This is a genomic window from Noviherbaspirillum malthae (genome assembly GCF_015352985.1).
Classification (GTDB): Bacteria; Pseudomonadota; Gammaproteobacteria; order Burkholderiales; family Burkholderiaceae_D; genus Noviherbaspirillum; species Noviherbaspirillum malthae.
Genome location: NZ_JACYXF010000002.1, coordinates 1 through 57,671, shown reverse-complemented (window position 1 = coordinate 57,671; position 57,671 = coordinate 1). Strand labels below are relative to the sequence as shown.

General features: G+C 59.7%; 47 protein-coding genes (1 of these 47 running past the window's edge). 17 read left to right on the top strand and 30 right to left on the bottom strand.

The features are described from left to right. The 3 genes from IGW03_RS04105 to IGW03_RS04095 form a co-directional block, all read right to left on the bottom strand. Positions 1 to 405, bottom strand: the 5' portion of a protein-coding gene (locus tag IGW03_RS04105) for a hemerythrin domain-containing protein (protein WP_194721672.1). Its footprint begins 177 nt before the window's first position; 405 of the gene's 582 nt are visible here — the first part of the coding sequence; it begins with the start codon at positions 403 to 405; its stop codon lies beyond the left edge, outside the window. Between the two features lie 96 nt (positions 406 to 501). Next, on the bottom strand, positions 502 to 1,434 hold the full coding sequence (locus IGW03_RS04100; RefSeq protein ID WP_194721261.1) for an aldo/keto reductase: 933 nt from the start codon (positions 1,432 to 1,434) through the stop codon (positions 502 to 504). 10 nt (positions 1,435 to 1,444) lie between these two features. Beyond that, positions 1,445 to 2,572 carry a CBS domain-containing protein gene (locus IGW03_RS04095; protein WP_194721260.1) on the bottom strand — a complete coding sequence of 376 codons (1,128 nt, stop codon included), beginning with the start codon at positions 2,570 to 2,572 and terminating at the stop codon, positions 1,445 to 1,447. Between the two features lie 331 nt (positions 2,573 to 2,903). Here IGW03_RS04095 and IGW03_RS04090 point away from each other — a divergent pair, with 331 nt between their 5' ends. Both IGW03_RS04090 and IGW03_RS04085 read left to right on the top strand, forming a co-directional pair. Then, positions 2,904 to 5,324, top strand: a complete 2,421-nt coding sequence (locus IGW03_RS04090) for a penicillin-binding protein 1A (protein WP_194721671.1) — start codon at positions 2,904 to 2,906, stop codon at positions 5,322 to 5,324. Positions 5,325 to 5,442: 118 nt separating this feature from the next. Further along, positions 5,443 to 5,676, top strand: a complete 234-nt coding sequence (locus IGW03_RS04085) for a hypothetical protein (RefSeq protein ID WP_194721259.1) — start codon at positions 5,443 to 5,445, stop codon at positions 5,674 to 5,676. Between the two features lie 40 nt (positions 5,677 to 5,716). Here IGW03_RS04085 and IGW03_RS04080 read toward each other — a convergent pair whose 3' ends face one another. Next, the gene (locus tag IGW03_RS04080; RefSeq protein ID WP_194721258.1) at positions 5,717 to 6,946 is read right to left on the bottom strand and encodes a nucleoside recognition domain-containing protein; all 1,230 of its coding nucleotides are present in this window, start codon (positions 6,944 to 6,946) and stop codon (positions 5,717 to 5,719) included. A 216-nt stretch (positions 6,947 to 7,162) separates the two neighbouring features. Here IGW03_RS04080 and IGW03_RS04075 point away from each other — a divergent pair, with 216 nt between their 5' ends. The 3 genes from IGW03_RS04075 to IGW03_RS04065 are packed head-to-tail and all read left to right on the top strand — an operon-like array spanning position 7,163 to position 8,179. Next, entirely contained in the window at positions 7,163 to 7,420 is a 258-nt protein-coding gene (locus tag IGW03_RS04075) for a hypothetical protein (RefSeq protein WP_194721257.1), read from the top strand. Then, positions 7,404 to 7,790: a hypothetical protein gene (locus tag IGW03_RS04070; RefSeq protein WP_194721256.1), complete on the top strand. Its 387-nt coding sequence runs from the start codon at positions 7,404 to 7,406 to the stop codon at positions 7,788 to 7,790. Before IGW03_RS04075 ends, IGW03_RS04070 begins: the two co-directional genes overlap by 17 nt. Next, positions 7,751 to 8,179: a VanZ family protein gene (locus IGW03_RS04065; RefSeq protein ID WP_228535017.1), complete on the top strand. Its 429-nt coding sequence runs from the start codon at positions 7,751 to 7,753 to the stop codon at positions 8,177 to 8,179. Before IGW03_RS04070 ends, IGW03_RS04065 begins: the two co-directional genes overlap by 40 nt. Positions 8,180 to 8,507: 328 nt before the next feature. On the opposite strand, the gene IGW03_RS04060 is transcribed toward IGW03_RS04065, so the two are convergent. The 10 genes from IGW03_RS04060 to IGW03_RS04015 form a co-directional block, all read right to left on the bottom strand. Beyond that, positions 8,508 to 8,771, bottom strand: coding sequence for a hypothetical protein (locus IGW03_RS04060; RefSeq protein WP_194721255.1), 264 nt, complete (start codon positions 8,769 to 8,771; stop codon positions 8,508 to 8,510). A 149-nt stretch (positions 8,772 to 8,920) separates the two neighbouring features. Further along, positions 8,921 to 9,172, bottom strand: coding sequence for a hypothetical protein (locus IGW03_RS04055; protein ID WP_194721254.1), 252 nt, complete (start codon positions 9,170 to 9,172; stop codon positions 8,921 to 8,923). A 394-nt stretch (positions 9,173 to 9,566) separates the two neighbouring features. Then, positions 9,567 to 9,899, bottom strand: coding sequence for a hypothetical protein (locus tag IGW03_RS04050; RefSeq protein ID WP_194721253.1), 333 nt, complete (start codon positions 9,897 to 9,899; stop codon positions 9,567 to 9,569). Positions 9,900 to 10,037: 138 nt separating this feature from the next. Then, positions 10,038 to 13,790, bottom strand: coding sequence for an AAA family ATPase (locus IGW03_RS04045; RefSeq protein WP_194721252.1), 3,753 nt, complete (start codon positions 13,788 to 13,790; stop codon positions 10,038 to 10,040). Further along, positions 13,787 to 15,031: an exonuclease SbcCD subunit D C-terminal domain-containing protein gene (locus IGW03_RS04040; RefSeq protein WP_194721251.1), complete on the bottom strand. Its 1,245-nt coding sequence runs from the start codon at positions 15,029 to 15,031 to the stop codon at positions 13,787 to 13,789. Before IGW03_RS04040 ends, IGW03_RS04045 begins: the two co-directional genes overlap by 4 nt. A gap of 223 nt (positions 15,032 to 15,254) precedes the next feature. Further along, entirely contained in the window at positions 15,255 to 15,830 is a 576-nt protein-coding gene (locus tag IGW03_RS38835) for a glycine zipper 2TM domain-containing protein (protein ID WP_323744922.1), read from the bottom strand. A gap of 276 nt (positions 15,831 to 16,106) precedes the next feature. Continuing rightward, complete coding sequence (locus IGW03_RS04030; RefSeq protein WP_194721249.1) at positions 16,107 to 17,051, bottom strand: chemotaxis protein; 945 nt, start codon at positions 17,049 to 17,051, stop codon at positions 16,107 to 16,109. A gap of 375 nt (positions 17,052 to 17,426) precedes the next feature. Next, the gene (locus IGW03_RS04025) at positions 17,427 to 17,648 is read right to left on the bottom strand and encodes a hypothetical protein (protein WP_194721248.1); all 222 of its coding nucleotides are present in this window, start codon (positions 17,646 to 17,648) and stop codon (positions 17,427 to 17,429) included. A gap of 25 nt (positions 17,649 to 17,673) precedes the next feature. Beyond that, positions 17,674 to 17,877, bottom strand: coding sequence for a hypothetical protein (locus IGW03_RS04020; RefSeq protein ID WP_194721247.1), 204 nt, complete (start codon positions 17,875 to 17,877; stop codon positions 17,674 to 17,676). A gap of 159 nt (positions 17,878 to 18,036) precedes the next feature. After that, entirely contained in the window at positions 18,037 to 19,182 is a 1,146-nt protein-coding gene (locus tag IGW03_RS04015; protein ID WP_194721246.1) for an alpha-hydroxy acid oxidase, read from the bottom strand. A 289-nt stretch (positions 19,183 to 19,471) separates the two neighbouring features. Between IGW03_RS04015 and IGW03_RS04010 the strand changes: the two genes are divergently transcribed. The 3 genes from IGW03_RS04010 (at position 19,472) to mdoH (ending at position 24,025) form a co-directional block, all read left to right on the top strand. Further along, positions 19,472 to 19,669 (top strand): hypothetical protein, encoded by a 198-nt coding sequence (locus tag IGW03_RS04010; protein WP_194721245.1) that lies wholly within the window; start codon positions 19,472 to 19,474, stop codon positions 19,667 to 19,669. A 310-nt stretch (positions 19,670 to 19,979) separates the two neighbouring features. Further along, positions 19,980 to 21,491 carry a glucan biosynthesis protein G gene (locus IGW03_RS04005; protein WP_194721669.1) on the top strand — a complete coding sequence of 504 codons (1,512 nt, stop codon included), beginning with the start codon at positions 19,980 to 19,982 and terminating at the stop codon, positions 21,489 to 21,491. Further along, positions 21,464 to 24,025, top strand: a complete 2,562-nt coding sequence (gene mdoH / locus IGW03_RS04000; RefSeq protein WP_194721244.1) for a glucans biosynthesis glucosyltransferase MdoH — start codon at positions 21,464 to 21,466, stop codon at positions 24,023 to 24,025. Before IGW03_RS04005 ends, mdoH begins: the two co-directional genes overlap by 28 nt. On the opposite strand, the gene IGW03_RS03995 is transcribed toward mdoH, so the two are convergent. Then, on the bottom strand, positions 23,986 to 26,472 hold the full coding sequence (locus IGW03_RS03995) for a sensor domain-containing protein (protein ID WP_194721243.1): 2,487 nt from the start codon (positions 26,470 to 26,472) through the stop codon (positions 23,986 to 23,988). The genes mdoH and IGW03_RS03995 overlap by 40 nt on opposite strands. Positions 26,473 to 26,650: 178 nt before the next feature. After that, positions 26,651 to 26,830: a hypothetical protein gene (locus tag IGW03_RS03990; protein WP_194721242.1), complete on the bottom strand. Its 180-nt coding sequence runs from the start codon at positions 26,828 to 26,830 to the stop codon at positions 26,651 to 26,653. Positions 26,831 to 27,167: 337 nt separating this feature from the next. On the opposite strand from IGW03_RS03990, the gene IGW03_RS03985 reads away from it, so the two are divergent. After that, positions 27,168 to 29,090 carry an AAA family ATPase gene (locus IGW03_RS03985; RefSeq protein WP_194721241.1) on the top strand — a complete coding sequence of 641 codons (1,923 nt, stop codon included), beginning with the start codon at positions 27,168 to 27,170 and terminating at the stop codon, positions 29,088 to 29,090. A 93-nt stretch (positions 29,091 to 29,183) separates the two neighbouring features. On the opposite strand, the gene mnmH is transcribed toward IGW03_RS03985, so the two are convergent. After that, a complete protein-coding gene (gene mnmH / locus IGW03_RS03980) occupies positions 29,184 to 30,227 on the bottom strand; it encodes a tRNA 2-selenouridine(34) synthase MnmH (RefSeq protein WP_194721240.1) in 1,044 nt (347 codons plus the stop codon). A 180-nt stretch (positions 30,228 to 30,407) separates the two neighbouring features. Between mnmH and selD the strand changes: the two genes are divergently transcribed. Next, the gene (selD, locus tag IGW03_RS03975) at positions 30,408 to 31,469 is read left to right on the top strand and encodes a selenide, water dikinase SelD (RefSeq protein ID WP_194721239.1); all 1,062 of its coding nucleotides are present in this window, start codon (positions 30,408 to 30,410) and stop codon (positions 31,467 to 31,469) included. Between the two features lie 39 nt (positions 31,470 to 31,508). Here the strand turns inward: selD and IGW03_RS03970 are convergent, their stop codons facing one another. Further along, positions 31,509 to 31,934 (bottom strand): response regulator, encoded by a 426-nt coding sequence (locus IGW03_RS03970; protein WP_194721238.1) that lies wholly within the window; start codon positions 31,932 to 31,934, stop codon positions 31,509 to 31,511. A gap of 343 nt (positions 31,935 to 32,277) precedes the next feature. On the opposite strand from IGW03_RS03970, the gene IGW03_RS03965 reads away from it, so the two are divergent. The 3 genes from IGW03_RS03965 (at position 32,278) to IGW03_RS03955 (ending at position 39,298) form a co-directional block, all read left to right on the top strand. Beyond that, the gene (locus tag IGW03_RS03965) at positions 32,278 to 34,074 is read left to right on the top strand and encodes an autotransporter assembly complex protein TamA (protein ID WP_194721237.1); all 1,797 of its coding nucleotides are present in this window, start codon (positions 32,278 to 32,280) and stop codon (positions 34,072 to 34,074) included. Further along, positions 34,064 to 38,053, top strand: coding sequence for a translocation/assembly module TamB domain-containing protein (locus tag IGW03_RS03960; RefSeq protein WP_194721236.1), 3,990 nt, complete (start codon positions 34,064 to 34,066; stop codon positions 38,051 to 38,053). Before IGW03_RS03965 ends, IGW03_RS03960 begins: the two co-directional genes overlap by 11 nt. A 165-nt stretch (positions 38,054 to 38,218) precedes the next feature. Further along, positions 38,219 to 39,298: an alpha/beta fold hydrolase gene (locus IGW03_RS03955; protein WP_194721235.1), complete on the top strand. Its 1,080-nt coding sequence runs from the start codon at positions 38,219 to 38,221 to the stop codon at positions 39,296 to 39,298. Between the two features lie 93 nt (positions 39,299 to 39,391). On the opposite strand, the gene IGW03_RS03950 is transcribed toward IGW03_RS03955, so the two are convergent. From IGW03_RS03950 to IGW03_RS03930, 5 genes are all read right to left on the bottom strand, one after another. After that, on the bottom strand, positions 39,392 to 39,721 hold the full coding sequence (locus IGW03_RS03950) for a hypothetical protein (RefSeq protein ID WP_194721234.1): 330 nt from the start codon (positions 39,719 to 39,721) through the stop codon (positions 39,392 to 39,394). 141 nt (positions 39,722 to 39,862) lie between these two features. Further along, positions 39,863 to 40,366: an outer membrane protein assembly factor BamE domain-containing protein gene (bamE, locus tag IGW03_RS03945; protein WP_194721668.1), complete on the bottom strand. Its 504-nt coding sequence runs from the start codon at positions 40,364 to 40,366 to the stop codon at positions 39,863 to 39,865. Positions 40,367 to 40,428: 62 nt separating this feature from the next. Then, positions 40,429 to 41,382, bottom strand: coding sequence for an AAA family ATPase (locus IGW03_RS03940; RefSeq protein ID WP_194721233.1), 954 nt, complete (start codon positions 41,380 to 41,382; stop codon positions 40,429 to 40,431). Between the two features lie 357 nt (positions 41,383 to 41,739). After that, entirely contained in the window at positions 41,740 to 42,645 is a 906-nt protein-coding gene (locus tag IGW03_RS03935) for a ribose-phosphate pyrophosphokinase (protein WP_194721232.1), read from the bottom strand. Between the two features lie 125 nt (positions 42,646 to 42,770). Continuing rightward, positions 42,771 to 43,127, bottom strand: a complete 357-nt coding sequence (locus IGW03_RS03930; RefSeq protein ID WP_194721231.1) for a hypothetical protein — start codon at positions 43,125 to 43,127, stop codon at positions 42,771 to 42,773. 122 nt (positions 43,128 to 43,249) lie between these two features. Between IGW03_RS03930 and IGW03_RS03925 the strand changes: the two genes are divergently transcribed. From IGW03_RS03925 to IGW03_RS03915, 3 genes are read left to right on the top strand one after another with little or no spacing between them, the layout of a single operon-like run. Next, the gene (locus tag IGW03_RS03925; protein WP_194721230.1) at positions 43,250 to 45,199 is read left to right on the top strand and encodes a serine protein kinase; all 1,950 of its coding nucleotides are present in this window, start codon (positions 43,250 to 43,252) and stop codon (positions 45,197 to 45,199) included. 22 nt (positions 45,200 to 45,221) lie between these two features. Next, positions 45,222 to 46,379 carry a DUF444 family protein gene (locus IGW03_RS03920; protein ID WP_194721229.1) on the top strand — a complete coding sequence of 386 codons (1,158 nt, stop codon included), beginning with the start codon at positions 45,222 to 45,224 and terminating at the stop codon, positions 46,377 to 46,379. Between the two features lie 11 nt (positions 46,380 to 46,390). Then, complete coding sequence (locus IGW03_RS03915) at positions 46,391 to 47,791, top strand: SpoVR family protein (RefSeq protein ID WP_194721228.1); 1,401 nt, start codon at positions 46,391 to 46,393, stop codon at positions 47,789 to 47,791. Between the two features lie 91 nt (positions 47,792 to 47,882). Here IGW03_RS03915 and serA read toward each other — a convergent pair whose 3' ends face one another. Further along, the gene (gene serA / locus IGW03_RS03910) at positions 47,883 to 49,082 is read right to left on the bottom strand and encodes a phosphoglycerate dehydrogenase (RefSeq protein WP_194721227.1); all 1,200 of its coding nucleotides are present in this window, start codon (positions 49,080 to 49,082) and stop codon (positions 47,883 to 47,885) included. Between the two features lie 78 nt (positions 49,083 to 49,160). Between serA and IGW03_RS03905 the strand changes: the two genes are divergently transcribed. Further along, positions 49,161 to 49,952, top strand: a complete 792-nt coding sequence (locus IGW03_RS03905) for a ferredoxin--NADP reductase (RefSeq protein WP_194721226.1) — start codon at positions 49,161 to 49,163, stop codon at positions 49,950 to 49,952. Between the two features lie 7 nt (positions 49,953 to 49,959). Here IGW03_RS03905 and IGW03_RS03900 read toward each other — a convergent pair whose 3' ends face one another. From IGW03_RS03900 to IGW03_RS03875, 6 genes are all read right to left on the bottom strand, one after another. Continuing rightward, positions 49,960 to 51,408 carry a hybrid sensor histidine kinase/response regulator gene (locus IGW03_RS03900; protein WP_194721225.1) on the bottom strand — a complete coding sequence of 483 codons (1,449 nt, stop codon included), beginning with the start codon at positions 51,406 to 51,408 and terminating at the stop codon, positions 49,960 to 49,962. A 119-nt stretch (positions 51,409 to 51,527) separates the two neighbouring features. Then, complete coding sequence (locus IGW03_RS03895; protein ID WP_194721224.1) at positions 51,528 to 53,375, bottom strand: putative bifunctional diguanylate cyclase/phosphodiesterase; 1,848 nt, start codon at positions 53,373 to 53,375, stop codon at positions 51,528 to 51,530. Beyond that, complete coding sequence (locus tag IGW03_RS03890) at positions 53,372 to 53,752, bottom strand: response regulator (protein ID WP_323744921.1); 381 nt, start codon at positions 53,750 to 53,752, stop codon at positions 53,372 to 53,374. Before IGW03_RS03890 ends, IGW03_RS03895 begins: the two co-directional genes overlap by 4 nt. A 407-nt stretch (positions 53,753 to 54,159) precedes the next feature. Then, positions 54,160 to 56,238: a 3-hydroxyacyl-CoA dehydrogenase NAD-binding domain-containing protein gene (locus IGW03_RS03885; RefSeq protein ID WP_194721222.1), complete on the bottom strand. Its 2,079-nt coding sequence runs from the start codon at positions 56,236 to 56,238 to the stop codon at positions 54,160 to 54,162. 341 nt (positions 56,239 to 56,579) lie between these two features. Next, the gene (locus IGW03_RS03880) at positions 56,580 to 57,164 is read right to left on the bottom strand and encodes a gamma carbonic anhydrase family protein (RefSeq protein ID WP_194721221.1); all 585 of its coding nucleotides are present in this window, start codon (positions 57,162 to 57,164) and stop codon (positions 56,580 to 56,582) included. 83 nt (positions 57,165 to 57,247) lie between these two features. Next, positions 57,248 to 57,671 (bottom strand): ABC transporter ATP-binding protein (locus IGW03_RS03875; protein WP_194721220.1); only part of this gene is annotated, 424 nt, incomplete at its 5' end.

Genomic DNA, 57,671 nt, shown 5'->3' with positions numbered 1-57,671 from the left:
GCGATCGGGGATCAGCCGTTCCGCATCCGGCAGCAGCGTCGTCTCTTCATCGGCGACGTGGTGCATCACATCCTTCATCAATTGCAGGAAGGTCTGGTCGTAGGTCGGATCGGTAGGCTCCATCGCGCGCAGCTGGGCGATCAGGCGGCGCATTTCATTGTGTTCCGGCACGCTCTTGCCGACCACCGGGGTATCGGCTGCCAGATTGCCCATGACGGGGTAGAAAATTTCCTCTTCCAGCTGCGCATGGATTTCCAGCGCAAGACAGATCGTGCCGACCAGAGCCTTCTTGGTCTGCGGCGAGGAATTCATTTCATACTGGTGGAAAGTTTCCAGCACGGAGGTATGATCCATGCGGATCATGTTGGTAATGCTGGGGGAAAGCTTGTCGGTAAGGTTTTTCATCATGGCACTCTCCATTCTTGTCGATGTCATCGCCGCGCGGGCGAAATTCATTGATGAGCAAACTGCGTACCTGCTTCGACATCAAGCTCGGGAACGCTACTTCAATGCATCGGAAACAATTCTTTTGCGCAATTCCGCGTCGGGCATGCGGCCATATCCTGCACGTACGTTGTCGCGCACATGGGCCGGATTTGCGGTTGCCGGGATGGCGCAGTGAATTGCCGAGTGCGATACCACATACTTGAGAAGAGCCTGTGCCCAGCTGCTGCAATCGATCTCCGCAGCCCATGCGGGCAAGGCTTTGGTCTTCAGCCGGCGCAGCAGTTCTCCGCTGGCAAACGGGCGATTCGCAATGACGGCGACGCCGCGTTCCGCGGCGATAGGCAGCAGGCGCTGTTCTGCCTCGCGTTCACTCGCGGAATAGTTGATCTGTACGAAGTCCACCGGATGCTTTTCGAGGACACGTGCCACCTCATGCTGCCCGCCGGCGGTGTAGTGGGTAATGCCGATGTGGCGCACGCGTCCGGCACGCTTCCATTCGTTCAACGTTTCGAGATGGCTTTCGACGTCGACCAGGTTGTGAACCTGCATCAGATCGATGGGATCGGCCCTTAGCTTGCGCATCGACTCTTCCATCTGCCGCTTTCCGGCTTCCTTGCCTTGCGTCCACACCTTGGTGGCGACGAACAGTTTGCCGCGCAAGCCCATGCGCTCGGTCAGATCCCCCGCGACATCTTCAGACCGGCCGTACATCGGCGAGGAATCGATCAGCCTGCCGCCGCCCTCGACGAACGCGGCAAGAACCTGTTCCAAGGGTGCCCGGTCGGATGCGCTGCTTCCGACATCGAAGGTCTGCCATGTGCCGAGACCGATGACAGGAAGCATTTCGCCGGAGGAGGGGATGCGCCGCGACAGCATGGCGTTGCCTCCCGGTGCGGGCGGAACGGCTTGCGCGGTGCTGCCCACGGTGCCCAGTGCCGCAATGATCAGGCGCATCGCGTCGCGCCGGCTGAGATGATTGAAATCCATGGAGCGCGCCCTAAAAGCTGTTGTTGATATGTGGGGACATCCAGCGGCGCACAGGCTCGTTCCTGCCTCCTTCATCCGCGACGCGCGGGTCGTTCGTCCCGCGATCGAGATTGAGCATGCCGACAAGGTTCTTTTCGCGGTCCAGCACGGGAATGCGTTCCTGCTGCGAATCGCCGAAGCGGTGCATGACGGCGGAGAGAGTCTCGTCTTCGAAGCACCAGACGACGTCTTCGCTCATGAGCTCCGCTACCCGGATCTCTTCCTCGGCGCGGTTTTCCCGGGCTGTACCAAGGCGGATGTCGCTGTCGCTGACGGTACCGATCAGCCGTCGGCCATCGCATACCGGCAGTACGCCGACTTTCCAGTCCCGCATGATGGATGCAGCGCGGGCCACATTGTCGTGGGGGCCGACCACGGTCGCGTCATGATCCATGCATTTCGATACGGTTGACATGCTGACAAGCCTTTCCCCTGCATTGGGCAGGATGCGTTTCGCCGCCTCGTCCAGCAGCGAGGTAACTTCCTCGTCTCCGGTCTGGGCGAAATCTTCGTAATACTGGCTGACCGCGCGGAAATTCGCCGGCACCTGCAGGCAGATGGCGTCATCGGCAAGCGAACATAGCTTTTCGAGCGTGTCGGCCGGCGCGACCGGCACCGCAAGAAGCAGCCGTTCCGGCCCCGCCGCGCGCACCGCTTCCAGGGCGGCGAGCATCGATCCCCCGGTGGCGATGCCGTCATCGACGATGACCACAGTCCTCCCGGCAAGCGGTATGCGCTCCCGCCCGCCGCAATACAAGCCGCGGCGTCGCTGCAGCTCCCGCATCTGGCGCTCCACTTCCTGCGCCAGAAACAGGGAGGGCGGACGCAGGCGGTCCATCATTTCGTCGTTCAGTACCCGGCGCGGCGGATCGCCTTCGACCAGCGCGCCGATGCCGACCTCGGGAGAAAATGGCGAACCGATCTTGCGCACCAGCAGCACGTCGAGCGGCGCCTCCAATGCCATTGCAATTTCATAAGCCACGGGCACGCCTCCCCGCGGCAAGCCCAGAATGACCGGCGAACGCTCTTTCAGAAATGCCAGCGCGGCCGCCAGCTGCCGTCCTGCTTCCCGTCGATCACTGAATGGCCTGTGTCCCATCGCTTCACCTCACCGCTGCTTTGCCGTGCTCCAGGTTCAACTGCGTGCAAGATATTTGCCATGAAATTTTTCGGTAATATCGGCGCCTGTCGGGCGACCAGGCTGCCAATCTTTACCATGGCAATGTATAAAGTACAAAAACGACTGGCAAGACGCAGAGAGATGCTTTGCGTAAAATGCGGTCGGCTCCCGGCTTTCCGTGCGTCCGGATGGAAACATATTCCGGCTCGGGGCGCGCAAGCTGCTTTTCTTGCCGAAGACCGTAACATCGCGTTACATCACGCATGACGCAGTTTGTTAAAGTGACGGTGCTTCACACTGACTAGAGGGGATTTCGTTGGCAAAAACATCGCGTGGACCGAAGTCGCGCAAATCGAATTTCAAGCCGCTCGCCGGCCGCTTCGGGCAGGTTGCTGCCATCCTCCTCGCTTCGATGGTACTGGTATGCGTGGTGGTTTTCGGCTACATCACCCTGTTCATCGTGCCCAACCTGCCTTCCCTGGATGCGCTCGTCGATTACCGCCCCAAGATGCCGCTGCGCGTCTATACCGCCGACCAGGTGCTGATCGGCGAATTCGGCGAGGAGCGGCGCGATTTCGTGCCCATCGCCGACATGCCGGAAGTCATGAAGAAAGCGCTGCTGGCCATCGAGGATGACCGTTTCTACGAGCATGGCGGCGTCGACTATGTCGGCGTGCTGCGGGCCGGGCTGGCCAATCTGCGGTCCAACCGGTCGCAGGGGGCATCGACCATCACGATGCAGGTCGCCCGTACCTTCTTCCTGTCGCGCCAGAAAACCTATGCGCGAAAACTGCATGAGATCGTGCTGGCCTATGAAATCGAACGCAAGCTGAGCAAGGACCAGATTCTCGAGCTGTACATGAACCAGATCTATCTGGGCGAGCGCGCCTACGGCTTCGGCAGCGCGGCGCGCGTCTATTTCGGCAAGCCGGTCAAGGAACTTACGGTGGCCGAAGCCGCCATGCTGGCCGGACTGCCGAAAGCGCCCGCCAGCGCCAATCCGGTCGTCAATCCGACCCGGGCGACGCAGCGGCAGCAATATATCCTCAAGCGCATGCGCGAGCTGGGCTACATCAGCGAGGCGCAGTACGCCAAGTCGGCCCAGGAAAAGCTGCTTGTCCGCGGCGACCGCAGGCGTTTTTCCACCCATGCGGAATACGTGGCCGAGGCAGTTCGCCAATACATGGTTGCGCAATACAAGGACGACGTCTATACCCACGGCTACAGCGTCTACACCACGCTCAACAGTGCCGAGCAGACCGCTGCTTATGACGCGGTGCGGCGCGGCGTGATCGAATATGACCGCCGCCATGGCTACCGCGGCCCGGAAAACTTCATCGAGCTGCCGAAAAACGCGGATGACCGCGCCCAGGCGATTTCCGAAATCCTGCTCAAGCATCCCGACACCGATGAGCTGCAATCTGCAGTGGTGGTTTCGGCGACATCCAAGCTCGTGCGGGCCGAACTGCTGTCCGGCGAAGACGTGGAGGTGAACGGCGACGGCCTGCGGTTCGCCGCGGCTGCCCTGAGCGGCAAGGGGCAGAACAAGATTCGTCCCGGTGCCGTGATCCGGGTAGTGCGCGACGCAAAGAAGAAATGGTGGATTTCCCAGCTGCCGGAGGTGTCGGCCGCGCTCGTCTCCCTCAATGCCCAGGACGGCGCCGTGCGCGCCATGGTCGGCGGCTTCGACTTCACGCTCAATCAATTCGACCATGTGAACCAGGCATGGCGCCAGCCGGGCTCCACCATCAAGCCTTTCATCTATTCGGCTGCGCTGGAAAAGGGCTTCTCGCCCGGCACGCTGATCAACGATGCGCCGCTGACCCTGAATTCCGGCGACTCCGGCGGCCAGAGCTGGGATCCGCAAAACGACGACGGACAGTATGAAGGCCCGGTCAGCATGCGCACCGGCCTCAAGAAATCCAAGAACCTGGTCTCCATCCGCATCCTTCAGTCGATCTCGCCGGCCTACGCCCAGCAATATCTGACGAAGTTCGGTTTCGAGAAAGACAAGCATCCGGCCAACCTTACGATGACCCTGGGCACCGGCTCGGTAACACCGATGCAGGTGGCGAGCGGCTATGCGGTGTTCGCCAACGGCGGCTATCAGGTCAAGCCTTTCCTGATCCAGAAGATCGTCAACAACCGCAACGAGGTGCTGATCGATTCCCAGCCGGCCAGGGCCGGCGATGAGGCAACCCGCGTGCTTGACACCCGCAACGCCTTCATCATGGACAGCATGATGCGCGACGTCGTCAACGGCGGCACGGGCTACGCCGCCAGTCAGAAACTCGGCAGGCGCGACCTGGCAGGCAAGACGGGCACAACGAATGATTCCTTCGATGGCTGGTTCGCCGGCTACGGCGGCGATGTCGTCGCGGTTTCCTGGATGGGGTTCGACAAGCCGCGCTCGCTCGGCGGCCGGGAATTCGGCGGCACCGTGGCATTGCCGATCTGGACCGATTACATGCGGACGGCCCTCAAGGGCAAGCCGCCGATACAGCGTACGGTGCCGGAAGGCGTGGCTCAGCTCGACGGCGACTGGATCTACCAGGAATATGCAAACGGCAATGCGGTGCGGTCGGTCGGCGTAGAAGACACCCGCAGCTTCTGGGAAAAGCTGTTCGGTTCCAGGCCGCAGGTGCCGGGGCAGGGTGCCGGACCTGCTCCCGCACCGCCTCCGAGGCCCAGCATGCCGGGTGATGACATGTCTTATCGCGGCGGAAACTGAATCGTATGTAGCCCGAAATGGGCAAAAAGCCACGTGTTAAAAAAGTACTGTATTTCCATACAGTACTTGTGTTACATTAACTACTCATTCATTGGCTAGTAGTTAAAGGAGAACTGACATGGCTTACCTGAACAACTCTTTCGGCACGCGTTTTGGTCTTGAATATGCACCGACGTCTTTCCTGGTCCGGTTCGGCAAGCGTGAGCTGTTCGTCTGCCGCGACTTCCGCAACCGCTACTACAAGGTCAATCCGGTACTGGACTGCAGCCCCGGCGTCCAGGCAGGCCACGTCGAACTGCTGATCCTGCGCCGCTGGCTGGTGATCCTGTCGAAAGCGCGGGAAATCGTTTGATCCCGCGCTTGCATGCGGGATCCTGCTGCGATCTGCATCGTCAGCCGAAGAACCAGTAACAGACACCGATAGAAGTAACGATGCCGGCGACATCGGCAATCAGTGAACAGCTGACCGCATGGCGGGCGCGCTGGATGCCGACGGAGCCGAAATACACCGCCAGCACATAGAAAGTCGTTTCCGTACTTCCCTGGACGGTTGCGGCGACGAGGGCGGGAAAACTGTCGACGCCCCCGGATTTCATCAACTCGATCAGCATGGCACGCGCGGCGCTTCCGGAGAACGGCTTGACCAGCGCCGTTGGCAGCGCATCGACGAAGCGCGTGTCGAGGCCGATTGCCTGCACGAGGTAGCGCAAGCCTTCCAGCAGGATATCAAGGGCGCCGGACGCACGCATCACGCCGACGGCGCAGAGCATTGCGACCAGGTAGGGGAGCAGGTTGCGCGAGACCTCGTAGCCTTCCTTTGCGCCCTCGACGAAGGTTTCATAGACCGGAATGCGGCGCAGCGCGGCAAACACGACGAAAAACAGAATCAGCAGGAACAGGACCAGATTACCGAGCAGGGACGACACCGCGGCCAGGGCCGCTGCCGACATGCCCGCCAGTATGGCAATCACCGTGCCCAGCACCAGGCCGGCACCGCCCAGCCAGGCAAGGACCACCGGATCCCAGATGCGGATGCGCTGGGCAATGGCCACCGCGATGAAACCGGTCAGCATGGAAGCCGTGGTGGCCAGCAGTATTGGCAGGAACACCAGCGTGGGATCGCTTGCTCCCTGCTGTGCGCGGTACATGAAGATCGATACCGGCAGCAGGGTCAGTGCCGACGCATTGAGCACCATGAACAGGACCTGCGCGCGGGTCGCGGTTTCGGGATCGGGATTGAGGTCCTGCAGCGCGCGCATGGCCTTGAGTCCCATAGGCGTCGCTGCATTGTCCAGGCCGAGGGCATTGGCTGTCAGATTCAGGGTGATCAAGCCCAGCGCGGGATGCCCAGGGGGCACTTCCGGCATCAGTCTGCGGAACAGAGGGGAAAGCGCGCGTGCCAGCACGTCCACCACGCCGGCCTTTTCGGCGATGCGCAGAAAGCCCAGCCACAGCGTCAGGGTGCCGAACAGCAGGATCATCACGTCGACCGACAGCTTGGCCATGCCGAACAGGCTGTCCACCATGGCCGCGAAAACGGCGGCATTTCCTTCGATGAGCCAGCGCGCGAAGGCGCACACGGCGGCGATCACGAAGAATCCCAGCCACAGGGCATTCAACATACGATTCCTTATCCTTCTATTCCAAATCCGAGGGCCTGTCTGAACACCGCAGCGAGCGGCTCGTGCCTGGCACGATGAACGCACGCATAGGCGAGGTCCACCGAGCACAGCGGTGCCGCGACCGCGCCGCGGGTTTTTCAAACAGGCTCCGAGCGGCCTGTCAAACTTTAACCGCAAAGCATGCAAAAGCTGGGGCGGAGGAGAGCGGTTTCTACCATGCTGTTCGGCATTGCATCAAGCGTGCAGCATCGCCGGACGACGTTTCCCTGGGTAGCATGTGTGGCGGACTGCGCGGCTGTCGCTGGAAGGCTGCAGAATCATTCCACCGGCAAACAGGCTTTTACCTTTCTCAAGCATCCGCCCGAAACGGTTTGCCACTTTATCCGTTTGGTTCAACACTCGGAACAAACAAAACCATATACGCTTGCCAGCGCCGGAGAAAACTCAGGAGAGTTTCATGGAAGCGAAACCTAAGCAGATGGAACGGCGAAGATTCGTCGGAGCATGCCTGTCGACGGCTGCGATCAGCGCTATCCCCGGCGGTATTGCTCTTGCCCAGACCACCGTCAGGCAGCGGCTGGAATGGCAGTCCTTCAGAGCCACAACCCAATACAATTCGCTGCTGACCGCGATAAGCAGCATGAAGGCGAACACGAATGCCAGCGATCGGGGAAGCTGGCAATTCTGGGCAAATGCGCATGTCAATTATTGTCCGCACGGCATCGCCCAGCAAGTTTGTGCGATGTGGACCTGTCAGGCGGTTTCCCGAGTTATCCTCTCGGTGTTTTTACCTGTCAAATCAACATGCAATCGATTCTGTTTCCCAACGACGCTTATCAAATGAGCCTGCGGCGGCGCATTGCCTATCTGGGTTATGCGCTCATCATTATTCTTGGCACCATTCCCGGCGCACGTGCCGAGGTCGGCGAGGTCGCCTCGGGATTCTTCCTGCATTTTGTCAGCTATGCCTGCATGGCGGCCTTGCTGTTTACCGGTTACCGCGGCACGGCTGGCAGCAGGGCGTTGCGGGCAGTCGCGATCGTTGCCGTCATGGGTGCGCTGGATGAATATATCCAATCGTTCCTGCCTTATCGGAATGGCACAATAAGGGACTGGTATGTGGATGTGGCAGCCGCCATCACGGCATCGCTCATACTTGCCCAACTCTTCGTCAGAGCACGCAGGAGGGCAATTGCAGTTTCCCAATCAACGCCTGGTTCCGGCAGTCGTTAGGGACGCGTTGTGATGCTGAATGCCGTTGCTGCGAAAGGGTGAAGAGCGAAGCGGATTGTCCGCTGATTCGGCCGCTGTGGCACGACGGGAATGGAAGCAGGGAAGGGGCGGAATATCTGCGCCAGGTGAATCTGCACCAAGTGACGCCGTCGCTTTGACGCATTTGGAGGCGTCGTCTTGATCGATCGTGATCAATTCAGGCGGACAAAGAGCCTGCTCATTTGAGCAGGCAGGAGCCAACAAGACTCGGTCGCCTGATTACCTTATCGACGCACGAGACATAAAGCTGCCGGAAAGCTGCAGACTTTCCGGCAGCAAATTTGCGGCATCAGTCGAAGCGTTTCAGTTTGTCCGGACTTCTACCGATCCAGGTACGCGACGGCATGCACAGATCGGACGGCTGACTGTCTTCGTCATTAAGCCTGTACATCTTCGCCCAAATGTTAATGCAGCGCGATACGTCTTCGCGTGTGATCTCCTTCGGACTGCCACCACTGGGTCTGACCGACTCGAAGAGATTGTTCAACTGAGGAGGAAGATCGTTCCCCGGAAGTTTTTTTTCGGGGAAAGAACGGGTGATGGATTTTTGCATGGCGGCCTCGCTACAGTGCAGTGCACAAGAATCAGTATATGCCTGTGTCATCGCCGTGTAAAACATCTTGCATGTTTTTTTAAGAACGGCACCAGTCCAGCGTTGGCGTCTTGAGACAGTAAATCCGACAGGCAATATCGGCGAACGTTTTAATGAACGTCTCGCCAGATCTCGCTAGGAGGAAACAGATCTTCTACCGGCACGTTCATGCCGAATTCTCGATTTGCATAGCGGCAAATTGCTGCGCCTACCTCGATGAATTTCTGCATCTCTTCCTCGCTCAATTTTCCGGATACCGTTTCAAGGTGCTTGGCAAGCAATGCGGAAACGCAATACAGGTCGGTGTCCGGCGCATCTTCCTGTTCCTGCATCATCAGATTCAACAAATGATATTTATCCACGACGACCTCCTTGATCGCTCAAGTATAGGCAACACTCGTCATGGAGCAAGATGCAACGCAATATGGATATATGGCAATATCTCCAAGATTAATGCTTAAACCAACATATTCTTTTGATGTCGCGTGATGAATAGCATTTCTGAATAATGCAGTCGTTCTTCATTAAATTGATATTTACATGTTTAATTCCGAGCCGGGGAACAAATCAGCCCTTTGCAGAGAATAACGCACATTATTAATAATCAATCTGAAAAATTCGGAGATGTGAATACTCATGTGCAGATGACGTTTAAAACGCTCTGTCGGCACAATACAAGCAAATAAAAAGGCGACATCGCACGATGTCGCCTTTCCACCTTCATGGCCAGTCAAACGAAGGTGATGTCGCTAACCGTTAGTTCTTCTTTTCAGCGGCGTCTTCCCGAGCCTCAGCCTTTTCTTTCTTTGCCTTGGCGTCGGCCTTCGCTACTTTCTTCTCTGCTTTCGCATCGGCCTTCGCAGCTTTTTCTTGTGCTTTGGCGTCTGCCTTTTCCGCCTTGGCAGCGGCTTTGGCGTCTGCCTTGCTTGCCGGTGCGTCTGTGGACGCTGTGGTTGTGGCAGACGTTCCGGAACTGATACCGGCGGATGGAGTTGTCGCGGAGCTTGTCGTGTCGGCTGTGGCGCCTGTTTGTGCATAGACGGACGAGGCGAACAGGCCGGCGAGAAGAGCAGCAGCGAATTTATTCATTGAATTCCCTTTCAAAGACGATAAAAGTGACATCAACGTGTCACTTCTTCAGACCGCAGCCTTTCAAAAAATTCATTGCCATCATGTTAACGAATGTAACGACCGTAATATTTACTGCAAGTGTTCGGTTTGATGCCTTCACAGCAGTGATTCGCTTTGTATGCGCACAAGGCTCTTGCCGCCTGCAACACGATGCACCATCACTTTCGTGCCGATTCTCTCGCTCATTTCCTGGACATGCGTAATGACGCCGACCTTGCGTCCCTGTGATTGCAGGCTGTCCAGCGCATGCATGGCGATGGACAGTGTATCGGCGTCGAGACTGCCGAAGCCTTCGTCAATGAAGAGCGATTCGACCCGCACCCGGTTCGACGACAACGATGCCAGTCCCAGCGCCAATGCAAGAGAGACAAGAAAGGATTCGCCGCCGGAAAGAGAGTGAATCGAACGCACCTCGTCGCCCATGTCCTGATCCACCACGAGCAGCGCCAGGGTATCCTTGACGCGCTCGAGACGGTAGCGGCGTACCAGGTCCTGCAAATGCCGGTTTGCATAGCCGAGCAGCACATCGAGCGTGAATTGCTGGGCATAGTTGCGAAATTTCTTGCCGTCCGAGGAGCCGATCAGTTCGGCCAGTTGTCCCCACAGCCTTGTGACGCTTTGCTGCCGTTCCAATTCTGCGAGCAGTGTGGACGATTTCTCGCGTCGCAAATCGTCTTCCGCCAGCGCCAGCTTCTTGCGCGTGAAATCGGTACGGACCTCCTCGAACCGGAGCATGAGTTCATCAAGCAGCCGACGGGTCGTGGCCGCATCTTCCTTTCCTATGCGCTCCTGTTCGTGTGCCGCTCGCCGTTCCTTGCGCTCCCGAAGAATGGCCTTCGCCGTCTGCATCGCGGTGAAAGCGGAATGCAGCTCACCGCGTTCGACGGCGATCCATTCAAGACTGTAATTCAATAGCTCTCGCAGGCTGTCCATGTTCAGTGCCGGAGCTGTCTCGGCATGGGCCGCACCGAACTGCGTCATCCAGTCCGTCAAGCGCGTGTCCGATTCCGCCTGTTCCATTTCCAGCACTGTCAGCCGCTGCTTCGCCTGACTGATCGTCTCCTGCTGCCGTGCCGCGGTGATTGCGCATTCCTGCAGACGGGCCGCCTGCTCGTGCATCGCAGCCTTTGCCGCAGTGACTGCTGCAGCGAGCTCGTCTTCCACGACCGTGGTATTCTTGCCGCCGAAAATGTCGGCCCTTTCCGTGCGTTTTTCTGCAATATTGCGCCGGCTCTCCTCCAGTGCAGCGACGGCCCGCTGACGTTCGGCGTCGTTGCGCAACAGGGTCTCCTGCAGCTTGAGCAGCGAGGCATCGAGCGACGACAGACGCGCGCTGTTTTCATCGCGTATCCGGCATTGTTCTCGCCATTCGGCAATCCGCTGTTCGCAATTGCTTCGGAAGCCTTCGGGATCGAGCCGCCAGCGTTTCTGCCAGTCGGCCGAAACAAAAGGCGCATTCAGCTCATTGAGCAGTTCCGCAAGCCTTTCATTCGATTCAGCCGAGCGGGCAGCCAGGAGATCGATGCCAGATTTTATGTGACGCACTTCATTGGAAAGTGCATCGCATTGGCTGCGCCTTTCTGCCAATGATGCGCTTGCCGCGTCCAGGGCTTGCTGCGCAGCCTCGAGCCGGTGTGCCGACTGATCCGCATCGGCCTCGGCAGCCGACAGCTGTTGCAGCCTGTCGCGCACGGCGCGTATTTCGTCGGCGAGGGTAATGCCGGCATTACCGGTGTCTGCTGCCTTGAATAATTCCGCTGCTCGATGTCCGGACCATTCCGCCTGCATGCGGATAACCTGCTGGCCCAGATCATGAAGCTGCTGCTCAACCTGTGCCGCGCGCCGGCGGTTTTCTTCGATCAATGCCTGGTTGCGTACCTGCGCGGCCAACGCTTTTTCATACCGAATGCGGCAGGCGACGGCTTCCGTCTCGAATCCGGTCAGCATCGAATGCAGCCGTCCGTCATTTTTTGAATAAGGATGTTCCGTCGATCCGCAGACAGGGCAGGGCACATCGTGTTGAAGCGCGTTGCGCAAGTTTTCGACCGAGTCGCTGCAGGCCATGCGAGTGGAGACCAAGGCTTTTTCCGCCTGATCGAACGCCGCCTTTGCCACTGCGGCATCGGTGACAAGATGCACGCTTGCCTTGGCTGCTTCGGCCTCGGCCGTGCGCAGCTGATCCTTTTCGTTCTGCCGCTGCACTTGCTGTTCTTTCGCCGTGTGCAGTGCCGCCCAGACTCTCATGCCGTCGTCGAGAATCTCGCGTCGCGATTCGAGTTCCAGTCTCTCCTGCCTCAACGCGCTGCGCGAGTGGCTGGCGGACTCGAACTGGCAGGTCAGACGCTGCATCTCCGCCTCGGCATGTGCCCGGGCGGCCTCGGACAGCAAAGTCTCGGCTTCGCCTTTCCTCCCGCTGACCCGGCGCAATGCATCCCGCGAGACGGCAAGTTCATGCGCCAGCTTTTCCGCGTTCTGCAGCTGTACTGCGGCATGGCTCAGCAATGAATCCCACCGCGGCCACTGGAGCGCTAGCGGCTGAACGGATTCATGCTCCGACAGCCACCGATCCGCGGCTTGCCTGACTCGCACGGCGTCCTCGCGCGCTTTCTGTTCAGCGTGCAAGCGCGTTTGGATATCTTCTCTTTCAGCGCTGACACGAGCAACGGCAGCCTCCGCATGTCCGTCTTCCGTGAGGAGCATTGCAATCTGCGCATCAAGCGTCTTTGCCTTGCCGATCTGGGGCAGGGCAGTCATCTGGGTCTGCAGTGCTGCACTGTGCGCCTGCTCGGCGGCTTGCATCGCGGCCTGAGCATCCTGCTGGCCTTGCACTGCTGCAGCCAGCATGATGTCGCCCCGGTTGAGTTCGGAGCGCGCTGATTCCAACGCAGAAGCGATGCGGGCTGACGCTTCGATCAAGGCGCGGGCGGGCTGAACTTCGTCCAGCAGGGTCAGACGTTTCCCGCGTTCCTCCATGCCTTGATATATCGACGTCAGGCGCTCCGCTTCTCCTGCCGCCTCCTCTTCACCGCGCTGCGCTTCCTCCAGCGTTGCATGCCAGCGCAGCTGGGTTTCCAGTTCGCCTTTGCGCTGTTCCAGGATCATCATGGCGTCATGCGCCTGTGCGCTGTCCCGTTCCAGTTCCAGGCGGGACTGCGGGTCCAGCGGCGTCTGGTCGGAGAGGCGCTGGCTAATGGCGTTGAGCGTCTGCTGCTCCAGCTTCGCGCGTTCGAAAGCGCGTTTGGACATGGTGCTGTAGATCGCGGTGCCCGTCAGCGTCTCCAGCAGTTCGCCCCGGTCCCCGTCGTCGGCCCGCAGGAATGCGGAAAACTCGTTCTGGGCGAGCAGCACGGCGCGGGTGAACTGCTCGAAATTCAAGCCGATCCGGCTCTCGATCTCTGCCTTGACCTCTCGATTGGTGCCGCCGATCTGCTGCCGTTCCGGAAGGCTATGCAGGGACATGGCGACTTGCTGCAACGCTCCATCCGCCTTGGCACGCGCGCGGCGCACGCTCCACCGCGCCCGGTAGCACCTGGAGTCATTGCCGATGAAGTCGACTTCCGCATATCCGTCCGCAGTGCCTCGCCGCAACAGGTTGCGGGTGTCCTGAGGCGTCACGGTTTCATCGCGCACATCCGGCAGGCCTATGCCCTTGCTTCCGGCCCGTGACAGGCGCGGCGTAGCATCATAGAGTGCGAGGCACAACGCATCGAGCAGGGTGCTTTTCCCCGCGCCGGTCGGTCCGCATATTGCAAACAGTCCGGCGGAAGCCAGCGGCTCCTGCATGAAATCCAGTTCGAATTCCCCACCCAGCGATGCGAGATTCCGGCCGGCGATCCTGAGTATCTTCATTTGCCGCCCGCTGCTTCCGATGCCCCCAGCAAAAGCTCGCCGAAGGCGGCAAGCTGATCATCCGGCGCCTCGGCGCCGTATTTGCCTAGATACAAGCGCTTGAAGATATCCTCGGGTTGTACCTGATCGAGCTCTTCATCAGGGACGGCAACATGGATTTGGGGATCACGGCGTGAGAAAGTGGTTTCGATTTTTGCGAGACGCACATGCTTTCCCTCCAGTGCAGCTTCGATACGTGCACGCAGCCCCGGCTCCGGCCCATCGACCCTGACTCTGACTTGGAGATACGGTTGACGATGAATCTCTTCGAGTAGCGGGGACTCCAATGCCTCCAAGGCCGCGAGGACCTCGCTTACCGGCGCCGGGCTGCGCGGAACACGCAACAAATCCACGGCACGCGGCACTCGCAGGGCATTGACCTCGCGCACCGTCTCGCCTTCGAGGTCGATGCACAGAACCTGGTGCGCGTAATCAATCTCGGTGAACGACATCGGCAGCGGACTGCCGCAATAGCGTACATGTTCACGCTTTCCGATTCGCTGTGCCTTGTGCAGATGCCCGAGCGCTGCATAGGCCACCGAATCGTCGAATATCGCATCCGATAGCGCTTCGGCCTTGCCCATCACGATCCGTCTTTCGGACTCTTCCGATGCTTCGCCGCCCAGCATATGGCAATGCCCCAGGGCGACGATGGCTTGTCCGGGAGCGCGTCGGCTGCGTGCATTGTCCAGCAGGCGCTGGTAGAGCAGGGCGACACCGGCCTGGTAGGGGTCGCCTGCATCGTCGACGCGGGGGACATCGCCAGGACGCAGGAAAGGAACGGCGAGACACCATGCGGCGACCGATTTGTCACGGCGGAGCAAAGGGATCATCAACTCGTCGAGATCGACTTCTCCGTCGTCGCGCCGGCGCACATGGCCAACCACCGTGACATTCAATCCTTCCAGCAAGGGCCGCGGGGCTTCAAGCCGGCCGGGAGAGTCATGATTGCCTGCAATGATGACAATATTCAAGTGAGGCAAGCGTTGCTTTGCCTGCTGCAGGAAGGAATAGAACTGCCTTTGCGATGCGGCCGAGGGATTGGCATTGTCGAAAATGTCGCCTGCAATGAGCAATGCGTCAACTTCATGCGCAACCAGCGATTCGATGAGCCAGGAGAGAAACTGTTCATGTTCGTGGCAACGGTCGAAGTTGTGCAGAGTCTGGCCAAGGTGCCAGTCTGAGGTGTGCAGGAAACGCATGACATCCTTTATATTCAGCAGCAATGCAAATCGACTTGGTCGACTCGGACCAATCAGGTCAACTTCGGCCGAAATATAGCAACTGGATGGAAATGCGTCGAGGTTTGATGAGTGAAGGAAATCGATTTCAAGAAAAAACGCCTCCGTTCGGCAATGCGAATGGAGGCGTATTCAAAAAGCAAGAGCCTGGAACGTATCGCTTTTAAGTAATCGAGACTGGCTATCAGGGATTCCGTTTTGCAATTTCATTGCCGATATAGCCGCCGCCAAGCACGCCCGCCACGGTTGCAAGCGTCCTGCCGCTGCCTTTGCCGACCTGATTGCCAATCAAGCCGCCGACGACAGCGCCGACGCCGATGCCGACGGGACTGTTTTGCGCGGCCGGTGCAGGCTGCTGAACCGGCTGGTAGACCGGAGCAGGGGAGTAGCTTCGCTGCGGCTCGGTCTGTGCTACCTGAACCGGTTCTGCACGGACGGGTGCGGGTTGCTGCACGTGTTTGTGATGAACGATTGTTTTGTGACGAACGACTTCCTTGGGCTCTGCCTGTGCAACAGGCGCAGCTGCCGGCTGTGGAGCAGCAACCAGAGCCGTCGCCGGCAACGCAGGTGCTGCGGCCGGTACGCTGGCCGGGACCACGGCTTGCGCAGATGGCGCTGCCAATGCAGCCTTGTCCGGCGAAGTGCCTTGAGAAGTCGGAATGATTCCGACAATGGCGGCCGCCCCGAGCAAGCTTACGAGCATGACAGAAGCAGCGGCACCAGCCATCAAGGGATGAATACGTTTAGTAGTCTGCGGCATTTCCATTTCGGTTCCATCGGTTGGGAAAGAAGACAAGTGCAGAATAATGGCTGCCGACCCGGCTTTGTAGTGCGCTTGTGTATCACAGGTAAGCGCTTGTAACGTAAGCCCGCCGCACCATCCGGGTTGGCGCGATCACGATTGCGCGCAATCGAATCGCACCGATGGTAATGTCGCATGGCTCAACAAAGCAGCACGCCCGCGCCTTGGTTTCAAGGCGTGCGGACGGACATGCCTGTCAGGATGGAAGGGCTTTTGAATCGCCGCAAACAGAACTTAGAGAATTTCCCGAATCTTGGCTGCCAGTTCCGGTGGCGAAAACTTGGCGACGTAAGCATTGGCTCCAGCGCTCTTGACGTGCGCCTCATTGGCGGAGCCGGAGAGTGAGGAGTGAATCAGTACCGGCAAGGAATTGTAGCGATTGCTGGTCTTGATATGCCGGGTCAGCGTGAATCCGTCCATTTCAGGCATTTCAAGATCGGTCAGAACGAGCGCCACCTTTTCACGCAACGGCTTGTTTTCCTTTTCTGCATCGGCGGCAAGTTCCTGCAGCTTTTCCCAGGCTTCCTTTCCGTTTTTCGTCATGACGTAGGGCAGCCCCATGTCTTCCAGACCTTTCTGGATGATGGATCGGGCAATGACGGAATCGTCGGCCGCGAGAATGACGGAACCAGAGGTAAGCTTGATCGCCATGTCGTTGCCGGAGGGCGGCGTTTCCTTGCTCGGAACGAACTTCTGAACGATGGTTTCGACATCGAGCACCTGCACCAGGCGGGTACCGTGGACATCGTTGTCCAGCCTTGCAATGCTGGTAATGGTGTTGTCCGCGTAGCTTCCGGCGGACGGACGTACCTGGTTCCAGTCCAGCCGCACGATTTCATCGACGGCTTCGACCGCAAAGCATTGGGTGGTGCGGGCGAATTCCGTTACCAGCAAGATATTGAGGCCGGTCTTCGGCGTACACCCGATCAATCCAGGCAGATCGATTACCGGCAGAATTTCGCCGCGCAGATTGACCACGCCCATCATGTAGGGCGCGCTTTCGGCGATCGGCGTTACCGGCGGCATCGCCACGATTTCCCGGATCTTGAAGACGTTGATGCCGTACAGTTCGTTCTGATTGCCGTTGCTGTCGCCGCCGAGACGAAACAGCAGAAGTTCGAACTTGTTCGAGGCGGTGAGATTGGTACGTTCGTCGACTTCCTGCTGGACAGTACTCATGGTGCCTCCCTATGTGTTTTATCGAATGATTTCCATGTGCGAAGCAGCCAGCGATGATGCGCTGCCCAGTACAAGAACATGTCAAGTTTAAAAGCGCTTTCGCTTCGAAAATACGCTTTTCTGATTCTTGTTGCAAGCCGGCAACGGGCGGCATTATAGGTTGCCTTAGATAATTCACTTTCTGCCGACAAGCCAATTTTTATAGCCATATTGAAATAGGGTTATCTTGTGGAAAAACGGAAGTTTGAACCTCGCTTGACCCGGACATTACAACTTTGCTTCCACACCAATTTGAAATGGAATTTGTCTTATGTTAAATAGCATATTGATTTTTATGAGACGGAGCGTGCGTCGGTGAAACCTCCCCGAGCATCATCAAAACTCCTTGCTCGATCGCATCCATCGCGCGTCCGGTTCGCTTCTCGCCCGTACCCTTTCCCATTTCGTTCCGCAGCGATTGCACTTGTAAAATTCGATGCGCCCGCTGGTCGTCGCGCCGTAGTTGATGAGCGCATCCGAATGCAGCAGCAAGTTGGCGTGCGGAGACGTCAACGCATTGGCGCCTTCCAGGTCGGCGCATTCCTCGCATTCAGTCATTCAAGTCGTCTCCCTGTCACGGCGGTCAATGCTTGCCGGCTTTCCCGCCATCCAGATCCACCCGGACGATTTCAAAGCCGCCGTCGTAGTACCCGCGTTCCTCTGCGGTGGCGCGGGCTTCTTCGACACTGCGAAAACGTCCTGCCTGGGATGCATCATCCGTCAGCGACAGATCGTCGGCGAAGGGATAAAGATAACCATCCGGGGTCTTGATGATATAGGCATGCATGACGCGTCTCCTTGGGATGCCGGGCCGTAAGGTGAACAGCCCGTCGCAGCAGGCGCTGGATCGGCGATGAAGTCCGAAGTCCGCCTGATTTCGATTGTTAGCGGTTTGTCATGCCGAACCGGTTGATAGTTCCTAAGGGGTCGCTGCAAGCCTGCCGGATCAGTACGTACCGGGAAGCAGGATGCCGCGGTCCACCTTACGAACATCGGTAAGACCGCAGAAGGCCATCGTCAGGTCGAGTTCCTTGCGGATGATCTCGAGACATTGCGTCACGCCCTCTTCACCCATCGCACCCAGGCCGAACAGGAAGGCGCGACCGATGTAGACGCCCTTGGCGCCAAGCGCGAGCGCCTTGATCGCATCCTGGCCGGAGCGTATGCCGCCATCCATGTGCACCTCGATCTTGTCGCCGACGGCCTGGACGATGCCCGGCAGCGCGGAGATCGATGAACGTGCGCCGTCAAGCTGGCGCCCGCCATGATTTGAAACGATCAGTGCGTCGGCACCGCTGGCAGCGGCAAGCTGCGCATCCTCCTCGTCCAGCACACCCTTGATGATGAGCTTGCCGCCCCATTCATCCTTGATCCACTTGACGTCATCCCATGAAAGCCGCGGATCGAATTGCTGGGCGGTCCATGAAGACAGCGACGACATGTTCGACACGCTGCTGGCGTGCCCCACGATGTTGCCGAAGGTTCTGCGCTGCGTGCCGAGCATGCCGAGACACCAGCGCGGCTTGGTCATCATGTTCATGATATTGGGCACGGTCAGCCTCGGCGGAGCCGACAGTCCGTTGATCAGGTCCTTGTGGCGCTGCCCGAGCACCTGCAGATCCAGCGTCAGCACCAGCGCCGAACATTGCGCAGCCTTCGCGCGAGCGATCAGCCGCTTGATGAATTCCCTGTCGCGCATCACGTAGAGCTGGAACCAGAACGGCTTGCTGGTATGTGCGGCAATGTCTTCGATCGAGCAGATGCTCATGGTCGACAAGGTGAACGGAACGCCGAACTTCTCGGCTGCCTTGGCTGCAAGGATTTCACCGTCCGCGTGCTGCATGCCGGTCAGCCCGGTCGGCGCCAGCGCCACCGGCATGGCCACTTCCTGGCCCACCATCGTGGTTTTCAGCGTTCGGTTTTCCATGTTGACCGCAACGCGCTGCCGGAACTTGATGTGCTCGAAGTCCGTGCTGTTGGCTCGATAGGTGGACTCCGTCCAGGAACCGGAATCGGCATAGTCATAGAACATGCGCGGCACGCGCTTCTGAGCCAGCTTGCGCAGGTCTTCGATGGTGGTAATGACGGGCATACAGTGCTCCTTACAATGATGCACAAGTGTAATTCAGGCAAGGCCGATGCCGCATTGCCGGTTGCTTGAAATTTATTCACCTTAAGCGGCACTGCCGGAACCAAACTCGCGGGATCAAGTCCCTTCCGCCAACCGGTTCCCAAATGCTCTGGCTTCGAACCGTCCTGAAATGGGGAAATGGTCTGCCCCGCTGCAAAGAAGGCTTGCGCTTGGAGGAAATTTTTCCGCAGGGGAACAAGCTGCAGGTTTTCCGGTCTAGAGTGCATCCGTTTTATTGACGAGTCCTATCATGATGCTTGACGAACAACACAGTGAAGAATTGCGCGCACTCCGTAACCTGGAACGAACAGTACGTGCCTACAGCATCACCACCCGCATGGTGTCTTACCAGCGCCGGCAGGAAATGCTTGCGGCAGCCTTGCGCGAAGTCGTTGAAGCGCGCAAATCGGCCATCCGCAAATCGCGCGCCATTCCGCTCAAGGAGTAGGAAGGCTACCCGCTGCCACTCCCTGCCGCAGCCATGCATGGAGCATATTCTCTTTCTGGAAATGCTCCATTTGCAGTCCTCTACCGACCTCCACCATATTCCCTCCTCCGTTCCACCGGCCTCCTCCGGCAAACAGCTGGTGTTGCCCTCCTGCTTCCCTCCCCGTCCCCTCACACTTTGTTACGAGATCGCCACCGCAAGTCGACCTGACATTGCCTAGTGTCAAACGAACAAGGTCCAGCGCTGGCAACATAAGGCCCTATCGAGTCTATCGAAACATCCAATGCGTCTGAACCCGTTCAAATACGCAATGCACCTTCATGCCTTTCTTGCATGCATGGCATTCGTACTGCTTGCTGCTCCGGAAGCCCATGCTTTTGGCTTCGCCGATGTCGCCGCAAAGGCGAAAAAGCTGGCGGCTTCGTCCTATGTCAAGCCGGAAAAGAATCTTCCGAAAGCACTGGAAAACCTGAGCTACGACCAGTATCGCGACATCCGCTTCAACCCGGAGAAGGCCTACTGGCGCAATGCGCGGCTGCCGTTCGAGCTGGCTTTCTTTCACCAGGGGCAGTACTTCGACACGGCGGTCAGGATCAATGAAGTCACCGGCAAGTCGGTTCATGAAATCCGTTTCGATCCCAAGCTGTTCAACTACGGAGCGAATAGCCATCTCAATCCCAAGGACCTTACCAATCTGGGATATGCCGGCTTTCGCGTCCACTATCCGCTGAATACGTCGAAGTACAAGGATGAGGTCATCGTCTTTCTCGGCGCGAGCTACTTCCGCGCCGTCGGCAAGAACCAGCTTTACGGCCTGTCCGCGCGCGGTCTGGCAATCGATACCGGCCTGACGTCCGGCGAGGAATTTCCGCAATTTACCGAATTCTGGATTGAACGTCCCGACCCGAACGACAAGGAACTCATTATCTACGCCCTGCTCGACTCGCGCCGCGTGACGGGTGCCTATCGCTTCATCGTCAGGCCGGGTTTCGATACGGTCGTGGACGTCAAGGCCGAGCTGTATCTGCGGGAAAACGTGTCGAAGCTCGGCATTGCACCGCTGACCAGCATGTACTATTTCGGAGAGAACCATCGGCCGAATATCGATGACCATCGCCCGGAAGTGCACGATTCCGACGGGCTGTCGATACAGTCGGGCACCGGCGAATGGATCTGGCGCCCTCTGGTCAACCCCAAACGGCTACTGATCACTTCGTTTTCGCTTAATAATCCTCAAGGTTTCGGTCTTATGCAGCGCGACCGGGAATTTTCCAGCTACGAAGACCTCGAAGCACATTATCAGCGCAGGCCGAGCGCATGGATAGAACCGCGTGGAAATTGGGGGCCGGGCCGCGTAGAACTGGTGCAGATTCCGACGCCTGACGAGACCAACGATAACATCGTCGCGCAATGGATTCCCGACGTGCCGCCGAAGCCCGGCGTACCGCTCAACCTGGAATACCGGATGCTCTGGCAGAAAGATGTCGACAGGAAGCCTCCGCTAGCCTGGGTAACACAGACGAGACGCGGCCATGGATATGTGCGCAAGCCCGACGACAGCATCGCTCTTTTCGTCGACTTCGAAGGGCCTGCTCTGAAAAAGCTGGAAGAAGGCACAAAACTGGAAGCAAGCATCACTACCGATGCCAATGCAAAAGTGCTGGAAACGAATGCGTATCCGAACCAGATGAAAGGTGGCTGGCGCACCGTGGTCCGTTTCAAACGGATCGATGACAAGAAGCCAGTCGAACTGCGCGGCTACCTGCGCCACAACAACACAACACTGTCCGAAACGTGGAGCTACATTCTTCCGCCCGATTAAAGCGCGTCTACAGCAGCTCGCCGCTCTGCCAGCGATACATCGAGCGACTGCGCCTTTCTCCAATACAACGCAACCAGGTCGCTGCAGCAATCGACGCCGCCGAACCCGCCACTGAGGATGAAGCCCTCGCCGTCCTGCATGACGCGCTCTCCGGCGACGCTTCCATTGCCGGGAATCCGGCTTATCAGTCGCTCGGCGCCCGCGTGAACCTGGCTTGCGGCAGCCCGCAGTCGATGCCGGCAGCGGAAAGCGCCGCCATCCTGCCGCTGGCACCGCCGCTGAATCGGGCCTCGATGGTGCCGCATCCATGGAACCCGCTCAACCCTGTCAAGCGCTGGGCGCAAGCCGTCACCCGGCGGCGCACGCAGTGGGTGGAACGCCGCCATGAAAATGGTCGACGCCGCCCGTGGCCGGCAGAGGTACCGCCGGACGAGTCGGACGAAGAGCACGACCGTCATGGCAACTGGCAGCATCAAGGCAATGTCCGGCGCATGGTGCTGCTCGTCCTCATGCTTGCGCAGACCGGCGTCGCTACCTGGTTCATGAGCAAGGTGTTGCCTTATCAGGGCACGGCCAAGGACGAGATCGCCCTGCTCGCCTTGTTCGCAATTCTCTTTTGCTGGGTCTCGGCCGGTTTCTGGACTGCCATGGCCGGCTTTCTCGTCATGCTGCGCGGTACCGACCGTTTCGTTATTTCGCGGCGGGAAGCAGGCGACAAGCCGATCGATGCTCAGGCCCGTACCGCGATCGTCATGCCGATCTGCAACGAAGACGTCGACCGCGTGATGGCCGGCCTGCGAGCCACTTATGAATCCGTCGCCGCCACCGGCGACCTCGACCGCTTCGATTTCTTCATCCTGAGCGACAGCAATGAAAGCGATACCTGCGCAGCCGAACTCGCCGCATGGAACACTCTGTGCCGGGAAGTGAACGGCTTCGGGCGCATCTTCTATCGCCGCCGCCGCCGCCGTGTCAAGCGCAAGAGCGGCAACATCGACGATTTCTGCCGGCGCTGGGGCAACCAGTACCGCTACATGGTGGTGCTCGACGCCGACAGCGTCATGAGCGGCAATTGCCTGACGACGCTGGTGCGGCTGATGGAAGCCAATCCGGGCGCCGGCATCATCCAGACCGCGCCCATCGCTGCCGGACGAGATACGCTTTATGCGCGCATCCAGCAATTCTCCACTCGCGTCTACGGCCCGCTGTTCACCGCAGGGCTGCACTACTGGCAGCTCGGAGAATCCCACTACTGGGGGCATAACGCGATCATCCGCATGGCGCCTTTCATCCGTCATTGCGCGCTGGCCCCCCTGCCGGGGCGCGGGTCGCTGGCCGGCGAAATCCTGTCCCACGATTTCGTCGAAGCTGCACTCATGCGCCGCGCCGGCTGGGCGGTATGGATCGCTTACGATCTGCACGGCAGTTACGAGGAAATGCCTCCCAACCTGCTGGACGAGCTCAAGCGCGACCGCCGCTGGTGCCACGGCAACCTGATGAACTTCAGGCTGTTCCCCGCGCGCGGCATGCACCCGGTTCACCGCGCGGTCTTCGTGACCGGTGTCATGGCTTATCTGTCGGCGCCGCTCTGGTTTCTTTTCCTGGCCCTGTCGACAGCCATGCTGGCCATGCATACCTTGGTGGAGCCGCAGTATTTCGTCGAGCCGCGGCAGCTGTTCCCGATCTGGCCGCAATGGCACCCGGAAAAGGCGCTTGCCCTGTTCAGTGCGACAGTCACCCTGCTGTTTCTGCCGAAATTCCTGAGCGTCCTGGTCATTGCACTCAAAGATGCCAGGGGCTTCGGCGGAACATTGCGCCTGACCGCCAGCATGCTGCTGGAACTGTTGTTCTCGATGATGCTCGCGCCGGTACGGATGCTGTTCCATACCATGTTCGTCACGGCCGCCTTTCTCGGATGGGAAATGCGCTGGAAGTCGCCGCCGCGCGACGATACCGAAACTACCTGGGGCGAAGCCTTCCGCAAGCATGGTTTTCACATGATTCTGGGGATTGCCTGGGGTGTTGCGGTCTACAAGCTGAATCCATCCTTCCTGTGGTGGCTGCTGCCGATCGCCGGAGCGCTGACGCTTTCGATACCGATATCCGTACTCTCCAGCCGGGTCTCGCTGGGACGGCGCACGCGCAATGCCGGCCTGTTCCTGATCCCGGAAGAGTCAATGCCGCCGAAGGAACTGACCGATACCTATGCGTATGCCAAGATTGACGCGGGGCAGCCTGCGCCGGACTTCGTCGAAGCTGTGGTGGATCCTCTGCTCAATGCGGTGGTCTGCGCTGCAGCGCGTCCCCATCCGGGACTTCCTCAGCCGGCCATCGAAGCGCGCCAGGCGCTGGCCGACACCGCATTGCAGGAAGGCCCCAGCGCTTTGAGCGCAGCCGACTGCAAGACCCTTTTGGATGACCCGCTCGCGATGTCGAGACTGCACTTCAATGTGTGGTCATCGGGTAGCGCTCATCCGGAATGGCGGGAACGGATTTACCGCGAGCCGGATGAACGGCTGGCGAATGCCTCCTGAGATGCATTTAGTGAGGCCTGCTGAAAAGCGCTCTCGAGCAGCCGTTCCGCGTCATGCGGCGCCAGCGGCGCGCTGATGCGCGTGCCCTGGATTTCATCGCAGGTCGTCGTCCGCAGGAAGGCAAGATGGTCTTCATTTTCCACGCCTTCCGCGACAACGGACAGATCCAGCGTGTGAGCGAGATTGATGACGGCCTCGGCCAGCTTCCATGAGCCGTCCTTGACCGCCTGCACGAGGAAGGACCGATCGAGCTTCAGGCTGTCGAGAGGGAAACGGCCCAGATAGGCCAATGACGAATAACCGGTACCGAAGTCATCGACCGAAAGCCTGAGCCCGAGTGACTTGAGTTCATTGAGCAGTTTCGCGGCTACGTCGGTGTCTTCCATCAGCGCCGATTCGGTCAGCTCGAGTTCGAGCTGGGACGGCGGAAGCCCGCTGGCCTCCAAGGCCTCGGTCACAGACTTCACGAGTTTGTTGGTACGGATCTGCCGCGCGGAAAGATTCACCGATACCTTCAGCGGCCTGCCAAACTGCCTGCTCCACTGCTGCACCTGCAGGGTGGCTTGCCTGAGCACCCAGTCGCCGAGCTCGTCTATCAGGCCGATTTCCTCCGCCAAGGGGATGAAATCGCTGGGCGAGACCGTGCCAAGTTCCGGATGGGTCCAGCGCAGCAGCGCCTCCACGCCCGTCACGGTCATGCTCTGCAAATGGACGCGCGGCTGGTAATACACCAGCAATTCATTACGCGCCACCGCGTGCCGTAGCGCCGCCTGCATCAGAAGGCGCGAACGCGATGCGGCGCCCATGTCGGCAGTGAAAAAGCGGTAGGTGCCGCCGCCGAAAGCCTTGGCCCGGTAGAGGGCGGTATCGGCACTTTGCAGCAGCAGTTCGCTGGTATCGCCGTCCTGGGGATACATGCTGATGCCGATCGATGCGCTGGCCTTGACTTCATGCCCCTTGATCAGAATCGGCAGGTCGAGCGAGCGCGTCAGCTTTTCCGCCAAAGTCCTGGCGGTTGCCTCGCCGTTCGCGCATTCGGCCACCACCACGAATTCGTCTCCGCCCAGTCGGGCCACCGTATCGTCCGGACGCACGCAGCGATTCAGACGCGCGGCAATCTCCTTGAGCATCACGTCGCCGGCAGCATGTCCGAAGGAATCGTTCACTTCCTTGAAGTTGTCAAGGTCGATGAAGAACACGGCGAGGAAGACACCGGCGACTCGCCTGTCCAGGCGCTGCCTTAATCTCGTCTGCAGCAGTGCCCGGTTGGGCAGTTCGGTGAGGATGTCGCGGGTTGCCAGTTTTTCAAGCGCCCGGGATGTGCGGACCTCGCGTGTGACGTCGCGGCTGACACCCCGATACCCGAGGAATTGTCCGCTTTCGAAAAAAGGTTCTCCGGAAATGCGCAGGAAACGCACGAGTTCAGGTTCCGTAGCCGAGGCAGCGGGAAAGATGACGTCGTGGAAAGACCGGAGTTCACGAATGCTCTCCAGGCAGACCAGCAGGCCGGGTGCATGAGGGTCCTGCGCATGCTCCCGGAAGTAGGAGCCGAGCAACTGTTCGGGTTTGACTCTGAGCTTGTGATAAATGCCTTGGGAAAAGAAGGTAAAGCGCAGGTCGGCATCGGTTTCCCAGTACCAGTCCGAGGACAGCGACATCAGGCTGCGGAAGCGTTCTTCCCTGCGCTTGAGTTCGCGTTCAGCCTCGATTTGCGCGGTGACTTCCCGGGCAATCGACACCATGCCGAGCTTGGCATTGGTGACGGGGTCCCGCAGCGTGCGGGTGGTCGCACCCAGCCAGACCCATGACCCGTTCTTGTGGCGGAAGCGGATGTGCACCAGTCCGCGGCGCTTCTGCTTCTCCGGACGCGGCGCCAGATCTTCAGGATGAATGTAGTCGTACAGGCGGGTGCCCAGCAGTTCATGGGCCTCGTAACCGAGAGTATCCTTGTGCGAGGGAGAGACGTACACATAGATGTCATTCGCATCGGTATGCGAAATCATGTCCCTTGCGTTCTCGGTCAGGAGCCGATGTTCTGTTTCGCTGCGTGCCAGCCTCGCCCGTGCTTCATGACTGTCGGAGATATCGAAACAGGTGCCGACATAAACATCGGCAGCGCCATTCCCCCCGAATCTGGGAGCGGCCGCCTCGGCAACCCAGCGGATACTGCCCTCGCTGCACAGGATCCTGTATTCGATCTGGTATTCGCGGCGCTGCTGCCTGGCTTGGGTAACACAGCGTTCAACCCTTCCGGCATCTTCCGGATGGATGAATTGCAGCCAGTCGGAAAACCGGACCTCGCGCAGCTCCCTGATCGGTCCGGCGGATGACGCGGCGGAGCCGAAATAAAGGTAGCTTCCGTCGATTCTCGCTTCCCAGACGATGACGCCGGCTTCATCGGCAAGGCGGCGCAAGATGCCTTCAGGCAACAGACGCTTGGGTTGCATGCTTGAGGAAGCCTGCAAGACGAGATAGTTTTCCATGGCTGCAATGTTACCACCGGGCAGCCGACATGGAGGAATGCTTGCCTGCTGTAATTAATTTGCGAAGCTGATCATACAAATTTTCGTTAACGTCCGATGTTTCACGGCTTACGCATTGATCGCCCGCTTTAATATAGCTAGACTATGGCTGGTCGACCGATATTGCGTCTCCGGCTTCGTGAAGCGGGTGCGTCTTTCCGGTTTCAGGATGCGTATTCTTCATGCCGTAGATCTGCTTGAATTCCATCAGCGTCATGAAGAAGACTCCGACGACAAGTCCGGCAATAAATATTCCCAGCAGCAGAATGATCAGCGAAACCATCTGTGGCCTCCGTCAGTTGCCCGGCATGGATGAACAGTCTTCTATTTAATCACTTGTGCCTGGGAAAGGGTTGCGGTTAATCAATTGATTAATTTTGATGCGCATGGCCTTTCCTTTAATCAATATCGATTGTTATCCCAAAGTTAACGTCTTGTTTTTTCAGGCCATTTATAGGAAAAGCCCATCGCGCCAATAGAAAAAATCCAGTGAAAAGACTTTGTGTGAGGCAACCAAAGTCCTCATATTCTGTCCTATCACTGCTTATCAGAAACGTTGCGTGCACCTGCCATTGAACTTATTGAGCTGCTCGCAAATTTGACTCTCAACAGGAACACGCATGCCAAGTTTTTCCAAGCTTTATGATTCGTTCAAGAACGGTTATGTCGTTGCGGTACTTTCCGTTCTGCTTGCCTTCATCGCAGTAGGCGCGGTGGTCTACAAGCCGCTCACGACTCACCACAACCCTGTCGTCCAATCTCAGGACATTTCCGAGATCACCAAGCTGGTCGCCAACCGCCACCGTCTCGAGTACCTGCTGCTGGCGCAGCCGCTTTCCGATTTCCCGCGTTACGTGTTCAAGTACAAGGACGCCGACGAGATCCATGTGGTCAAGGTGCCGAGCACGTCCCACTCCAATCTGGAACGCGAGGTGCTGCTGAAGAATGCCATCCCCTACGCCATCGCCAAGGATGAGTTTCTCAATGCCAATCGCGCCATCCTGGAAGACGAGGAAGCGCAGCGCAGCGCGCTCGCCGAAGCCGGCTCGTTCCTGGCTCGCAATGCCATCGGCATTGCATTGCTGGTGTTTCTTTTCATCGGCCTGCGCAAAGGCATGCCGAGTCTCGGCCTCGGCCACGGCGCGTCCGTCATCAAGCCTGAAAACCTGAAGGGTAGCATGGACGATCTCGTCGGCATGGAAGATATCAAGCGGGAAGTGGCCCATCTTGAAGAAATGATCATCAACCGCGACCTCTACCGTTCGCACAATATCGACAAGCCTTTCAACGTCATGCTGACCGGCCCTGCGGGCACCGGCAAGACCAAGCTGGCCGGCTATCTCGCGAAGAAGCTGGACATTCCGCTGATCCAGGCCTCCGGTTCGGGGCTCGAGTCCGGCTTCGTCGGTGGCGGTTCCAAGGCGCTCAATGCCCTTTACAAGAAGGCTGTTGCACAAGGCCGCTGCATCATCTTCCTTGACGAAGCCCAGAGCCTGTTCATGCCGCGCGGCCGCGGCGACAAGAAGTGGGATGACGATACCGCCAATACCCTGCTCGGCCTGCTCGACGGCGTGAAGAGCGAAGAAGGTTCCGGCGTGATCTGGGTCGTTGCCTCCAACTTCGATGATGCCAACAGCCAGATGGATGAAGCGATGCTGCGCCGTTTCGCGGTGAAGATCAATTTCCGCCTGCCGAACAAGTCCGAACGCCGGGAACTGCTCAATGTGTTCCTGTCGCGCAAGGATGTGGAATGCATCGACTGGAGCAACCTGAACCTCGACTATGTCGCTGAGATCACCGCAAACCTGAGCCCGGCTCTGCTGGAAACCGTGGTGGACCGCGCCAGCATGATCGCCATTCAGGAAAAGTCCCTGATCGATACCGACGTGCTGTTCCGTGCATTCGAGCGCGCTTCCATCGGTCTGACCGATCGTGCGACCACTGCCGAGAAGAACAAGGAGCGCGAACGCGTTGCCCTGCATGAACTCGGCCACTTCTTCATGCAGATCGATCCTTATGTTCGTCAGGGTCTGAGCTGGGACGAAGTCAAGGCCAAGTCCAACCTGCTCAAGATCAGCACCGAATCGGTTTCCAAGATTGGCGCGCTCGGCTATGTGCTGTCGTCGGCAAGCGACGTATCGCTGCGCACGCTCGAAGAAATGGAGCAGGATGTGGTGCAGCTGTACGGCGGCGTTGCAGCGGAAGAACTGTTCTATGGCGCGCGCGGCATCTCCACCGGCAGCCAGAACGACATCCAGAAAGTCACTGGAATGCTCGATCTGATGGTTAACCGTTTGTCCATGTATTCACGCTCCAAGCTCGACTACAGCCAGCTCAAGGGTGAAAGCTCGCCTGAAGAAGCGCTGCGCCAGGTGGAAGCCAAGGCGGATGAGCTCTATACCCGCACATTGGAAGCCATGAAGGATTACAAGGACCTGATCAGCGCCTTGACCGGTACGCTGCTCGAGCGCTATGTCTTGTCGAAAGATGAAGTCTTCGCATTGCTCGCCGATCTGACCGAGCCGCCGCGCAAGGCTGCTTGATGGAATTTCCAGACTGAGAAAAGGAAAAGCCCCGAACGCATCGCCGTTCGGGGCTTTTTTACTCTTGAAGCGAGGCCGTCGCTGCCTGTCCTGCTACGTCTGCGCGGCGGGCTGCTCCATGCGTGCAATCAGTTCCTGCGCCACCGGCTGCAATGCCGTCATCGACAAGCCTTCCAGCATGATCTTCGGCGATGCATCGATATCAGGATAATTGCGCAGGATGGATCGGCGGTAGGTCGGATCGTAGTGATGCCTCATCAGGCGCTCGAACAGTTCGGGCACCTTCTTCTGCGAGGCAAGGCTTTCCCATTGCTCGAACTCGTCGCCCCCGACCAGAGGCCGCAGAAAACGCAGGCGCTCTATCAACGACTCCGGATCTTCTTCGAAATGCGCATAGTCTTCCCGCAGCAGCTGCACCCGCTGGGCCATCGGCGCATCGACAGCGATGGTCATGCCGCTGCGCATGGTTTGCAGCAGGGCGTCCGGCAGCTGGACCTGGCCTATTTTCTTGCTCTCCGATTCCACCCATACCGGGCGGGCAGCATCAAACGACTCCAGCCGCTCAAGCAGCATGCTGTCGAACAGTTTCTGCGTTGGCTGGGGCTTGCCCGGCACCGCACCGATGATGGAACCGCGATGCGTTGCAAGTCCCTCGAGATCGAGCACCTGCGCGCCGTTTTCTTGCAAAGCTGTCAACAGCCTCGTCTTGCCGCATCCTGTCGGGCCCGACAGGATAATGTAGTTGAACCGGGCAGGCACGACCGTCAGTTGTTCATTGACCCAGCGCCGATAAGCCTTCCAGCCGCCTTTGACGCGCTCGACCCGGTAGCCGATCGTTTCCAGCACATCCTGCCAGACCTTGCTTCGCTTGCCTCCGCGGAAGCAATACACCAGGATGCGGCTCTTGCCTCCATACTTCGAGACATGGGTCTCGATATGGCGTGAAATGTTTTGCAAGGAATAGCGTGCGCCGAGCTGATAGGCGGCGAGCGGATTGCTCCTGTGCAGCGTGCCGACTTCGGCAAACTCGGCATTGTCGACGACGGGCAGATTGACTGCGCCGGGGATGTGGTCTTCATCGAATTCCCGCGGGCTGCGCGCGTCAATGATCAGGTCATAGGATTTGAAATCGTACATAACCGGGCATTGTAAAGGGTTTCAGCCGTCAATCCGCATGGTTTGCAGAATCGCGCCTCTTCAAGCCTAGTGGTGCGGTCGCGTCTTGTGCGTGTTCTCGGCTGCGCCGCTGCACCTCCGCTCCACATCAGCGATAATCATCGGCTTCGATGATCTTTTCCCATTTCAAATTCGACCATCATGAGTTCCCTACCCTCCTCCGCAATCCGTTTAACCTCGTTCTCTCACGGCGGCGGCTGCGGCTGCAAGATCGCTCCCGGCATCCTTGCCGATATCCTCAAGAAGTCGAGCGGCTTTCCCGTTCCCAAGGAACTCATGGTCGGCATCGAGACTGCGGACGACGCCGCCGTCTACAAGCTGAACGACGAGCAGGCGCTGATCGCAACCACGGATTTCTTCATGCCCATCGTGGACGATCCATTCGACTTCGGCCGGATCGCCGCCACCAACGCCATCTCGGATGTCTATGCGATGGGCGGCACGCCGATCATGGCGCTGGCGCTGGTCGCCATGCCGATCAATCAGCTGCCCGTGGATGTCATCGGCAAGGTCATTCAAGGCGGGGAGTCGGTCTGCGCCGAGGCGGGCATTCCGATTGCCGGCGGCCATACCATCGACTCGGTTGAACCGATCTACGGCCTCGTGGTAATGGGTCTGGTCCATCCCTCGAAGGTCAAGCGCAATGCCGACGCCAAGGCCGGCGACAAGCTGGTGCTCGGCAAGCCGCTGGGCGTAGGCATTCTGTCGGCGGCGCTGAAGAAGGACGCGCTGGATGCGGAAGGCTACCGGGCAATGATTGCCAACACAACCAAGCTCAACAAGCCCGGCAAGGCACTGTCGGCTCTTGCGGGCGTACATGCCTTGACCGACGTCACCGGCTTCGGCCTGCTCGGCCATTCGCTCGAACTGGCGCGCGGCGCCGGGCTCGGCGTACGCATCGACATGTCCCGCGTCCCCCTGCTCCCGGGCGTAGCGGAGCTGGCGGCGCGCGGCTTCGTCACCGGTGCGTCCGGCCGCAATTGGACTGGTTACGGCAAGGATGTGCAGCTGGACGCCGCCATTTCTCCGGTCCACCAGGCCCTGCTTACCGATCCGCAAACCTCGGGCGGCCTGCTCGTTTCCTGCAGTGCCGATGCAGTCGAAGAAGTACTCGCCTTATTCCGCGAGGACGGTTTCCATGAAGCCGCGGTCATCGGTGAAGTCATCGACGGGCCTGCCGGCGTATTGGTCACAGCCGGGTAAGTCCGCACCGGGCGCCTCGACGGCAGAGCGCCCGGCGTCTCACTCGAACTGGCCGGGCTTGCAATGCCCCTTGAGTACGGCCTGGATTTGCGCGAACTTGACCGGCTTGTCGAAAACTTGTTCGAAGCCGGCATCCCTCGCTCGCTGATGTTCACGCGGATCGTCGAAGCCGGTCACGGCAATCAGGGGAATATGAGCGCATGCCGGATCGGTCCGCAGTTCGCGGGCAATATCAAAGCCGCTCTTTTCTCCCGGCAAGCGCAGATCGCAGAATACGAGATCCGGCAGATCGCTGCGGATGCATTCCAGCGCAGTGCGGGCATTGAACGCCGCCTGGGTGGAACAGCCCATCACCTCGAGCAAATCGCAGAACAGCTTGGCCAGGTCCTCGTTGTCTTCAATGACAATCACCCGCATGGGACGGGCTTGAACCTGCTTGTCTTCCGGAGATAAATGTACGGTCATCAGATTAGAAGCTCGAGGCATCCAGTCGACTATCCTGTTCATAAGGAAAGCGGACCGAGTGATAAGTTCCCTGACTTTGCCTGGCGCAAATGGCTGATGCATGTCAATGCACCGCTCCCATCCGCATACCGGACGACATCCGGCTATCCTGCATTTGCCTTGATATAACCTAAAGCACGCTATTTTCCCGTGCTCAATAATTGTGCAAAAATGGCCAGCCATGAATCTCGCCGTCCCTTTCTCCTAACTTTTGCCCCGATTGAGCACGCTTCCTCTTTTCTTTTCCACTGCCTCCAACGTGCCTAGCAGCACCGGCTCCAACCCCGGGAACCGAGGTCACGGTATGCGCAGCCGCAACCGCGGCCTTGCAGCGGGTGCCGTCATCGTTCTGACGGCCGCATTGCTCTCTGCGGCCATTCCGACCCCGGTTCATGCCCAGGAGACCCAGGAAACGGCAAACTACAAGCTTGAAATCGAGGGTGCCGGACGCCTGCGCGGGCTGCTTGAAGAGCACCTGGAAATCAGCCGCCGGCAGAAGGACAAGGATATGTCAACTGAGGAAATCCGCAGGCTGGTCGAGATCGCGCCGGAACAGGCGCGCGGCCTGCTCGCCACGGAAGGCTATTTTTCTCCCGTCATCCGCCCGGTACTGGAAGGCGGCGATGGTTCGCCGGTGGCGCGCATCGATGTCGATCTGGGCCCGCAAACCCGCATATCCTCCGTCGACATCCGTTTTCGAGGCGCTATCGCCGAGGGCGATCAGGCCAACGTCCGGAGAATGGAGCGGCTTCGCCGGCAATGGAAACTCGACCCCGGTGACGGATTCACGCAAAAGGCATGGACGGACGCCAAGAACGACTTGCTCAAGGATCTGCTCAACCGCGACTTTCCGGCGGCGGCGATTTCCTCGAGCGAGGCCCGCGTCGATCCGGAACGAAACGTCGCAGAACTTTCGGTAGAGGTTGATTCCGGCCCGGCCTTCACATTCGGCGACCTTGATATTCAAGGTCTGACACGCTACTCGCGCGACATGATCGACAGGCTCAATCCGATTACGCCGGGCGAGCCCTATTCCCAGGAAAAGCTGAACGAACTGCAGACACGCCTGGAAGACACCGGTTATTTCCGGTCCGCATTTGCCACGGTCGACGTCGATCCGGCGGCGCCGATGAACGTGCCGGTGCGGCTCGACCTGTCAGAGAATCCGCGCAAGCGCCTGTCCCTGGGTGTCGGCTTCTCCACCGACACCGGCGCACGCGCGCAGGTGAAGTGGCTCGACCGCAATTTCCTGTCTCGCGACTGGCGCCTGGAATCGGAATTGCGCATCGACAGGGAAACCCGGCTGCTGGGCGGCGACGTCTTCCTTCCGGCAATACAGGAAGGATGGCTCGACGGCTGGCTGCCCAGTGTCGGCGCCCGCTATGAACGCACGGTCAGCGCCGGCGAGACCAACGACAAGATACGTTTCGGCGGACGGGTCGCCAGTCCGAACAAGAATGACGAAAAGGCGTGGGGCGTTTCGTATCTGGCCGACCGCCAGAAAATCGGCGATTTCCGCAATAACAGGCAGGCAGTCATTGGCACCTTTACCTATACCCGCAGGAGGCTCGATCATCCTTTGCTGCCGCGCCGAGGCTATGTCGCCTCGGTCGAACTTGGCGCCGGGCCCCAGGGCCTCGGCAACGACAGCAATATTGGCCGCGTCGTCACACGCGGCCTGTGGCTGGAACAGCCTGCCAGACGCTTTCGCACCGTGGTGCGCGGACAAGTCGGCCAGGTATTCGGCGGCAGCCGCCTGACCGTGCCGGGCGATCTGCTGTTCCGGGCCGGCGGCGACCAGAGCGTACGCGGCTATGGCTACAACACGCTGGGCGTGGAACAGAACGGCGCCATCGTCGGCGGACCTGTCACCGCAGTTCTGAGCGGGGAAGTCGTGTACATGCTGACGCCGGAATGGGGCGCGGCCGTCTTTCATGATGTCGGCAATGCCGCAGATTCCTGGAGCGAATTCCGCTTCCGCCACGGCACCGGCGTCGGCGCCCGCTGGCGCAGTCCGCTCGGCCCCGTGAACGTCGACCTGGCCTACGGCCATGAGGCCAAGAAGCTCAGATTGCATTTCTCCCTCGGCTATGGCTTCTGAACGCAACGATCAGGCCGCCGCGCCGGCCGCCTCCTCCGCCTCGCCGCAACCCGGACCATCCCGGCGGCGGCGCCATCCGATTCTGCTGACCATCGCCGGCCTGCTGCTCGTACTGCTGGCTGCAATCGCCTGGCTGGCGGCGACAGAAAGCGGCACCCGCGCGCTGCTGCGGACGGCGCAGTCTTTTGCGGGAGAAAGCCTGCAGGTACGCGGCGTCTCCGGCCGTCTGACCGGTCCGCTGCGCATCGAAGAACTGGTCATCAATCAGCCCGACAGCAGAACCGTCCTGCGCGACCTGCGGCTGGACTGGCGGCCGTCGGAACTGCTGCGGCGCAATCTGCACATCACCTCGCTGCATGTGGCCCGCGCCGACATCACGAGCACCGGCGAACCCAAGGAAGAGGAAAAGACCCCGCCGCCAGGAAACATCGGCCTGCCGTTCAAGCTTCAGCTTGACGAAGCAAAGCTCGACCAGGGTTCTTTCAGCAAAGGTCCGGCCAAGCTGGCCGACTTCGGACCGATAGGCATGAATGCAGAATTCGATGGGGAGCGTTACCGGCTGCGCCTGCGCGAACTGGCGGCCAGCCCGGTGCTGGAAAATGGCTCGGCATCCACACGCCTGAGCGGCGAAGCAGATATTGCCGCCCTGCCGCCGCACGCCCTCAGCGCGGCGATACGGGCCGATGCCAAAGGCACGCTGCAGGACCAGAATATCGGCGCCGACGGCAAGCTCAACCTCTCGGGCTCGCTGCAGGAACTGACCGCGAAAGTCGACCTGGTGGTGAACCAGGCGCCGATACAAGGCCAGGCGCTGCTGCGCCCGTTTTCCGAAAAACCGCTCGGCGCAACCCAGCTGACCGCACGCGGCGTCGATCTGTCTCGACTGATGCCAGACCTGCCCGAGACCAGTCTGGATGCCGAACTTGTTTCCTCCGAAAACGGCGACGGCCGACTGAGCGTGAACAACCGCTCGCCGGGCACCTATGACAAGAAGAAAGTGCCCCTGATCGGACTGGATGGCGTATTCCGGCAGGACGGCGGAAGCATTCTGATCGACCACATCGTCGCTCGCCTGGGCGACGGCAAGACTGCGGCCGGAGACATCACCGGCAACGCCGTGATCGCCGGCAGCGACATGTCGGCTACGCTGCATACCGAACGACTGAATCTGCAAGCCCTGGACGGTCGCTCCCGCCCCACCCGTCTCTCCGGCAAGGTCGACCTGAAGCAGGCGGCTGGCCGCCAGGAAGCCAGCGTCGATCTCAGCGAGCCGCTCGGCAAGCAGCGCCTGAGGCTGGAGGCCCACGCCGCGATGGAAAACCAGCGCATCACCGTCGACCGCGCGCGGCTGCAAGCAGGCAGCGGCATCGTGTCGCTCACCGGCCAGGCCGACCTCGCAGGCGACCAGGCCTTCCGAGCCGAGGGAAACATCGAACGATTCAGGCTGCAGGATCTCGGCGAATTTGCGCAGCTGCCCGGATTGCTGCTCAACGCACGCTTCAATGCAGAAGGAAGACGCCAGCCCGGCTTGGCCGCGAACCTGGAATTTTCGATCAACGACAGCCAGCTCGCCGGCAATCCGCTTGCGGGCAACGGCAAGGTGAAGCTCGACAATGACCGGCTGGATGTGCCCGCCTTTCTGCTGACTTCCGGCGCCAACCGGCTTACTGCCGAGGGCAGTCTCGCGGAGCAGAATGCGCAGATCAAGTTCAATCTCGATGCGCCTCGGCTCGCCCAGCTCGGTCCTGCATTCAGCGGCGCGGCACGCGCGGCAGGAACCGTGCGGGGCTCCCTGCAGAAACCGGCCATCAATGCGGAGTGGAGCGGTTCGAACCTGCGGCTTCCCGGTTCCGTGCAGATCGGCACCCTTCAAGGCAAGGCCGATGCCGTTCTGGATCGGGAAAAGTCATTGATCCTCAACGCCGTGACTGCCGATGTCGGCGCACGCGGTCTGCAGCAAGGCGCGAACAAGCTGGCCGACCTCGAACTGCGCGCGCGGTTTGCGCCGGCGCCCGACGCACCGCTGTCCATCTCGCTGCGGGCCAACGGCATCCAGGCGGCGCAGCTGAAGATCGATCGCGTCAACGTGAGCGCCGACGGCACCACTGCACGACATGCCATCGAAGCCGCATTGAACGAACCGGCACAGAACTGGACGCTACGGGCCAACGGCGGCCTCAGCCGCCTGGAGAGCGCGCCGCAATGGCAGGGATCGATTGCATCCTTCAATACCGCCGGGAAGCTCAAGGCCGGCCTGGCTGCGCCGGCACCGCTGCTGCTGTCGGCTGCCAAGGTGCAGCTGGACAATTTCATTGTCGACACCGACGGCGGCCGGATCGGCATCGAACAGTTCCTGCGGGAAGACACACTCATCGCCACGCGCGGCAGGCTGGAAAAAGTGCAGATCGCGCAGTGGCTGCGCCTTCTCCCCAAATCACCGCCGCTGCGAACCGATCTGCAATTCAGCGGAGACTGGAATCTCCGCATGGCGGATACCTTGTCGGGCAATGCCCGGCTGCAGCGGGACAGCGGCGACGCCACAGTGCTCGGCAGCACGCCTCTCACGCTCGGACTGCGCCGGCTAAGCGCTGCGCTCTCCGCCGAAAGCGGCCGGGTCGACGTTCAGCTGCAGGCCGAAGGCAGCCGGCTGGGGACGATCGACGTCGCCGCAGGCACGCGGACCGGCTCCGGCAGCCAACGCCTGACGCTGGCCGACGATGCGCCGCTTTCAGGCCGCGCCCGGATCGATGTGCCGTCGCTGTCCTGGCTTGGCCCGCTAGCCTCGCCGTCGCTGGCTGTCGCCGGACGGCTGCAGTGCGATGTCGCGATCGCAGGCAGCGTTGGAGACCCGCGCCTCGCCGGCAGCATCACCGGCGACGGTTTGCGGGTGGCGATGGCCGACCTCGGCGTCGATCTTCGCGAGGGAAGCCTGCGCAGCGAATTCCAGGGAGAACGGCTGGTCATCGAGAGCCTGAACTTCCGCGGCGGCGGCGGAAGCATCGCCATGTCCGGCCCCATCGATCTCGGCGGCGGCGAGGTGGCCGCAAATATCGCGCTGCATGCGGAACGCTTTGCCGTTCTCAACCGCCCGGACCGGCGCGTCATCGTCAGCGGCGACAGCCAGCTCGCGTATGCGGCAAATCGTGCAACGGTCAACGGCGCCTTTACCGTGGATTTCGGCTTCGTCGACCTGGGCAGCGCCGACAAGCCGGAGCTGTCGAGCGATGTCGTCATTGTCGGACAGGAGAAAAAAGGGGCGCAGAAGACCGCAGCCTCCGTTGACGTGAGCGTGTCCCTCGGCGAGGGCGTCGCGCTGAAGGGACGCGGCATCGATGCAACACTGGTGGGCAAGGTACGCATCATCAGTGCCGCAGGCGAAACATTGCGGGCGCAAGGCACCCTGAGCATTGCCAAGGGCACCTTCAGCGCCTATGGCCGCGAACTTGCCATCGAACAGGGAGAAATTCGCTTTACCGGTCCGCTCGACAATCCGGCGCTGGACATCCTGGCCATGCGACGCGGCCAGGAAGTGGAAGCCGGCGTTTCGGTGCGCGGCACGGTACTGGCTCCGCGCATCACGCTGGTGTCCGAGCCCAGCGTGGCCGACGCGGAAAAGCTGTCCTGGCTGGTGCTGGGACGCGGACTTGCCACTGCCAGCCAGGGCGATGCGACCACGCTGCAAAGCGCGGCAGCCGCCCTGCTCGCGCGCGGTGCCCAAGCCGGGGTGCAATCTCGAATCGCCAGCGCCTTCGGCCTTGACACTTTCAGCGTCGGCACCAGCAACGACAACTTGCAGCAGCGCATCGTTACCTTGGGCAAGCAGATTTCTTCCCGCCTCTACCTGAGCTACCAGCAAGGCCTGGAAAATGCCGGCAGCGTGGTTCAGCTTCGCTATGCGCTATCGCCGAAACTGTCGGTGGAAGCTGAAGCCGGAGCCAGAAGCGCGCTTTCCCTCTTCTACAACATTGCATTCGATTGACGCGGCTTAGTACCGGTTCGACATTGATTGCCTTGCGAACATACGAACGTTTTTTCGATGTCATGGGGCAAGACAGCCATAAGGTTTGTATCCGATTGAACAATTGCCGGCAGGCGGTGACCAAACATCACCTGCTACCGTCAATCAGCTTTTGGAGGAAACTGCATGCAACCCATGTCATCCGGCATACGCTGGTGGTTTGAGTCGATGGACCGGGCGCGACGCACCCGTGGCGCGGTCATGGAACGCATGGGCTATGGCCCGGTGGAAACGCCCTACGAGACCGTGATGACCGCGCCCGGCTTGCGCCTGCGCCGCTACAGCGCGAACCCGGGCAGCGGCAAAGCCGCATTCATCGTACCGGCGCCGATCAAGCGTCATTACATTTGGGATCTCGACCCGGAATGCAGCGTGGTGCTGCGTCTTCTCGACGAAGGTTTTCAGGTATGGCTGGTGGAATGGACGGAGCCCGGCGAGGAGGACACGCATTTCGGACTCGAACACTATGCGCTTCGGGCGCTCGACCAATGCATGGACGCCATCCGTACCGAAGGCGGACCTGCGAAACTCATCCTGCTCAGCCATTCGCTCGGCGGCGTTTTCGCCACGATCTATGCCGCGCTGCGGCCGGAGCGGGTTTCGGGGCTGGTGCAAGTGGAGTCCCCGCTGCATTTCGCACGCGGCTCGGGGTCGTTCGGTCCGCTCGTTGCCTTCGGCCCTCAACCGGAGAAAGTGACCCGGTTGTTCGGGCGTATTCCCGGCTCGGTACTCAACCTGGCCAGCATGGTGGCATCACCGTCGACTTTCGGTTCGGAGCGCATCGCCGACATGTTCGCCAGCATGGGGTCCACCAGGCATATGCGCAGCCACCTGCTGGTCGAGCGCTGGACGCTGGACGAAGCGCCGATGGCGCCCGCCCTGTTCGAGGAAGTCGTCGACCGTTTGTATTTGCGCGACGCTTTCATGCGCGGCGAGCTGGACATCGCGGGCCAGCGCATCGGACCGCAGAACATCGTATCGCCGCTGCTGGCCATCTACGATCCGCGAAGCACCATCATTCCGCCGTCTTCGATCATTGCATTCCATGACGCCGCGGCCAGTCCGGTGAAGCGCCTGATCGCCTATCAAGGAGATACCGGTGTGGCATTGGCACATGTCGGCGCACTGGTCGGCAGCAGTGCCCATGCGGAAATCTGGCCGGAGGTGCTTGCCTGGACCGATGGTATCGCGCGTGATTGGCATTGAGTGGTTGCGGGCTGGTCTCCAGCCCTGTGTTGCCCTGAAGTGCCTGCCGAAACAAAAACGCCGCACGAAGCGGCGTTTTTACTGTCTTGCTGTTTATTTGCTCGATGCACCCGACGCGCCGCTCTGGCCGCCAGAACTTCCGTGCCCGGAATGTCCTCCGGCTCCACCCGCCTGCCCGGAATGTCGCGCCGAATGATGCTTGCCGCGCTGAGTGCTGCCGGACTCGCCAGACCCGCTGTCGCCCGAAGTCGTTTCCATCCGAGCGGCCTGCTGGCGCGCCTGAAGATCCGCCGCTCTCTGCTCCACATCGGCAATGCGCGCGGGATCGGTGCTTTCACGAATTTCCGAAGCCGGCGATTGGGCATGCGCGATGCCTGCGAACGCCAGTGCGGAAACGATCACGGTCAATGCAGATTTTTTCATTGTTGCCTCCATGAGCTAAACCGGAAATACGTCGGCCGAATGTCTTATCGACATGCAAGCGGCGACGCCTCTCTTCTAGGACTCCGGAAACGATTGCTGGTTTCGCATCTATCGGCGAACGTCAGCACGAATAATTGATTCTCAGTAGTTGCGCGCATCCTGGCTGCTGGTGCCGGTGACGCGTCCGCTGGTGATGTCGAAATGCACGTTGAAAAAGCGCGGCTCGGTGCCGACCTGATAGCGCCAGTCCCAGGCTTCCTCGTTCTTCAGCTTGTACTGGACGACGGTACGCGGCTTGCCGAGCAGGCGGCGCACTTCATCGCGTGTCATGCCGGGCTTGATGCGGGCAAAGGTGTCTTGCGTAAGAAGCTGGCGGTAATCTTTGAGCAAGCCCGACTTGTCGATGACGAATTCCCAGGTGCGTACACCTTCCGGGCCTTTCGGATACTGCAGCGCGCGCGTGCCGTCCTCTTCTTCCCAAACGGTCTCCGGCTTGCCCATCACCATGCGCACGTCGGATTCCGAGGAAATTCCCTTTTCCAGCTTGTCCAATCCGAACTCCTCTACAGGCCGGCCCTGCCTGTCGCAACCGGCGGCCAGCAAGGCAAACAAGGCGAGCATCACGATTCGCAGCCAATTGCGCATCATTGTTCCTAACGTCCTTTTGAACGGCGCCGGAGGCCCCAGACCGGCACCAGCAAACATTATCAGAACCCGATCCGGCGCTTGCCGCCGTCGGACTTCAGGCGCAAATCCTCCGGTACTAGCGAAGACCGCCCTGCCGCAACGGCAAAGCCGAGACCGTCAAGCAGCGCCTTGCGCATTTCGCGCGGCGACACATCCGAAAGCTTGTCGAGTACATTGTCGGGCAAGTCTTCGTCGACGTTCTTGAGCCGCAGCTCCTTCAGCAAGCCGTCATAGACGCGCTGGGCGATGACCGCGGACTGTTCCGGCGTCGGGGAAGGCACATCGTACACCGCCATGCGTGACAAAAGGGCTTCGGGAATGCCGTCGAGGCTGTTGGCCGTCAGCACCCAGAATACCTGGCTCGCATCGAGATCGACATCGATGAATTCGTCATGAAAAGCCCGCGACGTCTCTGGTTCGAGCAGCTGGTAAAGAGCAGCCATCGGGTCGGACTGGGTGGAGCCGGTCGCCTTTTCGACTTCATCCAGCAGCACCACCGGATTGGCGAATTTTCCGCGCACCAGCCGCTCCGCCACCTTGCCGCACTTGGCGCCTTTCCATGTGGATGAACTGCCGGTGATCACGAAACCTGCGGACAAGGCATTCATGCTGATGAACTCGAACTCGGTGCCCAGTACCGCCGCCAGCCTCTTGCCGAAGTGGGTTTTGCCGACGCCGGGGTCGCCCAGCAGCAGCACCGGCATGACGTTGAAGCCCGCGCCGCCGACGATGGCCAGCCCGAGATAGCGTTTCAGGTCGTCGAGCACTTCACCGAAATTCGGACAATCGTCGTAAAGCGGTTCCAGCGCCGCCGTGGATGAAGGGGTTGTCACGAATCGTTCCGCACCAAGTTCGAGCATGTTCTCGTAGAAGGCTTCAAGCTCGGGCGATTTTAGTGAGCGTGCCCTGGCTTGGGCACTCTCGACTTCCTTCATGTTATAGATTGGATGTGAGCGGGCGAGTGTAATCGTCATAAATACCTCCTCTATCGCATGCAATCTTTCATGGGACCTTGCGGGCAAAATCTACAATTTCCACCATTGCGCACAACCGCTGCCTGCTCGGCTCCAACGCTTCCACCGACTGTCGTACACCACACGCCAGTCATGGACAGGAGACTTGCCTTGCATTTGTACATGCACATGGATATGCAAACTCTGTTCCAAGTGCAAGGATTTCCAGCAAGCCACCTTCAGCTTCATTGCACCGAAAACGCGACCGAATGTCAACGGCTTCGCGCGCTCGCAGTGCAGCCTGTGGTGAACCGGCAGCAGCAGCTGCCGGGATTCAAACACCTAGACTGATTGTGCGTGGATGGATAAACCAGAAAGCTATGCCGCAGCAGAAAGACACGCCATGAATTCGGAAGCGGCAGAAGCGACGGCTTCCTCCAGGGCAATGGCGTTGCTGGGATGGGTGATGGTATTGCAGGTGACAATGCGCCCGGCGCCTGCTGCCCGCATGTCATCGAGCGCACCGTCGGCAAATACGCCGTGCACCGCAATGCAGACGGGTGCAGGCAGGCAGGCCGCACGCAGATGCTGTATGGCCGCGATCATGGTTCTGCCCGTGGAGGCGATGTCGTCGACGATGACGGGCGTCATGTGTTCCCATCCGGCGGTCTGCGGCGCCGTCACCTCGACGTCGCGGTCGCCGTAACGCGTCTTCTGCAGGATCGCATGCTGGCATCCGACAGCGCGAGCCACCTTTGCTGCCCATTGCTCGCTTTCGGCATCGGGTCCGATGACAACCGGATGTGTCACATTCTCCCTTATCCAAGCCGCGATCATGGGTGCAGACTGCACCACCCTGGACGGTATGGAATAGATTTCATCAAGGGAGTGATGACGATGAAGATGCGGGTCCACGGCGACGAGCCAGTCGAACGTACCCGAGAGGAACCGGGCCATGTGCTGCGAGGCGGCGCCTTCGCCTGGCTTGAAATGCGAATCCTGCCGCATGTAGGCGAGATACGGCGCAATCAGTCCGATCCGGCGCGCTCCGAGTTCGCGGGCCGTACTGGCAGCGAGATAAAGACGAATGAGCTTGTCATCGGGCTTGTGCAGCGTGCATACCAGCGCCACGTCGCGATCCTTGACGGGTGCCAGCAGCCTGACATAGGACTCCCCGTCCGGGAAAAGCCTGGTTTCCAGATCGCCCAGTTCGCAGGACAAGGCCTTCGCCACCGAAGCGGCGAACATCTCGTTTCCCGGCAGCGGAAACAGTACCGACATCATTGCGCTCCCTTACGCTTTTTCTTGCGTCCACTTTATCGGCGGCATTCGCCGATCCTCTGCGTTTGCGCAGAAAGCCGTCAATCTGTCAGCAGCAAAGCCACACTGCCAATCGCCATTGAGCGCGATCAATCAACGCATCGATCCTTGCATCGTTGACGCTGGCGAGGACTCACTAAGAATGATGAGCCATCGGGCGATAAAGCGTGTATGACCTGTAATTTTTTCAAAGGAAATTTTTCCATTCTGGCGATACTTCCCGATGCCTTGCGCAAATTTACTTCGCAGGAAGCGGAAACCTCGGAGAAGACACTTCGTTGCTGCGAGAGAAAGGGAAATACGCCCCGCAACAGCGTTCCGGCTGCGAATTTTGGCGGAAATGCACGCACAATCGTTTCCTCTTCATACTTGCATGTATCTTGCTTCAACGCTCTATGTGCGCAAGCACCGCGAATGAGCAGGACACCGGATGCATGTGAAATCATTGACGATCCTCATCATTTAATTTTTCCAGCGCGCCCTATACTTAACTAGAGCGCGACAGAAACGTAAACCGATATCGTGTGTCCATCCTGAACATGCGATGAACCTGCGGGGAGCACATGCAATGACGACGCAAAGTGAAGTCAATCGTACCGAGCAGCAAGAAGACCTTCTGAAGAGCCTGATCGCATTCACCAAGGACCATCGCGCCACCTACTGGTCCGGAACCCTCTCCGAGTTCCTCGAACGAGTCATGACTGCCGATCCGCAAGGCGCAGCGCGCACATCGCATCAGTACATGTGGGACATGATCCGCTGGATGGGCGGAGAAGATGAAAAGGGAAATTTCCGTTGCCGCCTGTTCGACCAGGAACTGTTCGGCGTCGATGAATCGATCGACCGCGTGGTCGACTATTTCAAGGCAGCCGCCGCAGGCTCCGAAGTGGGCCGCCGGCTGCTGCTGCTGCTGGGCCCGCCGTCCGGCGGCAAGTCCACGCTGGTGATCCTGCTCAAGCGAGGCCTGGAGGAATACAGCCATACCGAGGCCGGCGCGATCTACGCCATTCAGGGATGCCCGGTGCATGAGTCGCCCTTGCACCTCGTGCCGCACTCCCTGCGTTCGCGATTCCGCGAAACCTACGGGGTCGATATCAAGGGTGAAGTCTGTCCGCATTGCCGCACGCGTCTGGAGAACGATTACCAGGGCGATTTCCTGCGCATGCCGGTCGAGCGCATTTTCATTTCCGAAGCCGGCCGCGTCGGCATCGGCACCTATGCGCCGCATGACCCGACCACCGCCGATCTCGCCGACCTGGTCGGTTCCGTCGACCTGTCCAAGGTGGCGGAATACGGCGACGAGGGCGATCCGCGGGCGTGGTCCTGGTCCGGTGCAGTGTATGCGGCAAGCCGCGGCATGCTGGAAATGATCGAGATCCTCAAGGTCAAGCGCGAATTCCTCTATCTTCTGCTGACGCTGACGCAGGAAAAGAATGTGAAGGTCTCGCGCTTCCCGCTGATCTATCTCGATGAAACCATTCTTGCGCATACCAACTTGGCGGAGTTCCGCAAGTTCCTGCAGGAGAGCGAGAACGAGGCGCTGCTCGACCGCATGGTCATCATCCAGGTGCCCTATACGCTCAATTACAAGGACGAGGCCCGGATTTACAAGAAGCTGATCTCGTCTGCGGCAGCGGCCTTCCGCGAAACGCATCTCGATCCGCATGTGCTGCACGCGGCAGCGGTATTTGCGATCCTTACCCGTCTGCACGAGGGCGAAGACAAGGAACTGGAGCTGGGCAAGAAAGTCAGGCTCTACGCCAATGAAGAGGTGGAAGGCTATGCGCATGCCGAGACGGAGCGCCTGAAGCAGCGCATGCCGGATGAAGGCCTGGGCGGGATCTCGCCGCGCTTCGTCATCAATTCGCTGTCGAACGCGATCATCCAGTCCAATGCGAAGAGCCTCACCACGATGGATGTGCTGCTGGCGCTGAAGGATTCGATCGAGAACGACGCGCGCATCGATCCGAAGCGCAAGCGCAAGTGGATCGATTACCTGGTGCTGGCCCGCAAGGACTTCTACAACCGCTGGGTCAAGGAGGATGTGCACAAGGCACTCTTCGTCTCCTTCGAGCAGGAGGCACAGGACCTGCTTGACAAGTATCTCGACGAGGTAGAGGCAACGCTGGACAACCGGCACATCAAGGATCCGATCACCAACGAGGAGCGCAAGCCCGACGAGCGCTTCCTGCGCGCGGTCGAGGAAAAGATCCATATTTCGGACTCGGGCAAACAGTCCTTCCGTCAGGAAGTGGTGCGCAAGGCCATGGGCGCTTACAAGCGCGGCGAGAAATTCACGCTCGACAGCCATGCCCAGCTGCATAACGCGGTCCAGCAATATCTGTTCGAGCAGCGCCGCGACGTGCTGAGGCTGGTCAGCTCCACCACCCGTCCCGACGAGGAAGTGCGCCAGAAAATCTCGGTGGTCGAAAAGCGGCTCGTCGAGGAATACGGTTACGACAGCCACAGCGCACGCGAGGCGCTCAACTATGTAACCACGCTGATGGCGCAGGAGTAATCCTTGCACATAAGGGCAACCTATGACTCAACTCATTTCGATCTCTGCTGAGACTCCCTGGTACGACCTGTTCTCCAGGGGCTCGCGCGACTGGCTCCGTCACAACGAGAAGGTCCGCGAGGCGGTGCAGCAGAACCTTCCCAACCTGGTGGCCGGGCCGGATGTCATTACCGGCTCGCAGGACAGGACGGTGCAGGTGCCGGTGAAGATGCTGGAACATGCCCGCTTCCGCCTGTCCGAGTCGCCATCGCAGTCGCACTCCAGCGCCGGCCAGGGACAGGGCAAGCCTGGCGACATCCTGCGCCAGGCACAGCCCGACATGGGCGGCGACGAAGGTGAAGGCGGCAACGGCGAAGGCGAAGTCAAGCTGATGCTTGAATTCAAGGTCGATGACATCATCGACTGGCTATGGGAAGAACTGCAGCTGCCCGATCTCCAGCCCAAGCGCAATACCGCCGTCACCGACGACGAGTACGTGCGCGAGGGTTGGGACAAGCATGGCGCCCGCGCGCGCCTGGATCGCCGCCGCACCGTGAAGGAAGCGGTGAAGCGGCGCGCCACGCAGGAAAACCCGGTGCCCTTCACCAACGAGGATCTGCGCTTCAAGCAACTGGTGCACCGGCGCAAGCCGGCCACCAATGCGGTGGTCATCTTTGCCCTCGATGTGTCGGCCAGCATGACCGATGCGGAGCGCAAGCTGGCGAAGAGCTTTTTCTTCTTCGTGCTGCAAGGCATCCGCCGCCGCTACGGGAAGGTGGAGACGCGCTTCATTGCCCATACCACCCAGGCATGGGAATTCACTGAAAGCGAGTTCTTCAACGTGACCGGCACCGGCGGCACCGGCGCTTCGACGGCGTTCAAGATGGCGCTGGAGCTGATCGAGAGCGAGTACGATCCGTCGCAGTACAACGGCTATCTGTTCTATGCATCCGACGGCGAGAATTTCACCGAGGACCGCGCCGCGGCCACTGAGTATCTCGGAAAGCTGAGCCGCCTGCTCAACTATGTCGGCTATGTGGAAACCGTGCCTGGTTCGCCGCGCACCAGCGAAACCGAGATGAAGATGCTTTGCGGCGAAATCGAACGTACCGGAGCCCCGATCGGCAGCAGCATTCTCACTCGCCATGAAGACGTCTGGAAAGCCATCCGCAAGTTCTTCGTGCAGCAGGAATCCGAATAAGGACTGGTTCAATGTGCACAACCACCAATTCGCCGGAAACGATCGAGGCGTTGAAGCAGTATTCATCGCAGATCGAGGACCTCGCGCGCAAGCTCGGACTTGACTACTACCCGGTCGATTTCGAGCTGGTGCCGAACAACTTCATGATGGAAATCGCGGTATATGGACTTCCGGTGCGCATGCATCACTGGTCGTTCGGCATCCGCTATATCCATCAGCTGATACGGCAAGGCATGGGCCATTCGCGGATTTTTGAAGTGATGTTTCCCGGCGACCCCTGCCGCGCCTACCTGGTCAACGGCAATACGCTGCCCGAGAATACCCTAGTGACCGCGCACGTGCTGGGCCATGCCGATTTCTCGAAAAACAATTACCTGTTCGCCAAGTTCATGGAAATGGCGGGCGGCCACATTCTTGAACAGGCCGCTGCGCGGGCACACCGGATCGAGACCGCGATCCAGGAATACGGCCAGGAACGGGTCGAGTCCGTGCTGGATGCGGCGCTGGCGCTCGAGCCGCATATCGACGTCAACCGCGAACTGCACCGGCCGCTCTATCCGACGCAGCATGCTGCCCATGCACCCGAGCCGCAGCTTGATGCCTTCCAGAAGCGCTTCAAGAGCCTTCCTGGCGAGAAAATGCATGTTGACCACCATGACCATGCAAAGCGACCGACCATTCCGCCCCAGCCGGAATACGATTTGTTGTGGTTCATTGCGAACTATGCTCCCGACCTTGAAGGCTGGGAACGCGATATCTTCCTTGCGGTCCGCGAAGAGTCTTTCTATTTCTATCCGGTCTTCGCCTGCCAGATCATGAATGAAGGGTGGGCGTCCTACTGGCATGCACGACTGCTGCGCGAAGCGGATTTCCTGCCGCATGACTTGTATCTGTCAGCAATCAAGGCCCATTCGGATGTGGTGCGTCCCTATGCGGCCGAGCGGCAGCTTGCGCTTGCGGTGAATCCCTACCACCTCGGTTTTTCGATGTGGGAAGACATCGTCGAAAAGCACGGTCTCGACAATGCACGGCGCATCATGAAGGAGGAAGACGACTTCAGCTTCGTGCGCAACTATCTGACCAAGGACTTGATACAGAAGCTGGAATTGTTCGTCTATGAAGCGCGCAACGACGGCGACATCCGCATTTCCGACAATGACGTGCACGCGGTGCATGAGGCCATCCTCGCACCGAAATTCAATTTCGGCGCGCCCCGCATCGCCGCCAACAACATGCATGTCGACGGCAGCCTGCAGCTGATCCATGATCATCAGACCGATGGCCGCGGTGTCGATCTGGGCCGCGCTGAACGCGTGCTGGAATATATCGGCCGGGTTTGGCGGCGCCCGGTCACCTTGCATACCGTGGGAGATCGCGGCGAGGCGCGCGTGGTGACCAGCAAGCGTGTCTGAATCTGCGCACTGAGCGAAAGATGCTGACGGGAAGCGACCGCATCATGCGGCGGCTTCCCGGTTCTATATCCGGCGTCTGACCGGTACCGCGTTAAACAAGCTCGCAGCGTATGGCGGCCGGTTCCGAACACAGCTTCTGCAGCAGGCTTTTCGGAATGACATCATCGACGTCGGTCATTACATAGCCGATCGGTCCGCGCGTCTGAAGATGCTGGGCGACGATATTCAGGCCGGCTGCAGCGAACTCCGCATTCATGCGTGCAATCACGCCGGGTTCGTTGCGATGCACATGCAGCACGCGGCTCTTCGCTTCCTTGGCCACATGCCGGATTTCCGGAAAGTTGACCGCCCAGCGCGTCGTTCCGGCTTGCAGGAAGCGCACCAGCTTGTCGGCCACCTCGCGCCCGATATTTTCCTGGGCTTCCTCGGTGCTGCCGCCGATATGCGGCGTGAGAATGACGTTGTCCAGGCCGCGCAGCGGAGAAACGAATTCCTCCTTGTCGTTCTTGGGCTCGGCGGGAAATACATCCAGCGCGGCACCGGCCAGACGTTTCTCGCGCAACGCCTCGTTCAGGGCATCGATATCCACCACGCCGCCGCGGGATGCATTGATCAGGACCGCGGTCGGCTTCATGCCTGCAATGCGTTCCGCGGTCATCAGGTTTTCCGTCGATTTTCCGCCGGGGACATGCAGCGTTACCACGTCGGCCTGGGCCAGAAGGTCTTCCATATTGGCCGCCGGCCTGGCGTTCCCGAGCGGCAGCTTGCTTTCCACGTCGTAGTAAGCCACGCGCATACCGACGCTTTCAGCCAGGATGCCGACCTGGGCGCCGATATTGCCGTATCCGATGATGCCGAGCACCTTGTTGCGTACTTCATAAGCGCCCTGCGCGCTCTTGTCCCATTGCCCGCGATGCGTACGCGCATTTTTTTCGGGAATGCGGCGCAGCAGGAGGATGGCCTGGGCGATCACGAGCTCGGCGACCGACCGCGTGTTGGAGAAAGGCGCATTGAAAACGGGGATACCGTGGGCCGCCGCCGCGGTCAAATCCACCTGATTGGTGCCGATGCAGAAGCAGCCGATAGCCTTGAGCCCGCGCAGTTTCGCCAGCGAATCAGCGGAAATATGCGTCGCCGAGCGGATGCCGACCGCATCGGCGTCGGCCAGCGCCGACTGCAGTTCATCCGGCTTCAATGCCGTCGGCAACTGCACTACGTCCGTGAATCCGGCTGCGTTCAAATGTTCGACTGCACTGCGATGGATCTTTTCGAGTAGGACGATTTTCGTCATTGGCTATCCTTGTTTAAAGATTCATTTACAATATATCTTAAAAATATTCACCCTGCTCCCGCCACGGAAAGGACCCGGATGCTGAACGAAGAACAGATCGCCGCCAAGGCAACCAGGCAGGCCATTACCAAATTGACCTGGTGGAACGATCGCCTGCTGACGTTTACGACCACGCGGCCGCCGGAGTATTCCTTTGCCGCCGGCCAGTATGCGCGGCTGGGCCTGGCGGATGCGCATGGCGTCATCTGGCGCGCCTATTCCATGACCTCCTCGCCGCAGCAGAAAGACGAGCTGGAGTTCTACGGCATCATCGTCGAAGGCGGACTCTTCACCAGCCGTCTCAAGGCCTTGAAGGTGCATGATCCGATCTACCTCGACAAGCAATGCTTCGGCTTCATGACGCCGGACCGCTTCAGCGACGGCGAAGACCTGTGGATGATGTCGACCGGCACCGGTATCGGTCCGTATATTTCCATGCTGAGAGATCCCTATGTATGGACGCGGTTCCGTCACCTGGTGCTGCTGCACTGCGTGCGCCACGTTGACGAGTTCGCATTTGATAGGGAGCTGCAAAGCCTGCAGTTGCAGCCGCCGGTGCCGTCATCAGCGCAACTGCGGGTGATACGCGCCGTCACCCGCGAAGAGCCGCCGTCAGATGGCAAGGTGCTGCATGGCCGCCTGACATCGCTGCTGCAATCGGGCCAACTGGAAGCGGCCGCGGGACTGCCATTTTCCGATGCGCAAACGCGCGTGATGATGTGCGGCAATCCGGAGATGATTGAAGATATGCGACGTCTCCTGCATGAGCGCGGGATGCGCCCGGTACGGCGCGCCCTGCCCGGCCATTTCGTTACCGAAAACTACTGGTAACGTAGGTTCAGCCTGCGCGTCCCGATACGGCGATGCCGGAAGCAGGCTCGCCTGCTTCAAGATACGGTAGCCAGACGGTGAATTCCGATCCTTGCCCAGGCTCGCTGCTCAAGGTAACGACTCCCCCGTGCAGATCCACCATCTGCTTGACCAGTGCCAGTCCGAGTCCGGTACCCTCGTATTTGCGTGCGAGCCCGCTGTCGAGTTGGACGAAGGGCTGGAACAGCCGGCTGCGGTCGGTTTCATTGATCCCGATGCCTGTATCGCTCACGCATATCGTGAGAAACCGCGGCACCGAAGCCGCCGCGCCCAACTCGCCGCCTACCACCTTGTCGAGCGGAATCTGCGCCGCCGCCATCAGGCACATGCGCAGAACGACGCTGCCTTTGGCGGGCGTGAACTTGATGGCGTTCGAGACGAGGTTGTAGATGATCTGGCGCATCTTGCGCTGATCAACCATGGCCCAGCCAACCGCTTCCATCTGCAGCCGCAGCTGAACCTGCGCTGTGGAGGCCTTCTCGCGAAAAACATTGGCGGTACTCTGCATCAGCCTCTGCACATCGGTCGGCTCCAGCTCCAGTTCCATCTTGCCCGCCTCGACCTTGGACAGGTCCAGGATGTCGTTGATCAGCGACAGCAGGTGCTTGCCGCTTTCGTAGACATCGCCGATCGCATCGACCTGCGGAGCCGCCAGAGGCCCGAGCAGGCCGCTCTTCAACGCTTCGGAAAAACCGATCACCGCGTTGAGCGGGGTGCGCAATTCATGCGACATGTTGGCCAGGAATTCGGACTTCAGCCGGCTTGCCTGTTCCAGCTGAAGATTTTGATGTGCAATTTCCCGGTTGGTCGCTTCCAGCTGGGCGGCATGATGCGCCAGCCGGACGTTGAGTTCGTTGACCTGGCGTTCACGTGCCTGCAGCTGTTCATTGACCAGCACCGCCTGTTCATAGGTGGAGATCAGCAGGTCCAGTATCTGCCGGCGCTCGGCATTGATATGGTGATGAGCGCCATTGAAATAGACGGCGATGCCGTCGCCATCCTGCTGGCCGTCGCGCAGGCGGCGATTCATCAGCACCTGTTCGATGCGCGCCAGCAGATATTCGTCGTTGTAAGGTTTGCGGATGAAGTTATCGGCACCGCATTCAAGACCGCGGACGATATCTTCCGGATCGATCAGGGAGGTGACGAGAATCACCGGAAGATCGCGCAGCTCCGGCTGCGACTTGATCTCCCGGCAAAGGCCGTATCCATCGAGTTCGGGCATGAGAATGTCCGACAGCACGAGTTGCGGCCTATGCTGCCGGATGGCGTCGAGCGCAAGGCGGCCATTGCCTGCGATGCGGGCACGGTAGCCCTTTGCCTCGAGCAGGAGCTTCAGTTTTGCCGCCTGCGTCGGACTGTCTTCCGCAATCAGGATCTCGATAGCGTCTTGCCAGGTCCTGCCTTGTACGTCCACCTTAGGACCTCCTGTTTCAATTCTCTCGGGCCGAGACGAAGACGAGAACGCCAAGGCCCTCCGCGCGTGATGACCATCCGGCGCCCTGCACCGGATGCGCCCTATGGCGCCATTGCTGGCTATTCCTGACCCGCCCTCAACGGCAGCGTTTCACCGCGCCGCATGAGACTGACGATTTCCTCGGGCGGCACCGGCTTGCTGAACAGGTAGCCTTGCATTTCCTCGCAGCCCAGGTTGCGCAGATACTCCATCTGGTGAAGAGTTTCGACTCCTTCCGCGATGGTGATCAGCTCCAGGCTCTTCGCCATCGCAAGGATACTACGTACCAGGGCAGCGCTGCTCGGATAGCTCATCATCTCGTTGATGAACGAGCGGTCGATCTTCAACCGGTCGAGCGGGTACCGCCGCAGGTAGCTCAGCGACGAATAGCCGGTGCCGAAATCATCCAGCGACAGCGCGATGCCGAGCGCTTTCAGTTCATGCATGGCGCGTATCGTCGCTTCCGCGTTCTCCAGGATCAGGCTTTCGGTCAGCTCCAGTTCCAGCCATTCGGCCGGCAGTTTTGCGCCTGCCAGCGCCTGCCTGACTACCATGGTCAGGTTCGACATACGGAACTGCAGGGCCGATACATTGACCGCCATCCGCAGCCGCGGCAAGCCGGCTTCCTGCCATTGCAGCACCTGCTTGCAGGCGGTATCGAGCACCCATGCCCCCACCTGAGGCATCAGCCCGCACTCTTCCAGCAAGGGAATGAAGGTGCCCGGAGACAGCATGCCGCGCTCCGGATGCTTCCATTGCAACAGGGCTTCCACCCCCAGCACCTCGCCGTTGCGCAGCGACAGCTGCGGCTGGTAATGCAGAAAGAATTCGTTTCGTTCGAGCGCGCGGTGCAGCTCGGCTTCCATCTGCAGGCGCTGTTCCGCATCCTCGTCCAGCGCCTTGCCATAGAGCCGGAAGCCGCTGTCGCTTCCCTTGCGGTCTGCCGCCACCCGCGCGCGGCGCAGCAGGTGCATGGGATCGCTTTCAAGCCCGGGATAATGCACTGCGCCGACCGACGCATGCAGGAAAACTTCGCTGTCGCCCACCGGCACTGCCGATTCGATCCTTGCAATCAATTCGCCGGCCAGTCTTTCAATCTCTGCCTGATCGGTCAAACCGGGCATCACCAGCACGAATTCGTCGGTAGCAACACTGGCCAGAAGCCCGTCCGGGCCACGACAGGCATCCAGCCGGTACGCAATCGTACGCAACACCTGTTCCAGCGCGCTTCGTCCGAAGACTTCGGTGGCGCGTCCGACCCGAAGCAGGCGTATGTCGAACATCGCAATCGACTTGTGGCGCTCGGCCAATGCAGGCAGCCGCTCCTCGAGCAGCATGCGGTTGGGCATGCCGGTCTGGGCATCGTAGAACGCCATGTAATACAGCTTGGACTCCGCCGCCAGCCGCTGCTGGTGATTGAGAATGTGGCCCAGCGAAAATCCGATATCGTCCGCCACTTCCTGCATGAGTTCGGTCACTGTCTCGTCGAAGCACTCCGTCTGATCAGTGTAGAGAAGGAACACGCCAACGGTGCGGCCATCCTCGCACAGCGGCAAGCCGGCCATGGCATGGATGCCGCGCTGGAGCAGTTCGGTGGCGCCCATCCGGGCGCCGAGAGTCATCAGGTCGTTGTAAATGCAAAGCTGACTGCTGCGCAAGACATTATCTGCAAGCCCGCCGGCCGCCACCAGCGATTCGTTCAATCCGCAGGCATCGCCATATGCGCTGATCATGCGGAGGCGGTTGCTTCCCGTATCGACCAGGCCGATCCAGGCAAACCGGAAGATGCCGCATTCGACGGCGATCCTGCAAGCATCGCGGTAAACGGAGTCGGGCGATTCAGCGCGGATGATGCTGCGGTTGATGCGGCTGAGCATGGTCAGCACGCGATTGGCACGGTCAAGGCTGGCGACCTGTGTTCTTTTCATGGAGCGGACGCTCCGCAAGTCAGTTCGGCGATGCTGCGCGACAGTTCCCAGCGATCGATCGGCTTGCCAAGTATCCGGTCCACTCCGCAATCCTGCATTCGGCCTCGCGACGCCGCATCGTCCAGGGAAGACACGACAATGACGGGAATATGCGCGGTTTCGGCCTGGTCCTTGAGCTTGCGCGCCACTTCGAAACCGTCCATGCCGGGCATCATCAGATCAAGAAGCACCACGTCGGGGCGCTCTGTCCTGGCCAGCAGCAAGCCCTGTTCTCCATTTGTTGCGGTCAGCGTCCGGTATCCGTCAGAACTTGCAAACACTTCCAGCAATCTGCGATTTCTTTCTTCATCATCGACGATCAGAACCGTCTTTTGCACAACACTTTCCATATCAGCCTGTTTCGATCGCTCCACGCAAGCCGCGATCGCTTCGAGTCATTCGGAAGCACCTGAAGAAGCCTCAGGTGCAAAGCCGACCCACTATCAACCGGGACTACAGACACCGCCATGCCGCCAGATCGCATGTCCTGCGATGACGGTCAGGCGAGTTTAGAAAACCCTGAAGGTACAACGTTCGAATATAGTCGGTACCTGCGGATATCGGTATCCCATATTCAATAGATAAGGGCGACTTTCCTCATTATGTTGCCTTAGGACAACTTCGTAGGCTTGATAAATATCAATCCCGTTGATTGCAAATCAACAATTGGTAACAAAAAAGCCCGGATCGCTCCGGGCTTTCGGCACACCATTCAAAAGAACGTATTGAATTTTCAGCTGATGGCTTAGTTGAAGCTCTTGCCTTCCGCAGCCAGCTTGGCAAGCAGCGGTGCCGGATTCCATGCTTCACCGTGACGTCCCTTGGCATACTTCTCCATCGCCATGACCACGTTCGGCAGGCCGACGGTATCGGCGTAGAACATGGGGCCGCCGCGGAACAGCGGGAAGCCGTAGCCGGTCAGGTAGACCATGTCGATGTCGGAGGCACGCTGCGCAATTCCCTCTTCGAGAATATAGGCAGCTTCGTTGACCAGCGCATAGACCAGGCGCTCGACGATTTCCTGGTCGCTGATCTTGCGGCGCTCGATGCCGAGATCGGCCGAATGCTTGATGATCATGTCATTGACGACCTGGGAAGGATACGGCTTGCGGTCGCCCGGCTTGTAGTCGTACCAGCCTGCAGAGGTCTTCTGTCCGAAACGTCCCATTTCGCACAGCAGGTCGGCCGTCTTGGAGTAAGTCACTTCCGGCTTTTCCACGTAGCGGCGCTTGCGAATGTACCAGCCGATATCGTTGCCGGCGAGGTCACCCATGCGGAAAGGGCCCATCGCAAAGCCGAATTTTTCGATCGCCTTGTCGACCTGTTCCGGCAGCGCGCCCTCTTCCAGCAGGAAGCCCGCCTGGCGGCTGTACTGCTCGATCATGCGGTTGCCGATGAAGCCGTCGCACACGCCGGAGACCACGCCGGTCTTCTTGATCTTCTTTGACAGCTGCAGCGATGTCGCGAGCACGTCCTTGCCAGTCTTTGCGCCGCGCACGATCTCGAGCAGCTTCATCACGTTGGCCGGGCTGAAGAAGTGCAGGCCGATCACATCCTGCGGACGCTTTGTGAAGCTGGCGATCTTGTCGACATCCAGCGTGGAAGTATTCGAAGCGAGGATCGCGCCCTGCTTCATCACTTCATCGAGCTTGTTGAAGACCTGTTCCTTGACGCCGATGTCCTCGAACACCGCTTCCACCACGATGTCGGCCTGGCCGATTTCCTCGTAGGACAGCGTGCCGGTGATCAGGCCGATGCGCTGGTCGAACTTCTCCTGCGTCAGCTTGCCCTTTTTCAGCGTATTTTCATAATTCTTGCGGATGGTGGCGAGGCCCTTGTCCAGCGCCTCCTGCTTCATCTCGAGGATCTTGACCGGGATGCCGGCATTGGCGAAGTTCATCGCGATGCCGCCGCCCATGGTGCCTGCGCCGATGACGGCCGCCGACTTGATCGGGCGGGTCGGCGTATCTTCCGGCACGTCAGGCACCTTGCTCGCGGCGCGCTCGCCGAAGAAGGCATGGCGCAGGGCTTTTGATTCGGTGGTCTGCACGAGGTCGACGAAGAGTTCGCGCTCGAACTTCAAGCCGTCGTCAAACTTCTTGGTGACGGCAGCAGCCACGGCTTCCACGCACTTGAGCGGTGCCGGGAACGGACCGGCCATTGCCCTGACGGTATTGCGGGAGAACTGCAGGAAACCTTCGTAGTTCGGATAATCGATCTTGATGTCGCGCACTTTCGGCAGCGGACGCACATCGGCCACCTTGTTGGCAAAGGCGATTGCACCTTCGAGCAGGTCGCCCTCGATCATTTCATTGAACAGCGCAGTCTTGGCAAGCTTTTCAGAAGGTACCGGGTTGCCGGACACGATCATGTTCAGGGCCATTTCCAGGCCGAGCACGCGCGGCAGGCGCTGCGTGCCGCCGGCACCGGGAAGAATGCCGAGCTTGACTTCCGGCAGCGCAATCTGTGCCCCGGCCGACGCAACGCGGTAGTTGCAACCCAGTGCGAGCTCGAGGCCGCCGCCCATGCAGACGGTATGAATCGCTGCCACCACCGGCTTGGTCGAGCCTTCGACGACGTTGATCACGGTGTGCAGCGTCGGTTCGGCCAGTGCCTTGGGCGAATTGAATTCCTTGATGTCGGCACCGCCGGAGAAGGCCTTGCCCGCACCGGTAATGACGATCGCCTTGACCGCATTGTCGTCGAGCGCCTGCTTCATGCCGTTGACGATGGCGCTGCGAGTGGAATGACCGAGGCCGTTGACCGGAGGATTGTTGAGCGTAATGACGGCGACCGCGCCATTGACCTTGTATTCGGCTGTCATATCTCTTCCTTTAAATTAGATGTCTGAATCCGCGTCTGCGCTCGAAGCGGCAGCGTGAATTTCATCGAGGCTGATGTTATTGTGCGACGCTCAAAACTATACCGCAAAAAAGCACGCCCGTATTATTTTCAGCAAAAAAAACCGGGCCTTGGATAGACCCGACCGTTGAAGGCGAGTTGCGACGAGTGAATCTCAAAGCTGGCCTCATCTCCTTTTCACTGGCCTTCCTGACCGCGGGCGCGTTCCTCTTCTGCATTCTCTGCAGGAAAATAACCAAGCGGCGGAAGTTTCTCGAAACCATGCAACACCTAACTGCAGACCTCAAGTTGCTAGGCCCTTTTCTATTGAGCGCCTTCCTCCAGCAGCGCAGTCAAACGCTGCATTTCTTCCGCAATCTCCGCCGGAAACGATGCTGCTTCCCAGGCGCGGAAATCTCCCGACGCGTAGGCCAGCGCATTTCGGTAATAGAGATAGGCGTTGATCCGGTTGCGTACAAAATTGTTCTGGGTGCGCGTAACCTTGCCGGGTGCGCCCATGACAATTGAATTCGGCGGAATGACTGTACCTTCCTTGAGAAAGCTGTGCCCAGCGACGATGCAGTTGTCGCCGATCACGCAGCCGTCCATGATCGTGGAATTGATGCCGATCAGGCAGTTGTCGCCGATGGCGCAGCCATGAATGGTGCAGTGATGCGTGATCGAGCAATGGGCGCCAATAATGGTGGGAGTACGGTCACCGATGTGCAGCATCACGAAATCCTGAATATTTGTGTACTCGCCCACGATGATTTCCCGCTGCTCGGCGCGCGCAACGACGTTCATCCAGATCGAAGCATTCCTGCCTATCCTGACCTTGCCGTAGAGTGCCGCGCTGTCGTGCACGTAAGCGGGTGCGTCCAGAACCACGTCCGGGCCGAAGAATGCCATCTTGCCTCCCTCAGACAGATGCCGGAGCCGACATCTGAACCATGAAAAATGCGCGGCGAACTCGGCGCCGCGCACATGCCGGCTTACACTTCCAGCCACTCCTTGCGGATAGCCGCATTCGCACGCAGATCGTCGGGCGTGCCCTCGAACACGATCGCGCCGTGTCCCATCACATACACCCGCTGCGAGATCTCCATCGCAATGGCCAGCTTCTGCTCCACCAGCAGCACCGAGATGCCCCGGTTCTTCAGCTCCATCAGGTACTCCCCCACCAGCTCCACGATCTTCGGCGCCAGGCCCTCGGTCGGCTCGTCGATCATGATCAGGTCAGGGTCGCCCATCAGCGTGCGGCACAGGGTCAGCATCTGCTGCTCGCCGCCCGACAGGACCCCGGCAGGCGTATGCTGGCGCTCCTTCAGCCGCGGAAACATCTTGTACATGTCATTGAGGCTCCAGCGCGACTTCTTGCCCTTCTTCTCGCCCAGCACCAGGTTCTGCTCCACCGAC

What these genes read in the sequence shown, in the direction of transcription:
- IGW03_RS04100 (WP_194721261.1), bottom strand. Translation starts at nt 1,434, where the DNA reads ATGGATTTCAATCATCTCAGCCGGCGCGACGCGATGCGCCTGATCATT.
- IGW03_RS04095 (WP_194721260.1), bottom strand. Translation starts at nt 2,572, where the DNA reads ATGGGACACAGGCCATTCAGTGATCGACGGGAAGCAGGACGGCAGCTG.
- IGW03_RS04085 (WP_194721259.1), top strand. Translation starts at nt 5,443, where the DNA reads ATGGCTTACCTGAACAACTCTTTCGGCACGCGTTTTGGTCTTGAATAT.
- IGW03_RS04080 (WP_194721258.1), bottom strand. Translation starts at nt 6,946, where the DNA reads ATGTTGAATGCCCTGTGGCTGGGATTCTTCGTGATCGCCGCCGTGTGC.
- IGW03_RS04075 (WP_194721257.1), top strand. Translation starts at nt 7,163, where the DNA reads ATGCTGTTCGGCATTGCATCAAGCGTGCAGCATCGCCGGACGACGTTT.
- IGW03_RS04070 (WP_194721256.1), top strand. Translation starts at nt 7,404, where the DNA reads ATGGAAGCGAAACCTAAGCAGATGGAACGGCGAAGATTCGTCGGAGCA.
- IGW03_RS04065 (WP_228535017.1), top strand. Translation starts at nt 7,751, where the DNA reads ATGCAATCGATTCTGTTTCCCAACGACGCTTATCAAATGAGCCTGCGG.
- IGW03_RS04060 (WP_194721255.1), bottom strand. Translation starts at nt 8,771, where the DNA reads ATGCAAAAATCCATCACCCGTTCTTTCCCCGAAAAAAAACTTCCGGGG.
- IGW03_RS04050 (WP_194721253.1), bottom strand. Translation starts at nt 9,899, where the DNA reads ATGAATAAATTCGCTGCTGCTCTTCTCGCCGGCCTGTTCGCCTCGTCC.
- IGW03_RS04045 (WP_194721252.1), bottom strand. Translation starts at nt 13,790, where the DNA reads ATGAAGATACTCAGGATCGCCGGCCGGAATCTCGCATCGCTGGGTGGG.
- IGW03_RS04040 (WP_194721251.1), bottom strand. Translation starts at nt 15,031, where the DNA reads ATGCGTTTCCTGCACACCTCAGACTGGCACCTTGGCCAGACTCTGCAC.
- IGW03_RS38835 (WP_323744922.1), bottom strand. Translation starts at nt 15,830, where the DNA reads ATGCCGCAGACTACTAAACGTATTCATCCCTTGATGGCTGGTGCCGCT.
- IGW03_RS04030 (WP_194721249.1), bottom strand. Translation starts at nt 17,051, where the DNA reads ATGAGTACTGTCCAGCAGGAAGTCGACGAACGTACCAATCTCACCGCC.
- IGW03_RS04025 (WP_194721248.1), bottom strand. Translation starts at nt 17,648, where the DNA reads ATGACTGAATGCGAGGAATGCGCCGACCTGGAAGGCGCCAATGCGTTG.
- IGW03_RS04020 (WP_194721247.1), bottom strand. Translation starts at nt 17,877, where the DNA reads ATGCATGCCTATATCATCAAGACCCCGGATGGTTATCTTTATCCCTTC.
- IGW03_RS04015 (WP_194721246.1), bottom strand. Translation starts at nt 19,182, where the DNA reads ATGCCCGTCATTACCACCATCGAAGACCTGCGCAAGCTGGCTCAGAAG.
- IGW03_RS04010 (WP_194721245.1), top strand. Translation starts at nt 19,472, where the DNA reads ATGATGCTTGACGAACAACACAGTGAAGAATTGCGCGCACTCCGTAAC.
- IGW03_RS04005 (WP_194721669.1), top strand. Translation starts at nt 19,980, where the DNA reads ATGCACCTTCATGCCTTTCTTGCATGCATGGCATTCGTACTGCTTGCT.
- IGW03_RS03995 (WP_194721243.1), bottom strand. Translation starts at nt 26,472, where the DNA reads ATGCAACCCAAGCGTCTGTTGCCTGAAGGCATCTTGCGCCGCCTTGCC.
- IGW03_RS03990 (WP_194721242.1), bottom strand. Translation starts at nt 26,830, where the DNA reads ATGGTTTCGCTGATCATTCTGCTGCTGGGAATATTTATTGCCGGACTT.
- IGW03_RS03985 (WP_194721241.1), top strand. Translation starts at nt 27,168, where the DNA reads ATGCCAAGTTTTTCCAAGCTTTATGATTCGTTCAAGAACGGTTATGTC.
- mnmH (WP_194721240.1), bottom strand. Translation starts at nt 30,227, where the DNA reads ATGTACGATTTCAAATCCTATGACCTGATCATTGACGCGCGCAGCCCG.
- selD (WP_194721239.1), top strand. Translation starts at nt 30,408, where the DNA reads ATGAGTTCCCTACCCTCCTCCGCAATCCGTTTAACCTCGTTCTCTCAC.
- IGW03_RS03970 (WP_194721238.1), bottom strand. Translation starts at nt 31,934, where the DNA reads ATGACCGTACATTTATCTCCGGAAGACAAGCAGGTTCAAGCCCGTCCC.
- IGW03_RS03965 (WP_194721237.1), top strand. Translation starts at nt 32,278, where the DNA reads ATGCGCAGCCGCAACCGCGGCCTTGCAGCGGGTGCCGTCATCGTTCTG.
- IGW03_RS03960 (WP_194721236.1), top strand. Translation starts at nt 34,064, where the DNA reads ATGGCTTCTGAACGCAACGATCAGGCCGCCGCGCCGGCCGCCTCCTCC.
- IGW03_RS03955 (WP_194721235.1), top strand. Translation starts at nt 38,219, where the DNA reads ATGCAACCCATGTCATCCGGCATACGCTGGTGGTTTGAGTCGATGGAC.
- IGW03_RS03950 (WP_194721234.1), bottom strand. Translation starts at nt 39,721, where the DNA reads ATGAAAAAATCTGCATTGACCGTGATCGTTTCCGCACTGGCGTTCGCA.
- bamE (WP_194721668.1), bottom strand. Translation starts at nt 40,366, where the DNA reads ATGCGCAATTGGCTGCGAATCGTGATGCTCGCCTTGTTTGCCTTGCTG.
- IGW03_RS03940 (WP_194721233.1), bottom strand. Translation starts at nt 41,382, where the DNA reads ATGACGATTACACTCGCCCGCTCACATCCAATCTATAACATGAAGGAA.
- IGW03_RS03935 (WP_194721232.1), bottom strand. Translation starts at nt 42,645, where the DNA reads ATGATGTCGGTACTGTTTCCGCTGCCGGGAAACGAGATGTTCGCCGCT.
- IGW03_RS03930 (WP_194721231.1), bottom strand. Translation starts at nt 43,127, where the DNA reads ATGATTTCACATGCATCCGGTGTCCTGCTCATTCGCGGTGCTTGCGCA.
- IGW03_RS03925 (WP_194721230.1), top strand. Translation starts at nt 43,250, where the DNA reads ATGACGACGCAAAGTGAAGTCAATCGTACCGAGCAGCAAGAAGACCTT.
- IGW03_RS03920 (WP_194721229.1), top strand. Translation starts at nt 45,222, where the DNA reads ATGACTCAACTCATTTCGATCTCTGCTGAGACTCCCTGGTACGACCTG.
- IGW03_RS03915 (WP_194721228.1), top strand. Translation starts at nt 46,391, where the DNA reads ATGTGCACAACCACCAATTCGCCGGAAACGATCGAGGCGTTGAAGCAG.
- serA (WP_194721227.1), bottom strand. Translation starts at nt 49,082, where the DNA reads ATGACGAAAATCGTCCTACTCGAAAAGATCCATCGCAGTGCAGTCGAA.
- IGW03_RS03905 (WP_194721226.1), top strand. Translation starts at nt 49,161, where the DNA reads ATGCTGAACGAAGAACAGATCGCCGCCAAGGCAACCAGGCAGGCCATT.
- IGW03_RS03895 (WP_194721224.1), bottom strand. Translation starts at nt 53,375, where the DNA reads ATGAAAAGAACACAGGTCGCCAGCCTTGACCGTGCCAATCGCGTGCTG.
- IGW03_RS03885 (WP_194721222.1), bottom strand. Translation starts at nt 56,238, where the DNA reads ATGACAGCCGAATACAAGGTCAATGGCGCGGTCGCCGTCATTACGCTC.
- IGW03_RS03880 (WP_194721221.1), bottom strand. Translation starts at nt 57,164, where the DNA reads ATGGCATTCTTCGGCCCGGACGTGGTTCTGGACGCACCCGCTTACGTG.